This window comes from Pseudolactococcus chungangensis CAU 28 = DSM 22330 (genome assembly GCF_002441885.1).
GTDB lineage: Bacteria > Bacillota > Bacilli > Lactobacillales > Streptococcaceae > Pseudolactococcus > Pseudolactococcus chungangensis.
This window is the reverse complement of record NZ_JXJT01000001.1, coordinates 57672-115342: the sequence shown is the minus strand read 5'-3', so window position 1 is coordinate 115342 and position 57671 is coordinate 57672. Positions and strand designations below refer to the sequence as shown.

The window sequence follows — 57671 nt, the reverse complement described above, 5'->3', positions numbered from 1 at the left end:
GCTAAAACGTCAACTTCAATGCCATAGGCGATAAGTCGAAGGCTTACAGGCATACGGTAAGACTTATTGTCCCACGGCTAAGTGATAAATCACTTAGGCACGTGGTACATAGCTATTTATCTAAGCGCTAAATCGCTAAGATAATAGCCAAACGACGAAGTGATTGAAAATAGTTGAAAGCACTGCGCCTGCGATTACTCGGCGCAAAAAGAGTTTTGCTTTCAAGTAACCAATAGAGACAACGTAGTTTCCCTCAAAAAGGTGTTACTTTTTGAGCTAAACGAGTATATATTGTTAGTTGCATAACTATTAGCGTGATAACAATTATACTGCTGATATCTCAATTTGTCAAACATTAGGCAACAAATCAAAAAACATTTGAAAACGCCTAATTTCTCAGGCTTTTCAAATATTTCTTCTGAGTTTAGAAGTCTGTCATCTCGTCAAATGAAGCACGGATAATCTCAGCCACATCGTCATTTTCAAGAGCGACATAAGCGCTTTGCGTTAAATGACCATGTTGCACGGCTTGCGCGCTCATCTCGGTAACCAACTCATCAGTTGTGATGCCAACTTCTGGTAGGGTCATAGGAATGCCCAGAGATTTGAGGAAATCATGGGTTGCCTTGACGGCTTGATGGGCGATGATCTCGTCGTCGCCTTCAAGGTGCCAAACGTTGCGTGCGTATTGGGCGAATTTAGGAATCGTCGTGGCATCATGGTTGAGGCAGTATACCATCCAGCGTGGGGTTAGGATAGCAAGTCCAATGCCGTGAGTAATATCATAGTAGGCTGATAATTCATGCTCGATTGGGTGACAAGTCCAACCACCTACACGGCCGTTGCCTGGAATGCCATTTAATGCAAGAGTTGATGCCCAGAGAATATTAGCTCTTGCAACATAATCATCCGGCGTCTGAATGGCGGTTGGTGCGTGCTGAATGACTGCCTTCATTAGACCCTCAGCAATATTGTCTTGAACATCTACACCAACTGTGTGGTTAAAATATTGCTCAAATAAATGGCTTAAAATATCTGCTGCGCCTGCGGCAGTTTGAGTGGCAGGAACAGTGAAAGTATTGGTTGGATCTAAGAATGAGACTTTAGGCAACAATTCCCAACCACTAGTACCGAGTTTTTCATTGCGTTCAGGATTTGAAATGACGGCATTGCGGTTCATTTCTGTGCCTGTTGCAGCAAGTGTCAGGATGTCAACGATTGGTACCGCCTTGCTCATTTTACTGCTATCTTCGACAAGATCCCAAGCATCTCCATCGTAGTAGACACCGCCTGCAATAACTTTAGCTGCATCAACAACAGAACCGCCACCGACTGCTAAGATAACGTCTAGGGCATGTTCACGGATGAGTTTAACACCTGCTCGAACTGAGTCAATTTTAGGATTGGGCTCGATGCCTGCCAACTCAATAATATGAAAGCCATTACTTTCAAGTAAGTCGACAACTTTATCATACAAACCAAAGCGCTTAATCGACCCACCACCGTAAGCTAGCAATACACGCTTACCATAAGGTTCTAAGACTTCTGGCAATTCATTTAAGCGATCTTTACCAAAACGGATATCCGTTGGTACATACATTCTGAAATTGTTCACGGTTCACTACTCCTTTTGAGTTCTATTAATAGTTATAATCATTAAAGCGTAAAAGAGATGAAAACATCACGATAATTATGATGAGGTAAAGAACAATGACTACTGCAGCGATGATAAAGGCTACGAGACCATAACGATGCCAAGGTGACATAACCTTACGAAATTCTTCATTATCACGATACTGGTTAGCAGCATTTTCTAATGCCCATTTTTCGCCATTAAAGCCGAAAACAAAAGCCCAAACAATCCCAAAAATCCAACCTATAATCGGAATGATTGCTAGCAAGCTCAGTAAACCGAGATAAGTCTTATGCGCAATCCCAAAACTGAAAGGACTCACAAAAGCACCCCAGTTAAATTTAGTTTCGATTCCATTAGTATTCAACGGTGTGGCAGCTGCTACTTGTGCAAAAGCTGATGCTGTTTGGGTAGTGCCGATAGGTTCTTCTTGATTTGGCGCAACAGTCTCTTGAGAGGTTGATGATGTATCTTGTGAAGCTGTTTCTGATTCTTGTATAACTGGTGATATAGCTTGTATCTCTTCTTCTGAATCTTGAGAAGTTGAGGCAGTTTCTGATGTCTTGTCTTCTGACTCTTGTGTGCTTTCTGTACCAGACATCGACTCTTTTGCGTCAGATGTCTCTGCTGTTAGATCAGCAGCTTGTGTCACTGGCACTTGCGAGTCCGCACCACAATTTTGACAATATCTGTCCTCTAACTTCATTTCATTTCCACAGTGTTGGCAATATTTCATTTTCATTCTCCATTCCTAATCTGACAGTCGTGTGACTTAATTTTAAATCATGGGTCAGGACCCATATTGGTTACAGATACACATAAATGTTAGCAGAATGAGAAGTTCATACCTTTCAAACCCTAGTGTAATCTATTTATATTATACACTTTTTCCTCCAAAAAATAAGATATTTAAAGTAAAGTAATTGCTGTATCATTAAAATAAACGGCTGCTTATTTTTCATCAATACCTTGACGCTTATTTTCCTTCTCTCTCTTTTCAAATTTCGTCTATATTTCCACCTGGTTTCAAAGGGGCGGGCCTATCACAAGTCGTTGTCATATCCCTTAGTTTATTGCGCAAACACAGGTCTGTAAATTAAAAGCTTAGTAAATCAAGACAAACTCTAAACCAACCATTTTGGACCAAGTAATAACTTAATCACTAGTTAAATGTAACAAGACGACCGTATGATGACCACCACCAGTTTCAATCCAATTTTTAACATCATCATTAGAAAACGTGTACAGGCAACAGACCCGAAAAAAGCGTCCGCATGTGTCGTCCCCATAACTGTTGTATCCAACAATTGACAATGCGTTCAAGCGCCTTTAATACTTGCTAAAATCCATAAAACTTAAAGAACACACGCATCAGAAAGCAGTATCTTGTATAAACTATAAATAAAGAATGATAACTGATGTTCGTCCAACCAGCAGTTTGTCTAAACCATCTTGTTAAATACCATATTGTAAAGCTTTTCTATCGAAAAAAACAAGCCTTATGAAAGCCTGCTTTTCCGTTAAATCTTATCGGATGATAACCAACTGGTTTATTTCGCTTCATACCATGTCTTACCACTATTTTCATCAACTAATAGCGGTACTTTAAGTGCAATCGCATCTTCCATGGTCGTTTTGACTAATTTTTTAATGGTGTCTAACTCATCACGTGGCACATCCAAGACGATTTCATCGTGAACTTGTAGTAACATTTTAGCTTGGTAGCCACCATCTGTTAACGCACGATCGAGGTTAATCATGGCAACTTTCAAGATGTCTGCCGCTGAACCTTGGATAGGGCTATTAATGGCAGTCCGCTCTGCAAATGAACGCACTGAAAAATTCCTAGCATTAATTTCTGGTAGATTACGTCTTCTATGATAAAGGGTTTCGACATATCCTTTATCCTTAGCACTTCTAACGATATCTTCCATATATTTTTTAATATCAGGATACCGTTCAAAATACGTGTCAATGTATGTTTTGGCAGCTTTTCTAGTAATCCCCAGATTATTAGACAAACCGAAATCAGAAATGCCATAGACAACACCAAAGTTAACGGCTTTGGCATTACGACGGTCGTTTGGCGTGACATCTTCTGGTTTTTCAATACCGAACACGCGCATAGCCGTTGCCGTATGGATGTCTGCACCATCGTTAAAGGCCGTAATCAAATGTTCATCACCTGAAATGTGGGCAAGCACCCGTAATTCAATCTGTGAGTAGTCACTCGATAGTAGGACAGAGTCTGCTTTATCAGGTAAAAAAGCCTTGCGAATCTTACGGCCTTCAGCCAAACGAACTGGAATATTTTGGAGGTTGGGTTGTACGCTTGACAGACGACCCGTCTGTGTTAAATCTTGAATATAACGCGTATGAATCTTGCCATCAGCCATAATCTCACCGAGTAACCCCGTGACATAGGTTGACTGGATTTTAGAAATTTGACGGTATTTCAAGATTTTATCAACGATTGGCGCTTGTGGTGCTAACTGTTCCAAAACATCAACAGCCGTTGAATATCCTGTTTTGGTTTTCTTGATGACAGGTAGTTGCATTTTTTCAAATAAAATGACACCTAGTTGTTTCGGTGAATTGATATTAAAGGTCTCACCAGCAAGCTCATAAATTTCTGCTGTCAAATCTGCGATGACTCTTTCATTTTCCAGACCGATCTCACTTAGGACGCCGCCTGACACTTTAATACCTGCCATTTCCATTTTAGCGAGGACATTAGCAAGTGGTAACTCCATATCTGATAGGAGTTTTTCCTGATCGTTTTCCCGTAGCTTATCAAGCAAGACTGCTTTCGTTTTGACGAGGACATCTACTTTTCGAGCAAGATGATCATAAAGGACATCGTCAAAAGGCACCGCACGCTTGGCGCCTTTACCATAGACCACATCATCGTCTGGCAAATTCAGACCAAATAAATCTGCGATTGTTGAAATTTTATTATTTTCAATCGTCGAATAGAGGTATTTAGCAAGCATAGTATCAAATGTAACGAGTGGATAGTCAATGCCATGGCGACCTAGTAAGACCTTATTTTTCTTGAAATCAAAGGTGTTCTTAGGAAAATGGAAGTCTTTGAGCAGATCGACATTTTTTGAGACATAAATCGTCTTGTCATCACCCCAAGCAAAGCCGATAATCGGTTCGCGCTGATAATCTTCGCCTAGAATTTCCAGATAGAAGAATTGTTCCTCATGAAACATCTCAGGCGTCACTGCAGCTCCAACGACTGTAAAGTCTAGTTCTTCAATTACCTTTTCTGTCACACCTTCAAGGTCTTCCAGAAACTTCTGAAAGCCCATCTCTTGATAGAATTTTTTGAGTCTGTCATAGTCAGCGCCTTGAAAAATCGCGTCGTCAAGTTGAATCTCAATCGGCGAATCCAAATCAATCGTCGCGAGTTCCTTTGATAAGAAAGCTTGTTCACGATCATTGATCAGATTTTCTTTCATTTTAGAAGTTTTCATGCCGTCGACATGATCATAAATACCTTCGAGCGAGCCGTATTCTAACAGTAATTTAATGCCAGTTTTTTCACCGATTTTCGTCACGCCAGGGATATTATCTGACTTATCACCCATAAGGGCTTTCAAGTCAATAAATTGCGCAGTCGTTAAGCCTAATTTTTCTTTCAGATAAGCCGGTGTGTAGGTTTCAAGTTCTGCCACACCCTTAATCGTGATTTCCACCGTCGTTTTGTCTGTGGTCAGCTGGGTCAAGTCTCGATCGCCTGAAACAACCGTTATCGCATCAAAGTCACCATTTTCCGCTTGCGTCGCCAAGGTACCGATGATATCATCTGCCTCATAGTTTGCTAGCTCATAATGCTTGATACCTTGCGCCTCCAACATTTCTTTAATGAATGGTAGCTGCTCTCTGAACTCATTGGGCGTCTTCGCACGCCCACCTTTATAGTCAGCGTACATTTCCGTCCGAAAGGTGGTTTTGCCTGCATCAAAAGCGACGAGTACGTGTGTGGGTTGGACTGAATCCAAAACATTACGTAACATAGTATGAAAGGCAAAAATCGCATTCGTATGCAAACCAGACGGCGCAACAAAGCGGTCAATCTGCGTGTAAAGCGCAAAAAAGGCCCGAAAAGCAATGGATGAGCCGTCTATTAAAAGTAGTTTTTTTTCTGTAGTTGTCATGGTTCTATTTTAACATAAAAACAGGCATCTCTCCGATGTCCGCTTTATAATTTACACAAATTAACTTACTGTCGATTGTCCTTAATTTTAACAACCACACGAAATTGACAAATTGAATGCGAGATTCAAAAATATCACTGTGACCATAATATAAGAGATTGCTCAGTAAAATATTTTTAGCACTGGATACATAATCCAATTTTATATCTTGAATGATTCTCTAATTTTTTCTGCTTGACTTGTTATACCTTCTTCTCCACATATACTCATGATTTACTGATGACTTTGCTTTTATTTTAACAAAAAAGTATTGAATTTCCTGATGCTAAGATAGCGTTTTAATTACTAGAGGATACTAAAAAAGAACCCTCTTTAGAGCCGTTCTTTAATCATTATTTGAACATTAGGCTTTTATCTTTTCTTGACGATAAACTTTAATCACAAAGTACAAAATCATAAACTCAAGAGCAGCCATAATCAAGAAAAGAATTAAAGCATTTCGTGAGCCGTGTTGGGTTCCAATAACTTTAGAAATAGCTGATTTTTGGCTGAAAGCGATGATAATGGCAGTAATGGATGTCCCAAAAGCACCCGCGAATTGTTGCAACGTCATAATCGCAGCATTGCCATCTGTCTGTAAGTCTTTAGGCAACTGAGCTAGGCCATTTGTCAAGACATTACCTGAGGTCAGCCCAAAGCCAATACAGTAGATAGCAAAGAGAATTGAAATCGTTAAGTTGGTCAAATTGCTACTCATGAGACAAAAAAGAACTAAAGAAATAATTGAGAGCAAAGTACCAAATAGAATCGGTTTAGCTGCACCAATGGTATCATAAATACGGCCACTAAAAGAAACGCAGACAGCATTCAGAATCGTACCTGGCAAAACTGCTAATCCTGCAGCAACTGCTGAGTCACCGTTCACCAACTGGATATAGTTAGGCAACACAAGATTAAGTCCTAGTAAAGAGGCTAATAAAATAAAAGAACTCACAGCATGCCCATCAAAAGAGACATTTTTGAACACAACTAAGTTGATCAAAGGACTCTCTTGATGATTAGAACGATAGATAAAGATCCCAAGTCCAACTATCCCCATCACAAAAGCACCTAAAACGTGTAAACTTATAAATGACATAGCACTCAAGTTACTGAGACTATAAATAAAACCAACCAATGTCGCAACGATTGCCATAAAACTTATCACGTCCAATTTAATTTTCTGAGGCTCAGTTTTTTGTTCAATGGTCATAATTCCTAAGATAAAAGAGAAAATCAAGATTGGTAGTAGGCAGATGAAAATATAACGCCACCCCAGTGAACTTGCCATAACCCCACCAAAGGTTGGCCCAACCGTTGGTGCAACTGCTGTAATTAGGGTTCCAAGACCAATCATTGTTCCTAATTTTTGACGCGGTACTTGTTCCAAGATGATGTTAAACATCAAAGGCAAGGCAATCCCCGTCCCAACGCCTTGAGCAAAACGCCCCAATAATAAAATCGAGAAGCTTGGTGCTATAGCATCCAGCACAACTCCCGCAATAAAACAGAGATTAGCTACAATAAATAATTTTTTAAGTGTAAAACGACGTTTCAAAAATGAAGAGATTGGAACAGTCACTGCAACAACCAGTAAATAAAGCGTCGTCATCCACTGAACTGTCGAAATCCCAATATTAAATTGCTCAATTAAAATCGGAAAAGTGATATTCATTGCCGTTTCGACTGTAATCCCGGCAAAATTAAGAATACCCGTTGCTAAAATCGCCGCAATTAATTTGGGAGATATTTTATCAGTTGTATTGTCTGTCATCGTGTTTTTTTCAAACCTCCTTGTTTGTTATTAGAATTAATACGTTAACTACCACATCATCATCTGACACAAAACTGTTTGATTGATGAGACAGGCAAACTATTTTAAAGCCATCTCCTCATGGTATCATACTCAAGCATTTAAATAAAGAAAAACCGACTCAAATGTATCATCCGAATCAGTTTTTCTTTTATCATCCTACAAGTCTCGTCAAGATGATAAACTCCTATTTATTTATCTAGTTCAGCGTACAACAACTCTTGAACAACTTGTGGATTCGCTTGACCTTTGGTTGCCTTCATCAGCTGACCAATCAGGGCTTTGGCAGAATTTTTGTTGCCGCCTTTGTAATCGTTGACAGCTTTTTCATTCTTAGCCAAGACATCTGTAATAATTGGTACCAAAACAGCAGGGTCTGAGATTTGAATCAAGCCAGCTTTCTTAACGAAGGCTTCGGCAGAACCGCCATTTTTCGCCAATTCAACGAAAACTTTCTTAGCAATTTTTGATGAAATTGTACCATCAGCGATGAGTTTGAGCATTTCAGTCAAGTTTTCTGGTGTTAAACCAATTTCTGAAAGTTTTTTCCCTTCTGCGTTGAGGAATTGCGCGACCTCACCTTGCAGCCAATTAGACGCCAATTTCGCATCCGCACCCGCATTGACCGCAGCTTCGAAGAAGTCAGCCGTATCTTTTGCTGCTGTGATTTGTGCCGCATCGTAGTCAGAAAGCCCGAGCTCAGCCACATATTTAGCACGACGTGCTTTCGGAAATTCTGGCAAGGTTGAACGGACTTCGTCAATCCACGCATCTGAAATCTCAAAGCGTGGTAGATCTGGTTCTGGGAAGTACCGGTAATCTGATGACCCTTCTTTGACACGCATCAGCGTTGTTTCGCCCGTTTTCTCATCATAACGACGTGTTTCTTGTTGAATCACACCGCCAGAGCGTAAAACTTTGGCTTGACGTGCCACTTCATATTCCAAACCTTTACGGACAAAGTTAAAGGAGTTCAAGTTTTTCAACTCTGTTTTCACACCAAATTCTTCTTGACCATAAGGACGTAGAGAAATGTTGGCATCACAACGCATTGAGCCTTCTTCCATCTTCACATCAGAAATGCCCGTGTACTGGATGATTTCCTTAATAGCTGTCAAGTAAGCGTATGCTTCCTCAGGTGAGCGCATATCGGCTTCTGATACGATTTCAATCAAAGGGACACCCTGACGGTTTAGGTCAACGTAGGAGTAGCCGTCTGTGCCGTGTGTATTTTTACCTGCATCTTCTTCTAAGTGAGCACGTTCAATTCGAAGTGTCTTCTTAGTCCCGTCTTCCAACTCGATTTCAATTGACCCATTATAACCAATCGGCTCATCAAATTGTGAAATTTGGTAAGCTTTAGGATTATCTGGGTAAAAATAGTTCTTGCGATCGAAGTGCATGTTTTGGTGGATATCCATATTTAAAGCAAGCGCTGCTTTAATACCAGATTCGATAACCCCTTTATTCATGACAGGCAAAACACCTGGAAAACTCCAATCGACAATATTGGTATTCTCATTTGGTCCCGCACCAAAATGCGCAGGCGCTGGTGAGAAAATTTTCGAGTTGGTATTCAACTCGACATGGACTTCAAGTCCAATGACTGTTTCAAAATTCATTTATTTTTCTCCATTTATTGTTTGAGTCAATGCCTAATCAACGTATTGCTTACCAGTTTGGGATAACTCCTCTAGCAAATTCAGTTGTGAACGTGTATTGCGTTTCTCAGACAAAGGAACAGTTAGGGCCTTCAAGTTAAAATAACCAATTTCTGACGTTTCACTATTCACTTGAAAATCTTCACTTAAAGCGTGACATTCAAAGACCAATTTATAATACTGTCTCCCTTGCGGTTGCCACTTATTCGTATCAAAAACAGCTAACAAACGAACAACTTCACCTGTGACACCTGCTTCTTCTACTAACTCTTTAAGGACATTTTCACAAGGTGAAAAACCAATTTCACCATACCCACCAGGTAAAGCCCAATCTCCTTTTGCTTGATCACGGACGAGTAAGACATTACCATCATCGTTTTTTACAAAGGCTCGGACATCAATCATCGGTGTTGGATAATGGCTAGTTGGAAGAAATAAATCACTAAGTTCTGCTGGTGTTAAATCTGACAAATCGCCTGTCAATTCACGCAAGACATCTTTGATATCCTGATAGCGTTCCAAATCAAAGGCATTCTTGCCATAAATCAAACCTGCATCAGCAATCGCATTCAACCGCTTAATCAATTGGTCAACTGACATATTTAGGCACCAAAAATGACTGGCTTATTTTTATGGAAATCTGTCGTTGCTTCAAAGGCTGCTGCTGCTTGGTAAATCGTTGTTTCGTCAAAGGCTTTACCAATGATTTGCAAGCCAACAGGTAGACCGTCAACTTGACCAGCAGGAATTGAAATCCCCGGTAACCCTGCCAAATTGACTGGAATAGTCAACAAGTCAGCCAAATACATGGCAACTGGATCATGACCTTGTGTATCTAAATCATAGGCAACAGTCGGTGCTGTTGGACCAATGATGAGATCATAGTTTTCAAAAACTTTTTGGAAGTCTTGCATGATCAAAGTCCGAACTTGTCCAGCTTTTTTGAAGTAAGCATCATAGTAACCTGAAGACAAACTAAATGTTCCAAGCATGATCCGACGTTTCACTTCTTCACCGAAACCTTGTGAGCGTGTTTTCACATAGATATCTTCTAAATCAACCGCATCTTCTGCACGGAAACCATAACGGATACCGTCAAAACGTTGCAAGTTTGAGCTGGCTTCTGATGAGGCGATGATGTAGTAAACAGCCACGCCATATTTGCTATGTGGCAAGCTCACTTCTTCAACAATCGCACCAAGCTTTTCAAAATGTTTAGCTGCAGCTAAGACTTGTTCTTTTACCTGAGGATCAATCCCTTCGCCTAAATATTCTTTTGGTAAGGCAATCTTTAAGCCTTTGACATCTTGACCAATTTTAGACGTAAAATCAGGGACTGCAACTTTTGACGAGGTTGAATCTTTTGGATCGTAACCTGAAACAGCATTGAGTAAGAGGGCATTATCTTCAACGTTTTGTGAAAATGGTCCAATCTGATCAAGTGATGAGCCAAAGGCAATCAGACCGAAACGTGAAATGCGTCCATAAGTTGGTTTGAGACCAACCACACCATTAAATGATGCGGGTTGACGGATTGAGCCACCTGTATCAGAACCTAGTGAGAGCAAAACTTGGTTAGCTGCAACAGCTGTCGCAGAGCCGCCTGATGAACCACCAGGTACTTTTGTTTCATCCCAAGCATTTTTGGTTGGTTTGAAAGCTGAGTTTTCAGTTGAGCCACCCATGGCAAACTCATCCATGTTAGTTTTACCAACGATAATCATGTCGTTAGCATATAGTTTTTCTACAGAAGTTGCGTCGAAAATAGGCTCATAATTATAGAGCATTTTTGATGCTGCTGTTGTCAAAATCCCTTTAGTTGAGATATTGTCTTTAACCGCAATCGGAATCCCAGAAACTGGGTTTGATGCGTCAATTCCACGCTCGTCGATGGCAGCAGCTTGTGCAAGTGCCTCATCTTCTGTAATCGTGATAAAGCTATCAACTTTACCTTCACGATCTTTGATATCTTTCAGTGTTGCTTTGGCAAGCTCAACTGCTGAGATTTCTTTATTGACCAATTTGTCATGGAGTGCTTTAATCGTTGTCATGCTTAGTTGTCCTCCATAATTGCGGGTACTTTAATAAAACCATCTTCAGCTTCTGGCACGTTTTGGAACAATTCATCACGGTTCCAGCCTGCAACCGCAACGTCTTCACGCCACGCATTGATATTATCTGCTACATTTGATGTAAACGGTACACCTGTTGTATCTACTTCTTCTAATTTCATAAACATATCAACGATTTTTGTCAATGTGCCAGCAAATTCAGCAGTTTCTGCTTCATCAAAGGCTAATTTTGACAAATCCGCGACGTGTTTTACGTCATCTTTTGTGATTTCCATTGATTTCTCCTCTTTTTTTCGGGAATCAAACCTCGGGGCATCCCTAAAAATTTAGTGTGACACCTTCCGGTGCAATTCTAGAAATATCCGTATAATGTCATGTTTTATAGTCATTTAACTAAAGAAAAGGAACAAATTTTTGAACTGTTTTTGCTAATTCGGTCAAAGGCTAAGCGGTAATCCAGCGACTAAGATTCTTTCAAAAATCAAGTCTACTGTACATAGCAGGTACGTAATGCGCTAAGTGCCAATACCAAAACCGCCAAGTCACATTGCCCATAGCTCTTCCGTAAGTCGCTAAAACGACAACTTCAATGTCAGATACGATAAAGCAAAGACGCATAGATGTACGGCAAGGCTTATCAACGATAAAGTGACGAAAAATAGCCCAAAATGTTCGTTTTATTTGATTAATTGAGTCTATTATATCAATTTTTGACAGGTTTAGTCAAAATCAATATCCAAAACTAATTTCAATTCATTTAATTGTTTAGGGTCAACATCACTCGGTGAATCCATCATCAGGTCAACGCCAGCCGCACTTTTCGGAAAGGCAACAACTTCGCGGATGTTCTCTTCACCAGTCAAGACCATGAAGATACGTTCAAGGCCAAAGGCACAGCCAGCATGTGGTGGCGCACCAAATTTAAAGGCTTCTAACATGGCACCAAATTTTTGCTCAACAAAGTACTTGTCATAGCCAATCACTTCAAAGGCTTTATACATCACTTCTGGATTGTAATTACGAACAGCACCTGAACAAATTTCATAACCATTCATGACCATGTCATACTGATCTGCCTTGATCGCCAACTTATCAGCATCTGTTTTCGCTGCTTCAAGTGTTTGAACACCACCTTTTGGCAATGAGAAGGGGTTATGACCAAAGTCAACTTTGCGATTTTGTTCATCGTATTCGTAAAATGGAAAATCAACAACCCAGCAAAGTGCTACTTTATTTTTATCTTTGAGGTCATAGAAATCCGCAAATTCATTACGCATCCGGCCGAGTACACGGTTTACAATGGCAGGTTTACCCGCACCAAAGAAAACGATATCGCCATCTTCAGCACCCGTTTTGGCTGTAATTTCAGCTAATTCAGCCTCTGTCAAGAATTTAGCAATCGGTGATTTGATGCCCCCATCGACATAAGTCAAATAAGCCAAACCGCCAGCACCTTCTTTTTTAGCGATTTCAGTGAAATTATCAATTTGTGAGCGTGACAGGCTAGCAGCACCTTTAACACAAATCGCTTTGACTTTTTTAGCATTTTTAAAGACAGCAAATTCAGTTGTCGCAAGTGTTTCATCCAAGTCAACCAAAGTCATATCAAAGCGCAAGTCAGGCTTATCGCTACCATAGATGTTCATAGCATCTTCATAAGAAATACGCGGAATATCTTCTGAGACAAGCGCTTTACCAGCAAAATCTTTAACCAGATTCTGAATTAAAACTTCCATCTCTGAACGAATTTCTTCGCCGTCCTCTACGAATGCGCGCTCCAAATCAAGCTGGTAGAAATCGCCATAAAGTCTATCAGCACGCGGATCTTCATCACGGAAACATGGTGCAATTTGATAGTATTTATCAATCCCACCGACCATAAGCAACTGTTTAAACTGTTGCGGTGCTTGTGGCAAGGCATAGAATTTACCAGAATGGATACGACTTGGAATTAAGAAATCACGTGCTCCTTCTGGTGAAGAATTAGCCAAAATCGGCGTTTGCACTTCTAAAAAGTCTTGATCTTCCATGAAACGACGAATAAATGATAGGTATTTAGCACGTTTTTTCAAGGTTTCTTGCATTTTAGGGCGACGCAAATCCAAATAACGATATTTCAAACGTAAATCTTCGCTTGATTTATTGCTTTCATTAAGTGAAATTGGCAAAGGCTGAGATGCATTTAAAATCGCAAGCTCAGCTGCGACCAATTCGATTTGCCCCGTCGCCAAATTAGGGTTAGCAAGCCCCTCACCACGTTGGCGAATGTTCCCTGTGACTGAAATGGCATACTCATCACGCAAATGTTCAGCTGCCGAAAAATTAGCCACATTTTCAGGCTGAATCACGACTTGCAAAAGACCAGAAAAGTCCCGTAAATCAATAAAAATGACACCACCATGGTCACGACGTGAGTTTACCCACCCCTTTACCGTCACGGTTTCGCCTTGTTTCAAAATTGTCTCAATCGTTTTTGTTCTCATATTTTTCCTCTACTTATTATCGTACTTAACCTATTTTACCATAGGTATACATTGATATATCTTAAAATTTAGAATTATTTAGTTATTTGTGTCAATGGTGTCTGACCTTAGCTCAACGGTATTTTTCTTAGAACCGATAGACACTAGACCACTGACTTAACAGTTTCGCGACAGAAAACTTAACAAAAATAGCACCCCAAATATCGTCAGAAAAGGACGAAATTCGTGGTGCCACCTTAATTCGCCACTGCGCCAAAATCAAAATTTAGAGCACAATAGCCTTTACTAGTTTTATTCAATTGCATCAAAATAGTGTTCTTCATCTTAAACATCAGGCGCCATTCTCAGCAACAGGCGCTCTCTCAACTGATTTATATTAAAATTACTGCTATTTTTTAAAAATTCATTAACTCAACAACCTTAAAAGTTACGACCTTCAAGTTTTTCATAAATACCTGAATTAACAACTTTAAGGTAAGTTCCCTTCATACCAAGCGAGCGAGATTCAATAATCCCTGCTGACTCAAGTTTACGAAGAGCATTCACAATTACTGAACGTGTAATACCAATTTTATCAGCAATCACAGAGGCTGTCAAACGACCTTCAATGCCACCTAATTCTTCAAGGATTGCTTTAACGGCCTTCATTTCAGAATAAGAGAGCGTGCTAACAGCCATATTAACAGCTGCGGCTTTACGGATATTCTCTTCCATCTTTTCGATTTGAAGATTTGATAACTGAATACCAATAACCGTCGTTGCCAATTCAACCAAGACAAGGTCATCATCACTAAACGCTTCTTCATTACGCCAGATGATAAATGTCCCTAAACGCAAGCCACTACCATAAATTGGCGCAACTGTCGTTTTACCATCAGGATGATCTTTGATAACTTCTTGAGGATAAAGTGACAACATCGCATCTGCAGGCAAGTTAGCCTCAGTGTCATAAGTACGTGATGCGACTTGAACATACTCATCTGATAATTTGCGTTTATCAAACATCGCCTCAACACGGTCATTGTTTGTTTTATATGGCATGGCATAGCCAAGCACAACCCCCTTGCCATCAATGACAACAGAGTTACAATCAATTACCGCTGATAAACGTTCCGATAGGCCGTTATACGGTAATTCTTCGCTAGAGTTGTTAAGCCCTTCTTGCAAAATCGCCGTAATTCTTCTTGTTTTTTCTAATAAAGTAGTCATACTTCTCCTATTTTTAAAAAGATTCTATAGCTTTATTATAACAATAACAAATCAGAAATACAACAATATTCAGAAAATTATTTATTGTTTTCTATTTTAAAACAATTTACTGACGATATTTAGATAAAAATCGTGTCATTTTCTCTTGAATTTGTGCCAATTCATCAACACGTGGCATATAAACAATCCGAAAATGATCTGGATCTTTCCAGTTAAAACCACGACCATGAACCAACATGACTTTTTCTTGTTTCAGAAAATCTAAAACAAACTGCTCATCGTCATGAATATTGTACATCCTTGTATCAATCTTAGGGAAAATATAGAAGGCAGCTTTAGGTTTCACTGCTGAAATTCCTGGGATTTCATTCATAGCCTTATAGATGAATTCGCGTTGCTCATAGATACGACCACCAGGTAACAATAGCTCATCAACAGACTGCGTACCACCTAATGATGTTTGGATGACCTGCTGCGCCAGAACATTCGAACATAGCCGCATATTGGCTAACATATTCAAACCTTCAATATAGCCTTGGGCACGTCTTTTATCACCAGACAACACCATCCAGCCAACACGAAAACCAGCCACTCGATGTGATTTAGACAAACCATTCATCGTCACGACAAATAAATCTGGTGCTAAAGTCGCAATCGGTACGTGTTTGATACCATCCATAATAATGCGATCATAGATCTCATCCGAGAAGATAATCAAATCATTCTGACGTGCCACTTCAACGATATCTAACAAGACCTCTCGAGGATACACAGCACCTGTCGGATTATTTGGATTAATAATGACAATCGCCTTCGTATTTGACGTAATCTTTGACTTGATATCTGCAATGTCAGGATACCATTCCGCTGACTCATCACATAAATAATGCACAGCATGACCACCAGCCAAGCTAATTGACGCAGTCCAAAGGGGATAGTCAGGCATTGGCACTAGAACTTCGTCTCCAGTATTCAATAGGCCATTCATAGACATAGAAATGAGTTCACTCACACCATTACCAGTATAAATATCATCAACATCAACATTTGGAAAACCTAACACTTGACAATACTGCATAATGGCTTTACGCGCGCTAAAGATACCCTTACTGTCTGAATATCCTTCACTATCACGCGCATTCATGATTAAATCACGAATCACTTCATCTGGAGCTGTAAAGCCGAATTCGGCTGGATTGCCTGTATTAAGACGCAAAATTTTCTCGCCATTAGCGCGCATACGATTCGCTTCATCTAAAACTGGTCCCCGAATATCATAAGCAACATCATCAAGTTTATCGGATTTTTCAAAAGTTGTCATATGTGTCGCTACTTTCTCGTTAGTTTTTTCCATCAGTTCATCCAAATTTATGTCATACAATGCTGCCAGTTTTTTAAGACTTTCCGCCTTAGGCTTAGCATTCCCTTTCTCCCAAGCCCAATATGTTGGCTTCGAAACGCCGATTTTTCTCGCGACCTCTGCTTGACTAAAGCCAGATTTTTCTCGCAGTGTCGTTAGTTTATCTTTAATTGTCATATGCACCTCGTTAGCTTACTATAAACTAACGTTAGTTTACTACTTCCAGAGTTATTTGTCAAGCTAGATTCCGATAATTCAGAACATTTTTGCCATCGGATAAAACATGTTAGTAAGATCCATCCTGACGCATCTGATCTTTTTCATCTCGTTTCATCTATATACAAACTTTTCAACTTAAATCATCAAAGGTATTTCCGTCTTATCAAAATTTTGATAAAATTAAAAGTATATGAAGACAAAATGGAAAAAGAATTTTTTTACACTTTTTGTGGGTCAACAATTGTCCTTTTTCACAAGCATGATTGCGCAATATGCCTTGATTTGGTATTTGACCGATCGCTCTAAAAGTCCAACGTTACTTGCCATGTATATGCTAATTGCATTTATTCCTGGCATCATTATTGGCCCCTTAGTCGGTCCACTAATTGATCGCATGAATAAGAAAATTCTCTTACTGTCAGGTGATTGGATTGTTGCACTTGCTGCAATTATCCTAGCAATTTATGGACAGGGTGGTCCACTGCCTTTTTGGTTGTTAGGTGTCGCTATGTTCATCAGAAGTTTTTCAGGTGCCATTCAGACACCAACAACGCAATCCATTATCCCGACACTCGTTCCAGAAACATTTGTACCTAAAGTCAGCGGGCTCAACGGTGCATTTAATAGCGCCTCAATGATTATCACACCAGCTATTGGCGCATTTTTTTACGGCTCGCTACCCATTTCTCAAATCATGCTAGTTGATGTCGCTGGTGCTATTATTGCGACAATTACAGTAGTAATGACACAAATTCCTAGTTTTGATCACCTTGGTAAGCAAAACACCTATTTTCACGAATTAGTGGCGGGTTTTAAACTCGTTCGACATCATAAAGGTATCTTTAACTTCTTAATCATTACTACCTTGATTGGTATGTTTGCTTGGCCTGCTTTCTCACTCTACCCCTTGATTACGACCACTTATTTTCATGGTAGTATTTCAGATGCCTCTATCGTTGAAGTTTGTTGGTCCATCGGTTCCCTTCTGGGTGGACTCCTCATCGGCCTTTTTGCCACGACTAAACGCCGACTGACAATTGGTGTCGTGTGGTATTATCTGGCAGGTCTCGCTTTCACACTCATGGGATTCTTACCTGACAATCGCCATGGACTTTGGCTTTTTATCGCCTTACAACTCCCTGGCGGCGTCGGTTTCATGGCAGCAAACGGCCTCTTTATGTCGATCGTTCAACAGGCTTTCCCTGCTAAACAAACTGGACGCATTATGGGTATTGCGCAAGCCATGGCCTCCATGGCAAGTCCAATTGGCCTGATTTTTGCGGCACCACTTGCTGAAACCATCGGTATCCCACCACTTCTGATTATTGCAGGAGTCAGCATTTTTATCGGCAATATCGTAAGCATGCTATTACCTGAAGTCAAGGCTCTTGATCACATGGTCATCATGACTGATGCAGCTGACGATATTCTTGACAACGACTGATGATGAACATTTCGCAGTCCTGACTTTAACGATGCAAAAGTACAACTTAAAAACTCTGAAAGACAGACCATCCTGATTTAACATCAGATAAGTCCACTTTCAGAGTTTTTGCTGTTGCTTTAGTCTTGTTCCTCTACAAATGTATTGAAAACTTCTTCAATCATATCCCATTCTTCATCAGAATCTTCTGGGATTGGCAAGAGGTCACCCTCAGTACCATCTTCATTTTGTGTATAAGCGTATGCTTGAATTTCAACTTCACCGTTTTCGTCTTCTTCCGCACCAGCTGGTACAACTAAGACATAGTTTTTACCAAATTCTTCTTGACCATCAATTGTCAAAAGAATTTCAAACAAAGTCTCATTTCCATGATCATCAATCAAAGTGATAAATTCTTGCTCATGCTCATGGTCATGATGATGTGTATGTTCAGTCATTATTTACTCCGTAATCTAGTTTATAAAGGGTATCTCAAAAAATCGCTTTTAGAACAAACGATTCCATTTTCGATTATCAAAGATACCAACGAAGTCCATGTGGTTCATGGGATGAGAAGGTAGACGATGAATATCGGAAAAATGGGTAATTTGGGCAAAACTGAATTTTTAGAGATGCCCTAAAGTGTGGCTATCGAGATAATTCTGTAAAATCAACACAGCCGCCAATTTATCAATATATTTTTTGCGATTTTCTCGACGTGTGTGCCCTTGAATTAAAATTTTCTCTGCTTGGGCTGTCGTGAGTCGCTCATCTTGGTAATCAACTGGAATACCAAATTTTTCGAACAACAAATCACCATAATGACGGCTGGCTTGTGCCCTAATACCTTCATCATTGTTCATGTGTTTAGGCAAACCTAAGACAAATTTTGCAGGTTCATAGTCTTTGACAAGTTCTGCTAAACGCTCAAACCCATAATCTGCTTTTGACTCGTTAATCCGAATCGTCTCAACAGGCTGAGCTGTATAGCCTAGCAAGTCGCTTACGGCCACGCCGACAGTTACACTACCGACGTCTAGCCCCATTAAACGTTGCATCAAAGTGACACACCTTGATCCTTGAGGTAATTTTTAATCAATTCTTCAACGATATCATCTCGGTCAAAACGACGGATTTTGTTTCTAGCATCGTTGTGGCGCGGGATATAAGCTGGATCGCCTGATAACACATAACCGACCATTTGGTTAATCGGGTTGTAGCCTTTTTCGCCGAGAGACTTGTAGACACTGACAAGTGTCTCGCCAATTTCTTTTTTGCTCGAGTCATCAAACTCGAAACGTACCGTTTCATCTGTAAAACTCATATCTGTCACCTCACTTCTGTCATTTATTGAGTTAGTTTCATTATAAGTTATTTTTGCTAAAAATTCAAACAATACTCTTCATTTATCTAGACAAATGAAGAAAATGCCGACATTTTCCAACATATCGGAAAATCTCTAGCATTTTAAGGCTTATGGTAGGATATTACCTGCTGCCATATATAAGCTATACCATTCTTCACGCGTTAACACAATATCAGCAGCCTCTGTCGCTTCAATAATACGAGATGGCGTCATTGTACCAAGAACTGTTTGAAACTTAGCAGGATGGCGATTAATGAAGGCCACAGCGATGCCAGATGGTGTCACCTTATATTGCTCTGCAAGCTCTAGTAATCTAGCATTGAGTTCAGGGAACTTTTCATCATTGCCAACAAAGACACCTTCGAAGAAACCATATTGGAAAGGTGACCAAGCTTGAATCGTCATGTCATGAATACGTGAATATTCCAGAATACCACCATCTCGAACGAGACTTGCTTGGTTTTCCATATTAACATTAATGCCAGCATCAATCATGCCCGTGTGTTTAAGACCGAATTGAAGCTGATTAATATTAAGTGGCTGTTTAACCGCTGTTTTCAAGAGTTCAATTTGACCAGGATTTTGATTGGATACCCCGAACGCACGAACCTTACCCGCTTTTTCAAGCTGAGAAAAAGCTTCTGCAACTTCTTCAGGCTCAACCAAGGTATCTGGGCGGTGTAACAGTAAGGCATCCAGATAATCTGTGTCTAATCTCTTCAATGACCCCTCTACCGCTTCGATGATATGTTGTTTTGAAAAGTCAAAGGCAATCCCTGGTTTAATCCCGACTTTAGATTGTAAATAAATATCCGAGCGTGAAATGCTTGTTTCTTTTAAAGCTTTGGAGAAAATTGTTTCGCATTCCCCAGCACCATAAATATCTGCATGATCAAAGAAGTTAATGCCGTGATCATATGCAGTCTGAATCGTTTCAACAGGATTTTTACCTGATTCATTAATGCGCATACACCCTAAAATAAGTTGGCTAGCTGTCATGTCCGTATTGGCAATTTTAATTTTTTTCATAGCAAGAGCCTTTCTTTCCTTGTAATCGTTTCCAGTACTATTGTATCAAAATTTTAGCAACTATGCCCACAAAAACTATATACATTTTAATTCTATTCATTTTCTTAGCACATTATGTTTTAATACTAACTCATAACTAGCTATCACCGATAAAATGACGATAAAAAAAGAACATAGGCTCGAGTATCTATGTTCTTTTTATCGTATTTTATGCAGTCAAAACTGCGCGTCCTTTACGACGACGGCTGGCAACGACGCGACGGCCGTTTTTAGTAGACATACGTTTACGGAAACCGTGTGTTTTTTGACGTTTACGTTTACTTGGTTGAAAAGTGCGTTTCATAATGTTTTTTCCTCCTGTACAGAATTTTTGACTGTTGGTAAACCAACAACCTTATGTCTAGCCTAGGCTTTTGATCAGTTACTAAACATACCTTAATATTCTATCGTTTTTACAAGCATTTGTCAAGATAATCTTAATTTTCTTTTGTCACCACGATATATCGACCACTATCACGACCAACAGAACGGCTAGCAACGTCTGGTTCACGTGAGATAATAGCATGGACGATTTTACGTTCATTGCTTTGTAAATCATTGATATAAACTGTTTCACCATTACGTGCACGTTTTGCCGCATGATGCGCTAAGCTAGTAATATACACCTTACGCTTTTCATGATAATCGCCAACATTAATCGCAAGAATGACACGTTCTTCTGTCAAGCTGTTAGCGTATGCTTTAGCCAAAACTTGTAAAGCCTGTAAAATTTTACCATGTTTACCAATTAACAAACCATCCTGCGATGATTTAAGATTGAAAACAATCAAACTGCCATCATTTTGAGCCGAAACCGATGCTGGAACACCCATATCTTGTGTAATTAATGTCAAGTATTTTGAAACTTCTTTAATCACTTTATTCTGACTGTGTGTCATTTCCTCAGCCATTGCTGCGGGGGCGATATCGCCTTCAAGGTCACTTAATTTTCTTTCAGCAATTTCATTCTTAGCCTCTTCGATAATTGCCTCTTTATCTTCTTGGCTTAAATCACCCGTGCTTGCTTTTTCAGCTGCTTTAACTGCCTTAACAACTTGTGATAACTCAAGTGTTGCTTCCATAGCGGATTGAACTTTCGGCGAGTCTGCTATAAATTCAGCATCTAAACCACGCGTGGCTAGCCGGTCAGCCTGACGAACAGTTTCTTCCTGAATCGCATCAATATTAACACGGGCACGTTTTTTGCCAATGCCCAAGAACCCTTTTTTATCTTTTTGCTCGATTTGAATATGGACATTTTCACGTTTGATGCCAAGTTTTTTCAACCCACGCTCAATCGCTTCATCTACTGTATTTCCTGTAAAAATAGCCATTTCTTTAACTACTCCTTTATGAGGTATTGCTTAAGTACTACTTTGATGTTGATAAATGTATCTAGGATAGATTTATTTCTTTTTATCGTTGACAGCAAACTACGCCGCCAGTCACTAAAATTAGCTTATTTTTTCTTCTTAGCTTTTGCCAATGCTTTTTGACGGGCTTTTTCTTTATTTTTTTCTGCATTCGCCTTGGCGACACGTTCCTCTTGTAGTTTGAACGGATTGTTCAAAAGCAAGGTTTGGAAAACTTGGTAAGCATTTGACACAGTCCAGTAAAGCGCCACACCGGCTGCAACACTAACCCCCATCACAAAGATAAGTACTGGCATCACATAGGTCATGGCAGTTGTCATACCGTTCTTTTCAGGCGCTGCTTTCATGGTTAGCCATGAACTAGCAAAGGTGAATACTGCGGCAAGGATTGGCAAGATAAAGTAAGGGTCATGACCCGAAATATCAAACCAAAGAAAATGCCCATCACGCAGAAAACCAACACGCGTTATAGCCTGATACAAAGCCCAGAGAATCGGCATTTGCACCAATAATGGCAGACATCCCATATAAGGATTCACACCATTTTCCGCATAAAGTTCTTGTGTTTTCTCAGCAACTAAGCGTTTGCTTTCCGCATCTTTACCTGGATATTGTGCTTGAATTTTTTTCAATTCAGGTTGCACTTCTTGCATTTTACGCGTTGATTTTGTTTGGATATGCATCAAAGGTAATAAGAGCGTTCTGATGATTAGGGTGAATAAAATAATACCTAGGCCGACCAAACCACCAAATGAAAGAAAGTGGATGATTTGGGCAAAGCCATAAACGAATTGCTCCCACAGACCGCTTGAATGTCCTGTAATATCCGTACGACCACAGCCCGTTAAAACGAGGACTGATAGACCTGATAAGGCGACTAATTTAAGTTTTTTCTTCACAATTTTCCTTTTCTATACCTAACGCTGTCATGACGCTCATACAAGCACAAAATCAAAACAGTTTTTGGCTAGTTTCAGCCAACTCTTCATCAATCATCCCTATCGTATAGCTCTACGTTTTAGGCTGCTTTTCTTGATTTGGGTAAAACTATCTCAAAATCTTGTGTTTTGATTTGATACTTGAACGAGTATCATTAAAACTCTAAAAACTAAACTGATGATATCTCTGATTTCTGATAAATTTTTGCTACCTTCAAGACGTGTGTTAAATTTTTCTGCACTTCATCAAAAGTCAAGGTTTCCACCCCTTTTCGGCAGACAATCACAAAGTCAGTTTGTGATAAATTGTCAGAAAGTGGTATTAAAGCATGACGGACGAGACGTTTGACGCGATTTCTGGTGACCGCATTCCCTAATTTTTTGCTCACTGAAATTGCTGCTCTAAAATGTGTCGTTTTTGAAGGCAATTGGTAGATCACAAATTTCTTGTTAGCCGTTGATTTTCTGGCAGAAAAAATTTTATCGAAATCATTCTTTTTCTTAATTCGTAAAGCTTTTTTGATTGCCAAAATAGATTCTCCTACAGTAATTTATCTAACCAATTCTACCATAAATATGCAAAAAATGCACCATTTCAAGGGTACATTTCTCATTTATTTTGATATAAATTAACACGTTATTCTTTTTCAGAATCAACTTTCTGTTTCAAATCAGCCTGCGCTAAAGCAATTTGCATCTTGACTTGTTCAAAGCCTGTGCCACCATAGGAATTGCGGCGTTGAACAGCAGTCCGAGACTTCAAAGTTTCATAGATATCTGCTTCGATTAAGGGCGATACTTCTTGGTAGCGTGTCAATGACACATCTTGCAAATAATACCCCGCCTTCGTACATTCTAGCACCATTTCCCCGACGATTTCATGCGCTTGGCGGAAAGGCAGTCCTTTAGCAGCTAGGTAGTCAGCAAGTTCTGTGGCGTTTGAGAAGTCTTTTTCAGTCGACTCAGCCATAACGGTTTCATTGACCGATAGTGTCGACAGCATCCCTGCCATGACATCAAGGCTGGTCAAAATCGTGTCTGCTGTGTCAAACATCCCCTCCTTGTCCTCTTGCAAGTCCTTGTTATAGGCTAAAGGTAGAGATTTCATGACCGTAAGCAAGCCAAAGAGATTGCCATAAACACGGCCAGATTTACCACGTATTAACTCAGCCATATCTGGATTTTTCTTCTGCGGCATGATGGATGAGCCAGTTGAAAAGGCATCCGACAAGGTCACAAACTGGAACTCATTGCTACACCAAAGGATCAGCTCCTCGCAAAAACGTGACAGGTGCATCATGAGAATGCTAGCATTGCTGAGAAATTCTAGGATGAAATCACGGTCACTCACCGCATCCATCGAGTTCACATAAACGTCGCTAAAGCCCATGAGTGCCGCCGTTTCTTTCCGGTCAATGGGGAAAGTCGTTCCAGCTAGTGCCGCCGCGCCTAGCGGCGAAATATCAGCATGTTTCATATTAAACGCAAAACGCTCAAAATCGCGTGTTAACATACTATAATAGGCCATGAGATGGTGTCCGAATGAAATCGGCTGCGCATGTTGCAAGTGCGTATAACCAGGCATGATAGTTTCAATATGCTCTGACGCCAAGGTCACAATAACGTCACGTAAGTTTTGCAATTTATCCATGGTTTCTGATAAGGTATCTTTCATCCATAGATGCATATCCGTTGCGACTTGGTCATTACGTGAACGTGCCGTGTGAAGTTTACCTGCGACTGGTCCGATTTCTGCATGCAGATAAGTTTCCATATTCATGTGAATATCTTCGTTTTCGATTTTAAATTCGATCTCGCCTGCTTCGTATTTCGCTTCGACTTTTTGAATGCCCGCCTTGATTTGTTCAGCTTCCTCTGCTGTTAAAATCCCTGTTGAAGCAAGCATCGTCACATGTGCAAGGCTACCTTTTAGGTCTTGACGCGCCATTTTTTGATCAAAAGTAATCGATGCCCCGAAGGCTTCTGTTTTTTTATCTAGGCCTTCTTCAAATCTACCGCCCCATAGTTTTGCCATTGTCTTGTCTCCATTATTTCTAGATTGATCGCTATTCTCAGCTTTTTAGTAACTCTAGTTAAAGTAGAATTTAATCTACCATTATCAGGTTTAATTTATTATATCAAAAAAGCGCCTAGTCTAGCGCTTTAAAGCGAAATTGTAATTCTCTGATTACTTTTAATTTCTATGTGGTGAAATCTCACGGAATTTCTTAACCTGACCAATGATTCTCTCTGAAATCGTTATTGGTTATAACGTCTCAAATCCAGTTCTCTGACTTAGTTTATTTGATGACTGGCTTATTTTTCTTTATCAATTTTAATCCAGTTTCAGCTCCTAGTTTCTAGGAAATTAGATGATTTTTCCGCACGAACTTCGTTCGCTTACGGAAAATCCCTAAATTTCTACGAAACTAAACAGTCGCTTCAACCTTTTAACTTGTCCCAAACTTGCGCATTAACTTGTGATGGTAGTCCCCAAAGTTTGATGAAACCGACTGCGGCATCTTGGTCAAATTCATCAGCTGCTGTATAAGTTGCCAAGTTCTCGTCGTAAAGTGAATTAGGTGATTTCCGTCCGATACAGATGGCATTGCCTTTATAAAGTTTCACTTTCACTGTCCCATTGACAACTTCTTGTGTGCTGTCAATATAGGCTTTAAGCGCATCAGTCGCTGGATTGAACCAAAGCCCATTATAAATTGTGTTTGAGAGTTCGTTTTCAATCACTGGTTTGAAATGTGACACTTCACGAACAAAAGTAATATCTTCAATGTCTTTATGGGCTTTGAGAATAACAGTCGCCCCTGGACATTCGTAGATTTCACGTGATTTAATGCCGACCAAACGATTTTCTACATGGTCAATCCGACCGATGCCGTGTTTACCCGCAATGACATTGACATCATTAATCAGTTGATATAAGGGCAATGTTTGACCATTGAGCGCAACAGGAATGCCTTTTTCAAAGGTCAATTCGATGAATTCAGCTTCATTTGGTGCATTTTCGATAGACGTTGTCATGAAGAAAGCATCTTCTGGACATTCGTTCCAAGGATTTTCGAGAATGCCTGCCTCAATGGCACGACCCCAGAGGTTCATGTCAATTGAGTATGGATTATCAAGGTCTGCGGGTACAGGGATACCATTATTTTTAGCATATTCGATTTCAGCCTCACGAGACCATTTCCATTCCCGAACCGGTGCTAAGACTTTCAAGTCAGGGGCAAGTGAATGAATCGCCACTTCAAAACGCACTTGGTCATTGCCTTTACCTGTACAGCCATGGGCAATCCCAGCTGCACCTGTTTCACGCGCCACTTCAACCAAGGCTTTTGAAATCAATGGACGTGACAAAGCTGAAACGAGTGGATATTTTTGTTCATACATGAGATTACCTTTGATAGCGTAACCAACATAGTTATGCGTGAAATCTTCTTTCGCATTGATAACATATGACTCAATAGCCCCAACCGTCAAGGCTTTTTCTTTGATGAAATCAAGGTCTTTGCCTTCGCCAACATCCAAACAAGCAGCGACGACATCATAGCCTTCGTCAACGAGCCATTTGATTGCAACTGACGTATCTAAACCACCTGAATAGGCGAGTACAATTTTTTCTTTTGCCATGTGTATAAGTCCTCAATTTCTTTGTTTTTTTGATTATATATACAGTTTACTGCATAAAAATACATTTGTCAAGCGGTTTTTTGTATATTTTTTCATTTTTATTGATAATAATTTAAAATCGCCTCAATTAAGCGATTTCTATTGCTCATCAATCAGGAAATTAAGCTACTCTACTAACAGTGTCCTGTCATTTTTCAATTTTAAACTGTAAATTTCTCAGTTCTTTTTCAGCAGTTTTTTAGGCTTTTATTTTAGAAAAATCAATAGGTAGAAAGATTTGAGCTAATTTAGTTTTATCAGCTTTAGTCAAATCAACCGTAATCGTTACAGCATAATTCGCCTTACTTTTCTTCGTTTTAACATCTATTCATTCAATTATCAATTTATTAATCGAAATACCGCCAAATAAAAACATAAAATGATAGCGAATTTTATACTGGCATACATTCGCATATCTCATTTAGCGTTGCCAGCTCTATTCTATCACGTCAATTTATTTTATTTAAAAGTTGAAAATCTTCTACTTTCAGAACACTTCACATTTTGCAGCTCTTTATTTAGCAGTAAATTCCCCTCATAAATTTTCAAATACAGTCAGGCGTAACAATAAAAAATAGCAACAATAACGCACGCTATAACTACATTTTGATCATCGAATATGTTCATTTTTCCTATTTTTGTTACAATATAGTAATGATAAAAAAGAAAACACTATTTAAAATAATTGTAGGCATCGTCTCATTCCTAGCTATCGTTTCAATAGGTGCTAGCTTTTACTTCTTCCATGTGGCGCAGGTTCGTGGCGATAAGTCCTTTATCAGTCATGCCGCAACACCTCAAGCTTCTCCCGTTTATCAAGATGAGAAAGATTTTCTCAAGCTAGACAAAGAAAACTTGTCCCTAAAAAATGACGGTTTAAATCTCAAAGCTTGGTATGTCCCAGCTGAAAATAAAACAGATAAAACGGTCATCGTAGTCCACGGTTTTAACGGCAGCAAGGAACAGATGGCGGCTTATGGTATGCTTTTCCATAAACTTGGCTATAACGTGCTCTTGCCTGACAACCGCGCACACGGGGCATCTGACGGGACCTTAATTGGCTATGGGGTGACGGACAAATGCGACCTCACCAAATGGACAGATCAACTGATTAAGACTAACCCTAAGTCTAAGATTACCTACTTTGGCCTCTCTATGGGCGCAGCCACTGTGATGATGGCGTCCGGTCAAGATTTACCCAAGAACGTGGTAAACATCATTGAGGACTGCGGTTACAGCTCTGTATGGGATGAACTAACTTTCCAAGCCAAGGATATGTACAATTTGCCAGCCTTTCCGCTACTCTATGAGGTATCTGCACTCTCTAAAATCCGAGCAGGGTTCGCCTATGGCGAGGCAGATGCAAGCTCTGTCAAGGCGCTCGCTCATAACAAGCTACCGGTTCTCTTCATCCACGGCGATGCCGATGATTTTGTACCGACAGCAATGGTTGATCAAAATTACGCCGCAACGAAAGGCCCACGTGAAAAATTTATCGTCAAGGGGGCTAAACATGCTAAATCTTTAGAAACAGATAAGGCTGGCTATTATGCCAAGGTCACTGCCTTTTTGGATAACTATTAATTTGAACGCAACAAAACGATTTTTAATGATTAAAAATCGTTTTGTTTTATATCGCTGGCTACACAAATCTACTATAATATGATAAAATGAAAGCAATGAACTTTTAAATGGGAGAAAACAATGACTGATGAAAATACAGTAGAATTAAACGACCAAATGCTAGTGCGTCGCGAGAAATTAGAAACACTTCGCGAAGCTGGACTTGACCCGTTTGGTAAGCGTTTTGAGCGTGATGCTAACTCAGCAACTTTAAATGCTAAATACGCTGATAAGTCTAAAGAAGACTTGCATGAACTTGCTGAACGCGCAACAATTGCTGGTCGAATGATGACGAAACGTGGTAAAGGGAAGGTCTCTTTCGCCCACATCCAAGACCGTGAAGGTCAAATTCAGATTTATGTTCGTAAGGACAATGTTGGTGATGAAGCCTACGATATCTTCAAACATGCCGACCTCGGTGACTTCTATGGTATCGAAGGAGAAGTCATGCGGACAGACATGGGCGAGTTGTCTATCAAAGCGGATAAGATTACTTTCCTATCTAAATCCCTACGTCCATTGCCTGAAAAATATCACGGTTTGACAGATACTGAAACCAAGTATCGTAAACGCTACCTAGACCTGATCTCTAATCGCGAAAGCTTTGAGCGTTTCGTCACACGTAGCAAAATTATCTCAGAAGTTCGTCGCTACCTTGATAGCCAAGACTACCTTGAAGTTGAGACACCTGTCCTTCACAACGAAGCTGGTGGTGCTGCGGCTAAACCTTTTATCACGCATCACAACGCTCAGGACATTGACATGGTCTTGCGTATTGCCTTAGAACTTCACCTCAAACGCCTAATTGTCGGTGGCATGGAAAAAGTTTACGAAATCGGCCGTGTTTTCCGTAATGAAGGTATGGATACGACACATAACCCTGAATTTACCATGCTGGAAGTTTACACGGCTTACACCGATTATACAGACGTTATGGACTTGACTGAGGGCTTGATTCAACACGTGGCAAAAGCTGCGGTTGACAAAGACGTTGTCGAATATGACGCGCAAACCATCAATCTTGCTGATAACTTCAAACGTATCCACATGGTTGATGCCATCAATGAAAAAACAGGCGTCAATTTCTTTGACATCGTTGATTTCGATGATGCGGTTAAAGTCGCTGAAGCACATGACATCAAAGTTGAACCTCATTTCCGTTGGGGCCATATTGTGAATGAATTTTTCGAAAAATATGTCGAGGCGACTCTAATCCAACCGACATTCGTTTATGGTCATCCGGTAGACATCTCACCTCTGGCTAAGAAGAATCCAGAAGACGGCCGCTTTACCGACCGCTTTGAACTCTTCATCGTAGGTCGTGAGTTTGGTAATGCCTTTACTGAGTTGAATGACCCGATTGACCAGCTAGAACGCTTTGAAAAACAAGCCAGCGATGCAGCAAATGGTGACGATGAAGCAACTGGCGTTGACTACGACTTCGTTGAATCTTTAGAATACGGGATGCCACCAACTGGTGGTCTTGGTATCGGAATTGACCGTTTGGTTATGCTCCTAACAGGTGCACAATCTATTCGCGACGTCTTGTTATTCCCAACTATGAAATAATAACAATTAAAGCAGAACCTGATGAATCAATTTGTCATCAGGTTTTTGATTTGTGAGCAATTCTACGGTCAAACAAAAAGAACGTCCATAGCAGACGTTCTTTTTATGATAAAAATTTGGGTAAGATTGATCCTTATTTCGCTTTACGCAAGGCGCCAAACACAATACCTGAGATGACTGCACCGATTGCAACAGCAACTAGATACATGATTGGATTACTTGTCAAAGCGATAACGAAGATACCGCCGTGTGGCGCCATGAGTTTAATACCAAGCGCACCGACAAGACCACCTGTAACAGCAGAACCGAGGATAAAGGATGGAATGGCACGCGCTGGGTCAGCTGCGCCAAATGGAATGGCACCCTCAGTGATGAATGACAATCCCATAACAATATTTGTCAAACCAGAATCTTGTTCTTCTTTAGTAAATTTATTTTTAAAGAGTAATGTTGCAACAAAAACTGCGAGTGGTGGTACCATACCACCAGCCATAACTGCTGCCATGACAACTGAACCACCAGAAGCAACCGTCGCTGCAAGTGTTCCTGTCCCGAAAACATAAGCGGTTTTGTTAAACGGTCCGCCCATATCAATAGCCATCATGCCGCCAAGTAAAGCCCCTAGTAACACTGCATTGGCACCTGATAAACTATTAAGGAAGTTTGTCAAGCCACTGTTGATAGCCGCCATCGGGATATTGACAAAGAGCATGAGGAAACCAGTAATCAAAACACCTAATACTGGATAAACCAAGATTGAAACAATACCGTTAAGCGAGCGTGGGACATTAGAAAATACTTTTTTAAGAATGAGGATAACACCACCGGCAAGGAAACCACCAACAAGTGCGCCCAAGAAACCAGACGGTACACCAGCCAAAGCTAATGTCTTCTCACCACCACTGGCAAATGGTACTTTACCAAAGGCAAGACCATTTGATGCAATCGCACCTGCAACGAAACCTGCAACTAAACCTGGTTTTTCAGCGATAGAGTAAGCGATGTAACCGGCAAGGATTGGAAGCATGAAGCCAAAGGCTGCACCACCGAGTTGTTTGAAGACTGATGCTAATTCATGGTAGCTACCAAGGTTAGCAAGTTGGTCTTTTGGTACACCCATGGCATTATCAATGAGGAAGGCAATCGCAATCGCAATACCGCCACCGATAACGAACGGTAACATACTTGAAACCCCACTCATCAAGTGTTTGTAGAAAGCTTTACCGATGCTGAGTTTTTCCTCAGAGTTATTTTCTTGGGCTTGACCTGTTGCTTTATAAGTTGGTAAGTTACCTGAAAGTACTGCTTTAATCAAGTTTTCTGGTTCACGAATACCAGCCGCAACTGGTTTCAAAATCAATGGTTTGCCATCAAAACGGTCCATCTCGACAGCCTTATCAGCTGCGATAATCACACCTTTGGCTTTTTTAATGTCCTCTGCTGTCAATTTGTTACCAATACCAGATGCACCATTTGTTTCGACTTTAATTGCCACACCGAGGGCTTTTGCTTGTTTTTTAAGCGCTTCTTCAGCCATATAAGTGTGGGCAATACCTGTTGTACAAGCTGTCACCGCAACGACGAAGTCTCCGTCATTATTAATTGCAGCAACGGCTTCTTCAACTGTTGCTGCTTCAGCAGCGTTGAATGCTGCTAACACTTGGTCAGGCGTTGATGTTGCACGAAGTGAATCCGCAAAGCCATCTTTCATGAGATACTTAGACAATTCAGCAAGTGCTGCTAAATGTGTGTCATTAGCGCCATCCGGCGCTGCAATCATAAAGAATAAATCAGTTGGTTGACCATCTAATGATTCATAGTCTAGTCCGCCATCTTTCTTCGCAAATAACACAACTGCTTCTTTGACTGCCGCATTTTTGCTGTGAGGCATGGCAATACCATCGCCAAGACCAGTCGTTGTCAAAGCCTCACGCGCCAAGATACCATCTTTAAACGTGTCATAGTCAGTGACGTAGCCTGTGTCAACGAGCTTTTGAACCATTTCTGAGATGGCATCTGCCTTATTGGTTGCGTTGAGCGATAAAATCATCGCGTTTTTTTGCAATAAGTCTTGAATTTTCATAAGAAAACCTTTCTAAATATAAAATAAATGAATTAACGTTCTTCAATGACCACTTGGTCAGCGATTTCTTGGATGAATGCTGTTGATGCCAGGTCATCTGAGAAAGCTGTTGCGGTACCACAAGCGACACCCTGACGGAAAGCTTTGACCGCATCATGTGACTTAGCAAATTCTCCGACAAAACCAGCAATCATCGAGTCACCAGCTCCAACAGAATTTTTTACCGTACCTTTAATCGCTTTGGCAAAGTAAGTTTTGCCATCCGCAAATAAGAGCGCGCCATCACCAGCCATGGAAATCATGGCGTATTGTGCGCCATCAGCCAATAACTTGTGACCATAAGGAATCAACTCTTCTACGCTATCAAACTCGACACCGTAGATAGCACCTAACTCATGGTTGTTAGGTTTGACAACCAATGGGCGGTTGGCTAAAGATTTAACCAAGACATCGCCTTCAATATCAATGACAAACTCAGCGCCTTGCGCTTTGATTTTGTTAATGACATCTAGGTAGAAATCTTGTCCAAGGCTAGCTGGTGCTGAACCGGCTAGGACAACGATATCTGATGCTGTTAAACCATCAAGTTTGGCAAAGAAGGCATCTTGCTCTGCTGCTGAGATTTTCGGTCCTGCACCATTGATTTCACTTTCGATATTCGATTTGATTTTGACATTGATTCTCGTGTCTGATGCAATCTTGACAAAATCCGTTTGAATATCTTCTGCTTCAAGTTTTTCCTTGATAAATGCACCAGTAAAGCCTCCAAGAAAACCTAAAGCAGTCGAGTTTGAACCAAGGCGAGCTAAAATACGCGAAACATTAATCCCTTTACCACCAGGGAATTTATCGTCGCTAGTCATTCGATTAACCTCGCCTACTTTGAACTCTGGTAAGCGTACCAAAAAGTCGATAGATGGGTTAAGTGTCACTGTGTAAATCATGAATTTCCTCCGTAATAATGTCAATTTTGTCATCAAATTCTGCAATTTTTGCAAAATAGATCTGGCCTAGTTTTGAACTGTCAGCTAAAATATATTTCTTTTTGGACTGTCGTAATACTAAACGTTTAATCATCGCTTCTTCTTCATCTGGCGTTGTGATACCACCATCTCTTGAGATACCATTCGCCCCAATGAAAGCCTTGCTAAAGTTAAAGGTCACGAGTTGCTGAATCGCAAAATTACCTGTAACAGCTTCTGTTGTTGGTTTAACCGCACCACCGATGATAATGGTTTTAATTTTTTTATCCATCAGTGTTGACGCAGTATGAACTGAGTTAGTGACGACTGTAATGTTTGCCACATCCGTTAGATAGTCCGTCATCATGGCAACAGTTGTCCCCGCATCCATGAAAATCACATCATCATTATTAAGAAGGCTGACTGCTCTTTGTGCAATAATTTGCTTAGCTTGCACATTTTTAACAGATTTTTCAGCAACCCCTTCTTCATAGCGTAAGTTGAATAGACTTTCAGCCCCACCATGAACACGTCTGAGCTGTTGACTTTTATCCAACTCCGTTAAATCGCGTCTAATCGTCGATTCACTCGTGTTCAAACCTTGTGCCAAAAGCTCCAAAGTCACATACCCTTGTTGATTGACAAGGTCTAAAATCTTTTGTTTTCTAGCGTTTTTTAGCATGGCCGTTCTCCTAATGATTCAGCAACATCTACCTGATGGAGGTAAATTCAACACTCGCTGTAACCGTTTACAGTTTTATTATACAAGCAAAATCATTCATTGTCAAGCATTTTCTACCAAAAACTTCCAAAAATAATTGTTTTAAGTTTTTTTCTTCCAAAAACTATCATTTGTTGTAAAGATGGAAAATTTAATCCTATCTTTTATCCGACACTTTTCTCACTTTTTTGATATAATGGAATAGTTGAGCGGAGGTGGCGGAATGGCAGACGCGCATGCTTCAGGTGCATGTATCCGTACGGGTGTGAGGGTTCAAATCCCTTTCTCCGCATCACTATAAAAAGCAAAATAGTCTAACAACTTATTAAGTTGCTAGACTATTTTTATCTTGTCACAGATATATAACTTGATAGAATAAAAAGAATCTGCTTTCGCAGATTAAATTTTATTTTTCGTCACTATCTTTTTCCTCAGTCTCAATAGGTTCATGAAAAGTCACACGTAGTTTAATGAGACGCGTTCCCTCAACCTCTAGACTGGTTAGAGTCAAGTTGTCTTTTTCTGTCACAATATCATAATCAATTTGTTCCTTTTCACCTGGAATGGCACCAATACCCGCCATGAAATAACCGGCAATCGTATCAACATCATCTGATTCTAAATATGTATCGAAATATTCATTAAAATCATTCAGAGTCAAGCCACCTTTGACGATGAAAATATGCTCATTAATTTTGAAAACATCTTTCTCAGCAATATCAGATTCATCTTCGATTTCACCAACGATTTCCTCTAAGAGGTCCTCAAGTGTAACAATCCCCTCAACACCACCATACTCATTAAGTAAAATGGCCATTTGATTTTGCGTTTTCTTTAGTTCCCGTAATAGGTCATCAACAAAGATTGTCTCTGGCACAAAAAGTGGTTCTTGCAAAATCGGACGTAAGTCAAGGTGATCAAATCCTTTCTCATAAGCACTTTTTAGTAATGTTTTGGTATGCAAAACACCTACAACCTTATCCTTATCGTCAACGTAGACGGGAATTCTACTGTAGTTTTGAGCAAGAACAGCTGCGATATTCTCATGAATTCCTTCACTAATATCTATCATAAAAGCATCAGTTCTTGGCACCATAATCTCACGCGCCATGAGCTCATCCAAGCTAAAGACACCTGCCAGCATTTCCCGTTCAATCTCATCCAGTGCACTACTGTCTGCATTAAGCATGTACTCAATCTCATCACGCGTCATATTCTCAGAATCATCATCAAAAGTCATGGGTGTCAATTTACTTAGGATGTTAGTCGATGTCGCTAGTAACCAAACAAATGGACTCATGATAACACCTAAAATTCTCAGTGGTGTCACCGATGCTAAAGCATATTTTTCTTTAAGATTTTGCGCGATACGTTTAGGATATAACTCACCAAAAACAATCGAAACATAAGTCAAAATGGCAAGAATAATCACCGATGCCAAATTTTTGGCTCCTGGTGTACCACCTAATACAGGTGTGAGTTTTGATGCCAAGGTTTCAGCCAAACTTGCCCCTGACAAGATATTAATCAGTGTAATCCCGATTTGAATCGTTGACAGAAAGTTACTAGGTTTATTCAGAATGCCGAGTAATCGTTGATATTTCTTGTCACCTTCGGCAGCTCTTTGTTCGACACGCGCACGGCTAGTCGAGACGAGTGCCATTTCGGCACCTGAAAAGAGCGCATTAAGAATGGTCAAAAAAATCAGTAAACCAATTTGAAATAATAAGGACTGACTTTCGGGGTCAGGGTGCATGAGTTGTATTCCTCCAATGTAGTTTCAGTGTTAGTATGAAGCCTGCTAGCATTTTTAAATCGATATGTATCACACATCAGAAAAAATCGCTAGACAAGACATTATTTCTCTATTATATCATACTTCTCGTTTTCAGTCTCATCCAGTCGTGCTGCTTTATGATTTTCCCAAAGACGCCATGAAAACTTGACAATTTCTTTAGCTAGTGAGTAGAAAGGCACAGCAATTAACATCCCGACAAGACCATAGAGACTGCCGACCACAAGCATGAGCACCATAATAGTCACAGGATGGACTTCAACAGCTGAACCTACGACTTTCGGATAGATGATATTGCCATCAAGTTGCTGCAAGGTCAGAACGACAATCACGGCAATCAGCGCTTGAATTGGGTTGGTAAATGCCACTGTCAGGATAACCGGTACCACACCGATATAAGGTCCGATATAAGGAATGAGGTTCGTTATTGCCGCAAAAACTGCAAACAAGAACGCATAGGGAATCCCAATGATTAAATAAGAGATAAAGACTGTCACAAAGATAAATAAACAGTCAATCGCAGCGCCACTGATAAATTTGGAAATTGTGTCATTCATATCATTCAAGAGGCCTACGATATTTAGTCTATCCGATTTTAAAACTGTTTTTTTCAAAAATGGTAACATGGACTTACCGTCTTTTAACATATGGAAAAGTAAGACAGGAACCAAGGCTAGAACCATGAAAATTTTAGAGACAACCGCAACGACATTGGACACACTCAAGGTTACACCAGACAGCAAGTTCTGCAGAATATCCATGTAGCTGATATTAGCTTTATTGAGCAGCGCCTTGAAGTCAATCTCGCTAAAAGCAGGATTCTCGGATAATTTCTCCAACCATTTTTGCAGTTGAGGGTAGATATTCCCTGATGCCTTAATTAAATCTGACAACTGAGTGATAATGCTTGGTACCAGTGCCATCACAGTATAGACGAAGATGCCGATAATCAAAATGAAAACGAGCACAATGCCCCAAATCCGTTTTAACTTAAATTTTTTCTCTAAGTAAGAGACTAGCGGATTAAAAACATAATATAAAAACCCTGCGATAATAAAAGGCAAAAATACTAATGAAAATAAGGTTGTCACTGGTTTGAAAACAAAACTAATATGTGTTAACAGCCAAATCAAAGTCACGACGGCCAGCATCTCTATTGTCCAAAAAAATAATTTCGAGCTTTTAAACATTTCTCCACCTACTAGACTGGGCAGGAAACACTGCACAGTACATCTTCTCCAAAAATTTGTTATAATTACCTTAATTATAACAGATTTTGACCATAATATATTTTTTATGCCCAAATCCTTACATTTACCGGTCAAACAAGTAGGAGAACCATGAAAATCAAGCATACCCGTGATACCTTATCAGATGTCTATGTCCAGTCTCTCAAAATTCGAAATACCGTATTCGTCAAAGAACAGCAGGTCCCCCTTTCCCTCGAAATCGACAAAGACGAGGCATATGCTGTCCACTTCGTTTTACTGCTTGATGATCAAGAAGAGACACCTGTTTCGACCTTGCGCATCTTGCCTTCGGCCAATGGTGAACAGGCTTTAATCCAACGTGTCGCAACGCTCAAACCTTACAGAGGTCAAGGATATGCACGCAAACTAATGATTCAAGTTCTAGACTTTTTACATGCTCAACATTTTAAAATAGTAGAGCTTCATGCCCAGATACAAGCCATCCCTTTCTATGAAAAGTTAGGTTTTGAACCTTTTGGTGATATTTTTTTAGATGCTGATATCCAGCACATTGCCATGAAAAAAACAGTTTGACACATATCAAACTGTTTTTTGTCTTATTTTTTCAATGGTAACAGTGCTTCAGATAATTTAGCAAATTCTGGAATTGAAAGTGCCTCCCCACGAATTTGTGGCGAGATATTTGCAGCTTCAAGTGCTTGTGTGAGTTGCTCGCGAACTTCTGCTGTTTTACCAAAAGCTGATTGGAGATTGTTCCAAAGTGTTTTACGTCTGTGGAGAAAGGCGAGTTTAGCAACTTTGAAAAAGAAATCTTCGTCCGAAACCGCCACCATTGGCGCATCGCGCCGGGTCATTTTGAGAATAGCTGAGTCGACGTTAGGTGCTGGTACAAAAACCGTTTTCGGTACGATGAAAGCGACTTGAGCCGTCATGTAGTACTGAACAGCGATGGAGAGGCTACCATAGGCTTTGGTATTCGGCTCAGCTGAAATGCGGTCGGCGACTTCTTTTTGCATCATGACGACGAACTCGGTGAACGGAATTTTACTTTCAATCAAGTGCATCAAGATTGGCGTTGTGATATAGTAAGGGAGATTAGCCACGACTTTGATTGGCAGGTCGGGATTTTTGAAGTTACGGATGTGCGTCTGTAAGTCAGCTTTTAAGACATCCTCATTAATCACAGTGACATTATCAAAGTCACGTAGGGTATCTGCCAAAATCGGAATCAGGCGGTCGTCGATTTCAAACGCCATGACTTCTGCTGCATTTTCAGCGATAAATTCTGTCAAAGCGCCAATACCTGGACCGATTTCGATGACGTTGACATGACGGTCAATCTCAGCTGTATCGACAATTTTTTGTAAGATATTGGTATCCGTCAAGAAATTTTGTCCCAAACTTTTCTTGAATGAGAAGCCGTGACGGTCTAAGATGGCTTTGGTAACGCGGTAATCTGCTATGTGCATGAATAGTTCTCCATTATTTCTTCAACTTCTACTAAGGTGATGCCAAACAATTCTAAACGTTTGAGCTGTTGCTTGGCATTGCTATAACCAATTCTAAGTGTCTGACCCAGATATTCTCGTCTTTGACGGCTGTCCGTATGACCGATTAAACCTAACCGAACCAAGTCACCATGCGTGATATCAAAGACAGTGTCTGCATCAAAATTCGACGTTAAATGCCCTAGGGCTTTCTCTAAATCGTCATAACTCGCATGTTCTACCCCGAGGGAACGGCCTTTGGTCTTTGATTTTGGCTTGGCCTCATCCCGATTGAGAAAGGCATGCTTGACTGTGGGAATGGCAGTCATGATGATGCGGCGAATGCGTTCCCCACTATGGTCAGGATCTGTAAAGACGATAACGCCACGTAAATCATGTAAACGTTCAATCCGTTCCAAATCATCATCTGAGATCGCCGATCCTTGCGTTTCATAGGTGTCAACATCGTAATATTTTTTGAGATTTGCCGTATCATCCTTGCCTTCAACGACAACGATTTCATAAATTTTTTGCTTCATTTGTTAAATATTTCTCTATCTCTCGCTGATTTTTCAAGACGACCACCTTGTCCCAAGTTTGAAATTGATCAAGTTGAGCAGCCAATCTTTTATTACTTTTTTTGGGGAAATCCCAGACAAATTTCAGAAAATCAAGATAAGCACTGTCTAGTTTCTCCGTAAATTCACTTGGCATTTCAGGTCGACTCTGGCGATTTTTGTGAAAAGCCCAACTTCTTTTCATCACACGGAAAATGGCTTTGAACCGCGACATTTTTAACCAAATGATTTTGTCCACATAGGGCAGACGTTCGTCCAAACTACCTGAATAATTGCCATCAATTAACCAATGTTCATGGCTGTTAATAAAAGTCTGCTGTTTTTCTCGAAACAAACGCTCTGCCTCAGCAGAATAATCTGTCGCATGCCAAAGTGTATCCAAGTGTAGCACTGGCAAATTCAAGCTATCAGCTAATCGCCGTGCAAGGGTTGATTTCCCAGCACCAGCTATTCCGATAATGATGATTTTCATGGTGCTATCCTAAAAATTCGCAGGGCATTGTCATAAGTCGCCTGAGCAACTGTTTCTGGCGTAAGGCCCCGCAGTTCTGCAATCTTTTCGACAACAAATTTCGTATAAGCTGGCGTATTCTCCCGACCACGAAAAGGCATCGGTGCCAGATAAGGCGCATCTGTTTCAACCAAAATCTTGTCAAGCGGTAATTTCGTCGCAGCCTCTTGCAGGTCGATCGCCTTTTTAAAAGTCACAACGCCTGAAAAGGAAATCATCATCCCCAAGTCTAAAAATTGCATGGCTTCTTCATAAGTACCCGAAAAAGAGTGCATAATGCCACCACGTGGACCTACCCCTTCAGACTTGATGATATCATAAGTGTCTGTTATGGCATCACGAGTGTGAACAACAAAAGGTAAATCATGCGTTTTAGATAACTGGATTTGACGACGGAAAACTGCTTCTTGCACGTCTTTGGGGTCTTCCATCCAGTGGTAGTCTAAACCAATCTCACCAAGGGCAATCACTTTTGGGTTCGCCAAATTTTGGACAATCATAGCCTCAATTTCAGATGTATAAGACCCTGCTTCTGTCGGGTGCCATCCAATAGTCGAATACAGGTTATCATAGCTTGCTGATAATACCAGACTTTGCGCAATTGTTTGGGTGTCAAACCCAACAATATTAAGTTTGGTGACACCAAATTCACGCGCTTTTTCAATTTCCTCAGCTTCACGACCTGCAAAATTATCAACGTTTAAGTGAGTATGTGTATCAAAAATCACTTTATTTCCCTTTCTTTCTTCTCAATGTTTCCTAAACCTTCTGTATCAAGGGTTGTTAGACACCACCTTATGTCATATTCTTCCTTATGTCTCCCTAAAATTCCTAATTTTTTGGAGACTCTATAATAAATAATCTCTATTAACTAAAAATCAATTCTATCTATTATGTCAGCCACTTCTCATCTTGTTTCTTCCGTAAAAATATTTAGAGTCGTTTTAGTGTCCTTATGTCGCATAATTTACATAATCGCTTTAATGGTACTCCTTTTTCGGCTATCCTAGAAACATGAAAATGTCCTAACAGTTGTCGGATCAAATGCTCTTCCTTGACTTGATAAGTAACTAAACAAAAATGTTTATCAATTAATTTTATATTATCGTTCTCTTTTCAAACCATTTCAAGATTTAAACACTCGTCTACTCACAAGAAGTTTCCTATATGAGTATAAGCATATTGTTTTAGAAGATGATAACTCAAAGTCCGAACTTAATACCGTGCTGTCATCTAAAGTATATCTTACATTCAAGACTTTATTTTCAAAATCAACATTTGACCACATTAGTGCCGGAACTCCCCCAACCCGCAACCCTGTAAAAATCGTGTCATTATTTGTACTAGTAGTATGTTACCATATTTTGATTTTATTAATATTCATATATACTTCCCTTTACAAAGAAGCAAGTATTGGCTACATATAGTATATCATTTATTTCCATCTCATTTCTGCTTTGTATACAAGAAATTTATCAAAGCCAACAACATTTGAATTAATTGTCAAAGTAAAATACCAAAACACAATATCAGCTTTTTTAATGGTAGACTGTTCGAATTAACAGTTTGTTTTTTAAACTTTACACTAGAATCCTTAATCATCTAGCTAGTTTCTTACTCGATTTTATATTAGAATAGACTCATAGATAAACTTGGCAATAGAACTCCATGATGTATTCTTGGTAAAAGTATTGCATCATACAACAAATTGATTGTCAAAAGAGGAAGAGTCACGTGATATTAGATAAGGGTAGGTTTACTTAATGAAAATTTTGATTATTGGTTCAGTAGCGGCTGGCACAAGTGTAGCTGCAAAAGCCAGAAGAAACTCTGAAGAAAATGAAATTGTTATTTATGACAAAGATACTGATATTTCGTATGCTGTGTGTGGGATTCCTTATGCAATTGGCGGAGAAATACCAGATTTTGAAGAGTTGACACCACGTGATGCAAAGTGGTTTAAAAAGCGTTATAACGTTGACATTTTTACTTCACATGAAGTAATTGCCATAAACCATGAGAAGAAAGAAATTTCAGGAAAGCATCTTATTACCGGCGACCTATTTACAGATAACTATGATTTATTAGTGTTTGCCACAGGTTCAACACCCAAGGCACCTGATGCTTTTGAAGAAAGTAACTTCAGCAACGTATTTCAAGTGAAAAATATTAATAGTGGGAAAAAAGTTAAGTCCTTTATAGAAAATAAAAAACCTACGACTGCTGTAGTTGTAGGAGCAGGATATATCGGTCTTGAAGTCGCTGAACAACTTAAAGAACGTGGAATTAAGGTCATAATTCTTCAACGTGGAAAACACCCTATGTCACATTTAGACTGGGATATGTCTATCCGTATTGAGGACGAAATGGTAAAACAAGGGATTGATTTCCGACCTGAAGAAACGATACAAAGCTTAGTTGGTGATACCCAACTTGACGAAGTAATCACTAACAAAGGAACAAAACTATCTGCAGATATGTATATCTTAGCAACTGGTGTTCGACCTAATGTAGCCCTAGCTCAATCCATTGGTGTAAAACTTGGAAAAGCAGGGGCCATTGCGACAGATAATACACTTCAAACGAACATACCCGATGTATATGCAGTAGGTGATGTAGCAGAAAGCTTCCATGTTATTACAGGTAAGCCTATTTATCGTCCTTTGGCTTCTACCGCAAACAAGATGGGGAGAATTGCAGGAGATGCTATGACAGGTGGACAACTTCGATTTCAAGGTGTTTTAGGAACTGGTATCTTACGTTTCTTCGATTTAACAATTGCTCAAACTGGGTTGACAGAAAAAGAAGCTCTAGCTGAAGGTTATGAAGTTGCAGTACTATCTAATATTAAGCCAGATAAACCAGACTATATGCACGGAAAGGAAATGGTTATTAAGGCAGTGGCTGATAAGCTCACTCATCGTATTTTGGGTGTGCAAATCATTGGGCCTCAAGGCGTGGATAAAAGAATAGATGTTTTTGCTTCAACAATAACTTTAGGAGTTACTGCAGAAGATTTATTCCACATGGACTTAGCCTATGCACCACCATTTTCTACTACAAAAGATCCAGTAGCATATACAGGTATGGCATTAACCAATGCTCTAACAACAGCTCCACTTATTACTCCTCATGACTTAATGGAACTTCAAAAAAACAATGAAAATATTACAATTATTGATACTCGAGATCCAAAAAGTTATGAAAAAAATCATGTCCTTAACGCTATTAACATACCATTAGCAGAATTACGAGAAAAGGCTTCAACACTTGATAAGAGTAAGAAAACAATTGTTTATTGTAATAAAGGAGTGACAGGAAACGCTTCTCAAAATGTATTGAGAAGTAAAGGCTTTAAAGAAGTTTATAATTTATCTGGGGGCAACAAGAATTATCAGGAAATTTTTAAACATTCTAAATAAAAGAATGTGTTCTATTTATGATCTATTCATCTTTTAAAATGGCTAACAAAAATACCTCTTCAATCAATATGAAGAGGCATTTTTGTTAGCCATTAATCCATTGTGCAATTTCGTCTTCTTTTGGTACTCTACCAGATACGACAACCTCTTCATCAATAACTAAGGCGGGTGTACGCATCACGCCATATTTTTGAATTTCTGCAATATCTGTAACTTTTACAACTTTCGCTTCTACGGAGCTAGATTTCAAAGCATCTAAAGTATTTTTTTCCAAATTTTTGCAATTTTTACAACCTGGTCCTAAGACTTTAATAATCATTTTCTCTTCCTTTCTTTTTCAGCAACATGTATACAAGAAAATACTTGTTAACAAGAAGTGTTACTATAGATAATACTAATTACCAATGTGTTTTGTCAATAGTCTTTTTCTAGAATCAACTGTACTAGAAAATGAGTTCAAAAACTCAAATAAATATAGGGCAATCGTTCAATTGAAACCTCTAAAAACGGATTCCCAGAAAAAGAAACGCCTCACTAAACACACTTATAAATAAACACCTCCCTTCCAATGCTTGTTAACAAAACGCATAAAATTATACAAAAAACCAATTAAAAGAAAATCCAATAATTAAAATACCGATAAGGCAAATAATAACGAATGTTCCTAATAGTTTAGGTTTAACTACCTTACTTAACATAATTAAAGATGGTAAAGATAACGTTGTGACAGACATCATAAAGGCGACTAAAGTCCCAATAGGGACACCTTTTGAAAACAAGGCTTCAGCAATTGGTAAGACACCAAATATATCTGCGTAGATAGGTATACCAATTAAAACGGCTAATGTAACGGATAGAAGATTATTTTGGCCTAGGATATTTTCAACAAAACTTTGTGGTACCCAATTGTGGATTCCCGCTCCGATACCAACACCTATAAGAATATAAGGCCAAACTTTTCCAGCAACTTCCCTTACTTGTTCTACACCGAAGGATACACGTTTCTTAAAGGTCAGTTCTTCTTTGAAAGAAGAACCCTCTTCCATGTTTCGAATGTATTCTTGGACTTGATTTTCCATACCTAGCTTATCAATTACAGTCCCACCAATAATAGCTAATAATAATCCTACTATAACATAAATAACAGCTATCTTTAAACCGAAAAATGACATCAGCATAATGATTGATGCAATATCTACCATTGGGGATGAAATCAAGAAAGAAAACGTAACCCCCAAAGGCAAACCAGCCGTAGTAAAACCAATAAAGATTGGGATACTTGAACAACTACAAAATGGTGTAACTGTACCAATTAGTGCACCTAATAGATTCCCTTTCCATCCTCGCATTCCTCTTAACAACACCTTCGTGCGTTCGGGTGGGAAATAAGATTGTATGATACCCATACAGAATATAAGTACAGAAAGAAGTATAAATATTTTAACGGTATCAAAAATAAAAAATTGTAAACTTCCACCAATTTTCTCATCCGTAGGTAATTTAAAGATAGTCTCGACAAACCACCCAGCTAAGTCATTTAACCAAACCATTTTAAATAATTGATCATTAATAAAAGTCCACATTATTGAACATCTCCAATCAAATAATCAAATTTATCAATTCGGCTCAAATCAACTTGAAATTGTTCGTCTAAATTCTTAGATTCTTTAACTAACACTAGAATATTTTCAAGAAAATAATTTTTAGAAAGTTCATATTTTATAAATTTTCCATCTTGATATCCTACAACTAAATTCAAATCCCGTAGTTTACCTAAATGTTTTGACAATTTACTTTGGGGGAGTTTTAAAATTTTTTGTAGTTGACAGACACATAATTTTTTTTGAGATAATAATAACAATACTCTCACTCTCGTTGGATCAGAAAGAGCTTTAAATAGTTTTTCTATTTCCATACACAACACATCCTCATATCCGCTTATTTTCATATCAATTATACAAAATTGATAATTGTCTGTCAAATATTTAATTTCTTAACTCCAGAATAGACAGCACTTGATTTGGCTAGTCTGTTTTATTTATTCAGACAATTTTTTTATCAATTTACTCCTTATCAATTTTTACATGAACTAAATCATCTCTATGAACAGCAAGTGTTCTTTTAATACACAAGACAGTCTACCAGTTTTTTAATCCTTATTTATCTTTCTTTTTTAAAATGTGGTATACTAAACCTGAGGATGGGTATAAATGAGCTAAAAGTAACTTTAACTCTAAAGAAATTTATTAAACTTACTGTTATTGTTTTTTGTTTCCAGAGCATAAATTTAGTCACCTGCGGTTTATTTTTTTCCATTAAGAACGACCATTATTGACTTAACTATAGCCGTTTATCCAATAGATAAAAAATATTTTCAAAAAAACTAAACGTTAGCCTTGATGTAACCATCATTAAGCTGAGCTTCAGGTCAACATCTTATTAAATTGAGTTTTGGCACCTTGGGACCAAGAAAATAGATGATTTGTTCGCTTACGGCAAACACCTCATTCACTTCTGCGATTAGTCATTGCGGAAAAAGAATTCTACGTCTCACTGCAGTCGCCTCAACATCTTAAAAGGAGAACACGATGTCTGATAAAGGAACTGTTGATAAATTAAAAGGTAAAGCAGAAGAAATCGCTGGTACTGTAACTGGTGATGACAAGAAAAAAGCCGAGGGCTTGATGAATCAAGCTATCGGTAAAGTAAAAGAAACGGCTTCTGATGTAAAAGAAGCCATTGAAGATGGTGTTGAAAAAATCAAGGAAAAAATTGACCGCGACTAATCTCTCCATCAAATTTTATGATATCTCTTAGCTTATCATGTACTCATCTTCGTACCAAACGTGACGCATATCTTTAAACAATCATTTGTTTCAAACATATAAGACACACCATCAACAACAGCAAAAAAGATTAATCGTCAGCTCTAACAGTAAGGGATAATGAGACAAGCGACATGCTTGTCTTTTTATTTACCCTATTTTTGACATAATTTTAACATCATAACGAGGAATTAAATTTAAAACCACAAAAAAACTGCCCACCACTGGCGAACAGTTTAATTACGAATACCGTACTTTGATTGTTTAAATGGCATCACGCAAACGTAGGCCATCATTTTCTAAGACACGTACACTGCGAGGTAAAAATGCGCGAATTTCTTCTTCATTATAACCAATGTGTAGGCGTTTATCATCCATGATAATCGGACGACGTAGAATTTGTGGATTTTCAGAAATAATTGTGACAGCCTCTGATAAAGAGAGCTCCTCAAAATCAACATTTAGTGATTTCACAAATCGATTACGATTTGAAATCAGAGATTCAATGCCATCGTCACATTTTTCTAAAATATGTTTGACTTCGTCAGTTGACAAAGGACTTGACATGATGTTTCTCTCATCATAGGAAATATCATGCTGACCTAACCATAGTTTTGCTTTCTTACAACTCGTGCAGGATGGAGCTGTGTAAATTGTTATCATAGTGACCTCCGTGTTGGTACTTCTAACGCATTTCTTGTTATTTATATGATATCAATTATAACATATTTTGTCATCAGTCAAAAGACCTATTCCATAAAAACTTCAATTTTTAAATAAATTATGAAAGTATTTAGTCAAGACGCTTAATTTACCATTAGTTTTTTATCACAAAAAGACTTTATTCTTCGATTTCAATTGTATCTAATTCAAGAGATACTAACTCAGATTCTGCTACTTTTGCTTCTTTTTTAGCCTTGCTTGTTTTTGGCGCTGATTTGTCTTCAGCTTGCGCTTCAACTGTCTTCTCTTCAATCAAACCAAATGCTTCACGGACTTTGTGATCGATTTCAGCGAATACTTCTGGGTGTTCTTTCAAATAAAGTTTAGCTTTTTCAGACCCTTGACCGATTTTTTCATCATTGTAAGAGAACCAAGCACCAGATTTTTTGATGATATCCAAATCAGTAGCAATTTTAACCAATTCACCAGTTTGAGAAATTCCCTCACCAAACATGATTTCAACTTCCGCGACTTTAAATGGTGGTGCTACCTTGTTTTTAACGACTTTAATTTTGGTTTCTTTACCCATTGCTGTATCTTTGTCATCACCAGTTCCCTTGATTTGCGTGTTACCACGGACATCTAAACGAACTGACGCGTAAAATTTCAGCGCGCGACCACCAGGCGTTGTCTCTGGGCTACCAAACATGACCCCAACTTTTTCACGCAATTGGTTGATAAAAATGGCGATTGTTTTGGTTTTATTGATTGACGCTGATAATTTACGCATGGCTTGTGACATCATCCGTGCTTGCAAACCAACGTGAGAATCACCGATTTCACCATCGATTTCAGCACGGGGAACAAGGGCTGCGACTGAGTCGATAACAACTAAGTCAATGGCACCTGAATCGATCAATTTACCAGCAATTTCAAGACCTTGCTCACCAGAGTCTGGTTGAGAAAGTAAGAGTTCATCAATGTTGACACCAAGCGCTGCTGCATAAGCAGGGTCAAGCGCGTGTTCCGCGTCGATAAAGGCTGCAATGCCACCTTCTTTTTGAGCTTGCGCTACTGCATGAAGAGCAACTGTCGTTTTACCTGATGACTCTGGCCCATAGATTTCAATAATCCGGCCTTTAGGATAGCCACCAACACCTAATGCAATATCAAGTGCCAATGAGCCTGAACTCATCACCTGAACTTTTTGCTCAGCCTTATCACCAAGACGCATCAAAGCGCCTTTACCAAAGTCTTTTTCAATGACTTTCAAGGCATCATTTAACGCTTTCTCACGCTCATCACCAAATTTTTTAGTAATATCATCTAAATTTTTCTTTGCTTTTTTTGCCAATTTTATCTCCTTTTGGATACTGAGCCTAAGTTCTAAATATACTCGTTTAACTCAGTTTTGAGTTGTCCAGCAGCTCCCCTATTTAAGGTTATCAAGAACGCTCACAATATCTTATTATACCATTTTTTCACTCACTTTAATATACGTAAAGCACCGCCATCTTGCTCAAACTTTTTTTAATTTCTGGCATTTGGGACAGAAGTGCGTCCCACGTCCAGCCAGTTTATACTTCTCGATTGGCGTACCACATCTCGCACATGGCTGACCCGTTTTGCCATAAACTTGCAGATAATCTTGCATCGTGCCATCAAGACCAAGTGCATTTTTATAGCTGCGAATGGTCGAACCACCATATTTGACGGCTTTTTCTAAGATATGAATGACTGCACCCCTAAGCTCTGCCACTTTTTTAGCAGATAGATGTCGAGCGATTTCTGACGGATGAATTTTAGCCAGCCACAGCACCTCATCCACATAGATATTGCCCAGACCCGCCACCAAAGACTGGTCCAATAAATAGGGTTTTATCTTCTTCTGGCTGCCTGAGAGTTGATGTTGAAACGTTCTTAAATTAAAATCCGTTTCTGTCGGTTCTGGTCCAATTCTTTTATCGGAAAAAAAATCTGCAAGTTTGTCTGTTCTAACAAGTTCCATCGTGCCAAATTTGCGAACGTCTTGATAGACGAGGGTTTGACCGTTTGAGAGGTCGAAAAAGCCATGAAAATGCTTATTGTCCGGAATATCTGTGCTGAGATAACTCAGCCATTTCCCCTCCATCCGCAAGTGACTAATCAGGGTCTGTTCACCTAACTCAAATAGCAAATACTTACCGCGGCGATTGACTTCGTGGATGGTTTGATTGATGAGATTGTTTTTGAAAGTCGTCAAATCAGACTTAATCATGCGATTATAGTCAATTCGAAGTGCCGTGATTTTTTGACCACTGACAAGTTTATTAAGGCCGCGTCTGACGGTTTCTACTTCTGGTAGTTCTGGCATGTTTTTACTCCTTGCATTAAGATGTTGAGACGACTTAGCTGTACTCGTTTAACTAAAAAGTGATACGCAACTTTCTAACTATTTTCAGTCAATTAATCAACGGCTAAGCGGTAACTCCAATGCCATAGGCAATAATAGGAGCCAAAATTTGATTATACAACAATTTTACCAGAAAAACCGTTATAATAGAGTCATGATAACTTTAAAGACAGTGATTGCTATTCTAAAACAAGACCAAAATTTTCGTGACATCATCATTGATGGTGCCTATTTTAGTGCGCCCATACAAGATCTGACTTTTAGCCAGCTCTCATATGATAGTCGTGAGGTGTCGGACAGTACCCTCTTTTTTGCCAAGGGGCTGAATTTCAAGCGGGAGTTTCTAGCTGATTTGGCGATTCCTTTTTATGTGTCTGAAATAGATTACGAGGTCAGCATACCCGCCATCATTGTCAACGATGTCAAGCATGCTATGAGTTTGATTGCCATGGCTTTCTACGACCACCCACAAGATGCGCTTAAAACACTTGCCTTTACTGGGACTAAAGGGAAAACAACTGCTGCCTATTTTGCTAAAAATATCCTAGATACACATAATGGTGATAAAACCGCTATGTTTTCAACCATGGAGACAACACTTGATGGTGAGACTTTTTTCAAATCGCAACTGACGACACCTGAAAGTCTTGACCTCTTTCGCATGATGCGCGAGGCTGTCAGCAATGGCATGACGCATCTGGTCATGGAAGTCTCGTCACAGGCTTATAAGACATCCCGTGTTTATGGGCTTACTTTTGATGTCGGGGTTTTCCTTAATATTTCACCTGATCATATCGGGCCTATCGAGCATCCGACTTTTGAGGACTACTTCTACTGTAAGCGTCAGTTACTGGCTAATGCACGTTATGCGGTCGTCAATGCTGAGATGACGCATTTTGACTTTGTTAAATCTGAGTTAACAGGCGAGACGACCTTTTATGGTGAGGGTTCTGAGCACCCGATTTCAAACTCTGAGGCTTTCTCTTTTTCTGCACTTGATACAAATTTTGAGATTCAGTTAATTGGCCGATTTAATCAAGAAAATGCTGTTGCTGCAAGTCTGGCTGCCATTCACCTGGGGGCAAGCTTGGCTGATGCGAAAATGGGGGTTGCGAAAACGACTGTCCCTGGCCGCATGGAAGTGCTAACGCAAGCCAATGGTGCCAAGGTATTTATCGACTATGCGCACAATGCCGACAGTTTGGCGAAGCTGGTCGATGTGGTTGTGCCGCACCAGACGGGGCGCGTGACGCTTGTGATGGGAACGACGGGGAACAAAGGTGAGAGTCGACGTCAAGGGGTTGGGGAGCTTTTGGAGCAGCTGCCTGATATTGATGTGATTTTAACTGCAGATGACCCGAATTTTGAGGATCCTGCTGAGATTGCGCGTGAGATTGCAAGTTTTATCTCTCGCGATGTTCGGATTGTCATTGACCGTGAGACGGCGATTCAGACGGCGATGTCGACGACGGCTAATGCCGACGATGCTATCATTATTGCGGGCAAAGGTGTTGATGCCTATCAAATCGTGAATGGTGTCAAAGCACCTTATGCGGGTGACAAAAAAATAGCTGAAAAATATTTATAAAAAAAAATCGTGTCAGATGAGTGTCTGACATGATTTTTTCATTTGGTTTTCCTGTGTTATTTGTAAATATTATCAATGGCTGTATGGTCAGCTGTCGCATCGCTCCAGAGATAGGCGATTCTGAATTGACCAGCTTTAATTGCACCACCTCCAGTGTTGGTACCATTGCTATAAGGCATGAAATCTCCAGCGTTTGGACCACTTGTTGGAAGTTTTGCGACATATATCGTTTTCAGAGCATTCGTTAGTGGGACAAAACCTGTTGGATTGACATAGGAATGACCGCCTGTGCCCGCTCCAGCAGGACGATTCTTTATCCCAAAAATCCTGCCACCAGATTGGCCGCCTGCATGAGAAGCGGTAAAGCCTCCGCCTGAACCACCGCCACCCCACTCATTTATACCTAGAGAGCCACTTAGACCATTCTTATCAGCAGAAGCATCTGTTCTGCGTCCAGCAATGGAAACCGCCAAAAGCCTTCCTGTTGCATTAGGGTAATTCGAGAGGTCAGAAACGCCAACGACATTAGAGGCTCCCACACCACCTATATAGCTATCATATCCATGACCTGCTCCGCCACCACCGCCACCTGCTACCAGAAGCGTAGTACCATTTGCCAACAGTTCCACCGCAGAAGATCCACCACCGCCTGACCCTTGCTTGCTAGACGAATCATCCCCATAGCCATTGCCACCTTTACCACCTCCCGCATGAGACGAGCCGCCGCCTGTTTGGTTTTGTGAGCCAGATTCATAATGCCCACCAGGACCGCCAAGCGTATATCGAATCTGCTGGTCTTTAACAAAGTAGTAAACTGCCTCAACGACCCCGCCTTTACCACCTATTGCGCTCATATTGGTTCCCCCATCTCCGCCACGAAGTTGGAGGGCGTAGTAACCTGTTTTTGGGATGGTATAGGTCGTCCATGGCGCTCCAGAATTTCCTGTTGCTGTGGTATTCGCCAAAAAGACACCTGGATCCGTTTCACTGGTCACATCCATCTCAATCGTCGCATTGCGGACATATTTAGACTGTGTCAAGCCGCCGAGCGCGAGGAGTGACAACAAACCTAATGTTAAACCAATTTTTGTTTTTGTTTTCATAAGCCTCTCCTCTCTATTCTGTCATAACTTGTTGGGCTGTAAAAATGAGATTTTTATCTGCTAAACCATAGGTTGATGAGATCGTGAAATCATAACTCTTCGTTTCGCCCTGTTTAATGACTTGCCCTGCTAAAACTGTTGACAAATCCGTTTGGCTCGCTGCACCACCACTGGCAATCGGTTTGACCCATACCTTGCTGTTATTCGTGAAAGTCACGGTCATTTGCTGACTTGTTGCGCTGCCTTTGATTTCAAATTGGAATTTGCCTGTATTAAGACCTGTATCTGTCGCTGTATTTTCAGTCATATTCTTAGTGCCAGATGTTTCCAGCCTTGCCGTCACATTAAAACCTGCAACTTTTGCTGATTCTCTTGCTGAGCCGACTTGACTGACATATTTGGCATAAGTCGCGCCTGTCCCCACAGCTCCCAAGATCGCTAGGTAGACTAGCACTCGGTAAACTTTTTTATGATGTGTCATATTTTCACCTACTTTTTATCTTTTTTTCCTCTTGGCAAGGTCAGCCATTTGTCGCTTTCCCAGATAGCGATTAAACCTGTTGCCAAAACCATTAGTCCTAGTGGCTCTTGCAACCAACGGAGCAGATAGCCAAGCTTAGGAATGACGAGGACCACTTTCCCATAAATATCACTGGTTTTTATCGGTTGGTCTGCCGCATCATTGGCGTCGCCTTTGGTGATAACTATATCGCCTGTTACTGACTGGATGCGGTGTGTGACAGGATAATCGTCCGAACGATAGGTAACGATGTCGCCTTTTTGATACCTTGCTTGTGGCACCTTATGCACGAGGACGATGTCATTTACTTTAATTGCTGGATCCATACTCCCACTCACGACAATGGCTTTGCCAAAGCCCAGAAACATAGGGAAAACAGTCTGACCTGTCATACGCTGCACGAGACCATAAACATTGCCTATCAAGATGAAACCTAGCAGGGTAGCAATAATTACACTCATGATTTTTTTAACCATTGTTCCCCCTTGCGGCATTTAATTGACTTGAACTGCTTGATAGGCAAGTCTCACGACAAGTCGCAAGTCCGTACGACTCTCTGCTAAGTCAGCGACTGCTGTGTCTTGCACATCATAGCCACCATTATTGTACCTGTCATGGGGCCATTCCCATGAAATTGTAACTTTCCCATTTGACGGAACGGTTAAGGTTTTTAGCCCAGTCTCAAGCGTTGATAAGTCACCATTAATTGTTGTGCCGCCATCAACACTTGCTGTGTAAACTATTCTGCTTTTTAGCGAGTCCAACACTGGATCAGATATAGGCGTAACCCCCTTGCCATCTCCTGCACCATATTCACCAATCGTCACATACTGTGAAATCAAGTCGGCACCTGGCACAATATCCACGAATTTAATCTGATAAGCTACCTCTGTGTCACCCAGTTCGATACCTGAAAAATCTAAGATTGTGCTACCTTTAGCACCCGGTGCGAGTAAGTTATTGCCGTCAAAGGCAATCGGTGCTCCTTTAGGATCACTTGAGGCGGTCATATTATCAACGCCATCCGTATCATTTTCACCTGCTGCAGTGTAGCTGCCCGAGAACAAATCTAGGCTCCCTGATAGTGCTTCTGGATTGACGCGCCATTGCGCTAGACGTGCTGTGGTTTCATTATTAATTTCTTTTCTGTATTTAGCGTTACTGTAACCTATTGAGCCAGCAGATAAGGCAGCAACACCAATGACTAAAAGGATTAGTCGTCTAGTTTTTTTCATCTGCTTTCCTCCTTTTCAGCACTAAGATGCCAATTATCACAATCGCAGCAACACCTAAAGAACTTACCAAAGTAGCATTTTCTTCTCCTAATTTTCCAAAAGTGTCTGCAAGTTTCTGACCGATAGGTTGTGTATTACCTGTGGTCGGTAGACCGATAGGTGTTGTTGACCCGTCAGTCGTTTCATCTGTGTCGCTGGGGATGTTACCACCATTATTCGGCTTTTCAAAATAGAAATTGACAGAAGTGGTCTTATTTTCGGTCATAGCTGCTAAACCATGCGCTGTATCTTCTGCATCTGTCAAGGCATTATCATGCCATGTGATTTTAAAACGATAGCTGAATGACGCACCAGCTGGCAGTTTCAAATTTTCGCTCTCTACTGTTTCCTCAGTCGCATGGTTCGCTGTTTGATGTTCAAAAATCGTTCGATTATCACGGCTAACCTTAATATCTAATGGCACGCCTGATTGATCTTTTAAATCAAACACCATACGATACTCAATTGCATGAGAATTAGTATTTTTGACGGTAAACCAATACTCATCATCATAACCAGGATAAAAGACTGAATCTGAGAAAATTGGCACTTTATTTTCAGAAGTCCAAATTACACCATTCGTATCAGATACCGCAACCGTTGCACCAGAACTTACATCTGGTGTCGCTGCTTGAACAACATCACCAACTGACAGCAGCGACAAAGCAAGGACAGCCATAAGTATTATTTTTTTCATTTACTTGCTCCTTTTTGAACTTCAAGCTAACTTTCTAGGAAAATAGACGATTTGTCCGCACAAGCTACGCTTGCTTCGGCAAATCCCTAATTTTCTACGAAAGTTTGCGACTACGTCGCACCGCTTTCAGTATCATGTTTTTTAACTTGCTTTTTGCCATGTTTAGTCAAGTTGTGTCAAGACTGCACCTGCAGAAATTGTCAAAGTGTAATCTGTTCCGACATATTGTGCCATTGCCGCATCAGTTTCCACCTTATCATGACCACTTTCTAAGTCCCATGAGATAGTTACTGGTACTTTAATTGTTGCACCGTCTGTGTGAGCAGGGATATCTTTGATTTTTGTAAATGATGGCAGACCAGCACCATTAGCTTGATTGAGGTCATAAACTGTCCCTGTATAGATAGGTTTTGCTGGATCACCGACAACTACCTTGAGATCTTTTTGAATATCTGCTGGCAAATTCGTCTCAACCTTTGTTCGATCGTCAAATTTCAGCTCTGCTTTGACTTCAGAAGTAACGTCATACGTCAACTCGGCTGTCGCTGTAAAGTTTGGTGCGATAAGATTGTCTGTATCTGTCGCAATATCCGCTCCTGATGTGCCTTCTTCATTGTCGTAAGTATTAGTAAACAAATTCACTTCAGAAGAACCGACATAGAATTTTGCGACACGAGCTGTGTCTGCTTGGGTATCAACTTGTAACAAGTATTTGGCATAAGTCCCGCCAAAGACACCTGCTGTTAAAATTGCTGCGATTGCTGTTGTGTTCAAGACACGTTTTCTTGTGATTTTCATATGCCTACGCTCCATTTCTTATGATAGATTAGTCGATTTGTGTTAAGGTTGCCTGACCTGTTACCTTTAGGTAGTAACCAGCGCTCGAATTTCCCGCTTGTGCGATTGCTGCTGCTGTTTCTGCTGCATCTGCACCGTTATCCAAGTTCCAAGTAAAGCTTAGGGGAACATGATATTCAGTACTCGGATCTCCTGCTGGCACAGTCACAACATTATACGCTGCCACGCTAGGATCAGCCACCAAAGCATCCAGACCGTGATAAGCTCCGCAAACTTGAACCAAAATAAATTGCTGAAGTTCTTTTGGTAAATTCGTGTCAATTGTCAGACCTGAGAAATCCAACTGTGATTTAACTTCTGTCGCAACTTTGAATGTCAAATTTTGAGTTGTTGTGACATTTGGTGCAATGAGATTTTTGGCATCGCTACCATCATTTTTGACATCTGCCCCAATACCTGTAGCATTCGTATACTCTGTTTTAAATAAATCTAGCGTATTCTCTGAGTTAAGATAGAATTTTGCGAGACGTGCGTTATCAGTTGTTGGGAGTGTTTCAGTATGGTACTTCGCATAAGTGCCACCAAAGATACCGGCAGTTACCAAGGCTGCAGCTGCAGTTACGAGTGCAAGACGTTTTTTTGTAAGTTTCATAGCAGTTCTCCTTATATTAAGATGTTGAGACGACTGTCCAGCTCCGTAGAGCGCTTTGCTGCAACGAGTAATCGCAGGAGCACGGTTTTCTGCATCGAGTAATCGCAGATGCAAATTAGGGATTTGCCGTAAGCGAACGTAGTTCGTGCGGACAAATCAGCTATTTTCCTAGTTGAAATCACAGCTTTCAATCTACGGATAGAAGCAACAAAGTTGCTATCAGCTAGGAGCCGAAACTCAGTTTTTTTCATGCTTAGACCAGATTAGTCGATTTGTGTGTTAATACCTGTAAATGTGAGTTTGACAGTTGGCATTGTCGCAGCACTAGCCGCAGCAGTATCATCTGCATCATAGCTGCCAGTCCCCTCAAAGTCATAGGTCCAAGTAACAGGTACCGTGATGGTAGCCGCTGTTGCAGCATTGGTTGTGACCGGATTGCCGAGCGTCACTTCTTTATCATCAGCAAGCGCATCTTTGATTGTTCTAAGTGTCGCAGCAGCTGGTGCAGCGCCAGCAATTGATACATTTACTTTGATATGATCCAGCAAGACACCTGTCGTTTCTACTTTTGTTAAGTTGACGACTGTTTCTGTTTTGACTTCTGAGTTTGACTCAAAAGCAATATCTGCTTTGGCTGTTGTGCCTGGGGCGATGAGTAGGTCTGTCCCATTTTTAGCTTGAACCGTGCCGTCATAACTCGCTGCAAACAAATCAAGTGTCCCTGTTTGATTAAACTGATATTTTGCCAAACGGGCTTCGCTTGAACCCACCTCGACTTGAGAGGTGTACTTGGCAAGTGTGCCCGCGCCTCCAATTGCTGCGCCCAGTGTGACCAGTGCCAATGCACTCACTATTTTCCCATTTAATTTCATAACATTTTCCTCTCTAACCTTATCGGTTCTTCATCTTCTTAGTTTTAAACACTCACTATCGGCTCTTCTTCTGTTTTAGACACCTTAGATGCTTTTGACTTAAAGGCCTGAACGATGTAATCGCTACCAAACAAAATGATAAGTGGTAGAACAATGAATAAGAGCATCCCTTTTGGTGATTGTAAGAACATCAGTTTTGAGCCGAAACCTTTCAGGTGTGTCTGATAAACACCGACGATTTGCGATGGATTAATCACACCTTTGTCACTGGTGTTGTTGGCATCCCCCCTTGTTTCGTAAACGTGATCCTTACCATGTGTGATCACCTGATTGATCCGGTGCGTCACCAATGCCTTAGATTCTGAATGTGGGTCGACAAAGGTAATGATGGTCCCTTTTTTAAGGTTTAGCGTTTTTTTCGTTTTGTGAATAATGACTAAATCCCCAGCGTTAAAATCATCTGCTTTATCCCCTGCCATAGAACCTGTATTCACAATCAAGGGACTATACCCTAGAATACTAGGTGCTTTCGAATGCTGGACAGTTGACTGAAACATCATCCAGAGGTTGCCAACCAATACAAGCATAAACACAAGTGTCAACACCCAAAGCAAGGCGTTGCCTATATGTTTCATAATTTTTTTCACTTCTTATCTTCTCCTTTCTGATAGTCCTTGGTTTTCAAGTTTCGAAAATCAATTTAAAACACAAAAGAACTGAACTTTAAATCAAGGCAAGACAAAATGTCCGACCTTTAATTTAAAGTTCAGTTCATGAGGTATCATTAAAATGACCGCAACTAGCCGCCTGTTCTGTTCTGTTCTGTTCTGTTCTGTTCTGTTCTGTTCTGTTCTGTTCTGTTCTGTTCTGTTCTGTTCTGTTAATCATATGCCTGTCCCCCTCTCCTGTCAAGTGTTCTTAAAATTAATCCTATTGACTTTTTATGATAAATAAACGGTTTTGTATTATTTTTTGATTAGAATTAAATTCTAACTTTATTATACACTATTTTCGTAAATGTACAAAACAATTCGTTAAATTAAAAAAATATGTCACATTTATATATTATTATCTTATGTTTATAGTATACCCTCTTTTCCAAATACGGCAAAATGATATGCTAAACCTGCTCAAACTAAACTGTGCTCATTACTAAAAGCTAGACACAACTATATTAAAATATGACTCATAAATAGAATAGTCAAATAATGTTAACGCCTGTCAAATCGTGAATAGGCTCAAAGCACCTTATGAATGGGGCAAAAAAGATTAACCTTTAACTTTTAAATATTTTCTTTTAATCAGGTACAAGATGCTCACGGCGAAGTCACTTCGATAGCACGACTCGCTAAACTTTTTTCATTCCGTTCTCCTGTGTTAGGACGTTTCGATTATGGAACGGCTGTCGTTGTCGTCTGCTCAAGCTAAGCAACATCATTAACAATTAAAACAACTGACTGCGTTTCTTCTACCAAAACTAAAAGCGATACCACTTCCTATACAAGTCAGACGCATTTATGTTAAAATATAACTCATGGATAAAATAATCAAGACAATCTCAAATAATGGGCATTTCAGAGCTTATGCGCTTGAAGCGACGCAAACGGTTAGTGAGGCACAAAAGCGACACAAAACTTGGTCTAGCTCAACGGTTGCGCTTGGGCGGACTTTGATTGCGGCGCAGATTTTAGGTGCCAATCAAAAAGGTGATGATACGATTACGGTACGCGTCCAAAGTAATGGTGCAATTACCAGTATCATTGCGGTTGCAGACACACGTGGTAATGTCAAAGGCTACATTAAAGAGCCTAACGTGGA

At 40.0% G+C, this 57671-nt stretch carries 53 protein-coding genes and 1 tRNA gene (1 of these 54 only partly in view); 9 read left to right on the top strand and 45 right to left on the bottom strand.

What is annotated here, in order from left to right; genetic code table 11:
• Nucleotides 1-424: 424 nt before the first annotated feature.
• The 11 genes from RR45_RS00550 to RR45_RS00500 form a co-directional block, all read right to left on the bottom strand.
• On the bottom strand, nt 425-1615 hold the full coding sequence (locus RR45_RS00550; protein WP_031366241.1) for an iron-containing alcohol dehydrogenase: 1191 nt from the start codon (nt 1613-1615) through the stop codon (nt 425-427).
• 25 nt (nt 1616-1640) lie between these two features.
• Entirely contained in the window at nt 1641-2369 is a 729-nt protein-coding gene (locus tag RR45_RS00545; RefSeq protein ID WP_143188729.1) for a zinc ribbon domain-containing protein, read from the bottom strand.
• 814 nt (nt 2370-3183) lie between these two features.
• On the bottom strand, nt 3184-5799 hold the full coding sequence (polA, locus tag RR45_RS00540) for a DNA polymerase I (protein ID WP_031366243.1): 2616 nt from the start codon (nt 5797-5799) through the stop codon (nt 3184-3186).
• Between the two features lie 403 nt (nt 5800-6202).
• Nucleotides 6203-7612: an MFS transporter gene (locus tag RR45_RS00535; protein WP_031366244.1), complete on the bottom strand. Its 1410-nt coding sequence runs from the start codon at nt 7610-7612 to the stop codon at nt 6203-6205.
• 230 nt (nt 7613-7842) lie between these two features.
• Nucleotides 7843-9273, bottom strand: a complete 1431-nt coding sequence (gene gatB, locus RR45_RS00530) for an Asp-tRNA(Asn)/Glu-tRNA(Gln) amidotransferase subunit GatB (RefSeq protein ID WP_031366245.1) — start codon at nt 9271-9273, stop codon at nt 7843-7845.
• 33 nt (nt 9274-9306) lie between these two features.
• Nucleotides 9307-9912 carry an NUDIX hydrolase gene (locus RR45_RS00525; RefSeq protein WP_031366246.1) on the bottom strand — a complete coding sequence of 202 codons (606 nt, stop codon included), beginning with the start codon at nt 9910-9912 and terminating at the stop codon, nt 9307-9309.
• A 2-nt stretch (nt 9913-9914) separates the two neighbouring features.
• Nucleotides 9915-11363: an Asp-tRNA(Asn)/Glu-tRNA(Gln) amidotransferase subunit GatA gene (gatA, locus tag RR45_RS00520; RefSeq protein WP_031366247.1), complete on the bottom strand. Its 1449-nt coding sequence runs from the start codon at nt 11361-11363 to the stop codon at nt 9915-9917.
• A 2-nt stretch (nt 11364-11365) separates the two neighbouring features.
• On the bottom strand, nt 11366-11659 hold the full coding sequence (gatC, locus tag RR45_RS00515; protein ID WP_031366248.1) for an Asp-tRNA(Asn)/Glu-tRNA(Gln) amidotransferase subunit GatC: 294 nt from the start codon (nt 11657-11659) through the stop codon (nt 11366-11368).
• Nucleotides 11660-12103: 444 nt separating this feature from the next.
• Entirely contained in the window at nt 12104-13867 is a 1764-nt protein-coding gene (gene aspS / locus RR45_RS00510) for an aspartate--tRNA ligase (protein ID WP_031366249.1), read from the bottom strand.
• A 420-nt stretch (nt 13868-14287) separates the two neighbouring features.
• Nucleotides 14288-15076, bottom strand: coding sequence for a GTP-sensing pleiotropic transcriptional regulator CodY (codY, locus tag RR45_RS00505; RefSeq protein ID WP_031366250.1), 789 nt, complete (start codon nt 15074-15076; stop codon nt 14288-14290).
• Nucleotides 15077-15182: 106 nt separating this feature from the next.
• A complete protein-coding gene (locus RR45_RS00500) occupies nt 15183-16613 on the bottom strand; it encodes an aminotransferase class I/II-fold pyridoxal phosphate-dependent enzyme (protein ID WP_072353530.1) in 1431 nt (476 codons plus the stop codon).
• Nucleotides 16614-16845: 232 nt separating this feature from the next.
• On the opposite strand from RR45_RS00500, the gene RR45_RS00495 reads away from it, so the two are divergent.
• Entirely contained in the window at nt 16846-18099 is a 1254-nt protein-coding gene (locus tag RR45_RS00495; RefSeq protein WP_072353529.1) for an MFS transporter, read from the top strand.
• 119 nt (nt 18100-18218) lie between these two features.
• Here RR45_RS00495 and RR45_RS00490 read toward each other — a convergent pair whose 3' ends face one another.
• The 10 genes from RR45_RS00490 to RR45_RS00445 form a co-directional block, all read right to left on the bottom strand.
• Complete coding sequence (locus tag RR45_RS00490) at nt 18219-18536, bottom strand: DUF1292 domain-containing protein (RefSeq protein ID WP_031366252.1); 318 nt, start codon at nt 18534-18536, stop codon at nt 18219-18221.
• A 168-nt stretch (nt 18537-18704) separates the two neighbouring features.
• Complete coding sequence (ruvX, locus tag RR45_RS00485; protein WP_031366253.1) at nt 18705-19136, bottom strand: Holliday junction resolvase RuvX; 432 nt, start codon at nt 19134-19136, stop codon at nt 18705-18707.
• On the bottom strand, nt 19136-19402 hold the full coding sequence (locus RR45_RS00480) for an IreB family regulatory phosphoprotein (protein ID WP_031366254.1): 267 nt from the start codon (nt 19400-19402) through the stop codon (nt 19136-19138). The genes ruvX and RR45_RS00480 overlap by 1 nt, the downstream gene beginning before the upstream one ends.
• A gap of 150 nt (nt 19403-19552) precedes the next feature.
• A complete protein-coding gene (locus RR45_RS00475) occupies nt 19553-20473 on the bottom strand; it encodes an aldo/keto reductase (protein ID WP_031366255.1) in 921 nt (306 codons plus the stop codon).
• 208 nt (nt 20474-20681) lie between these two features.
• Complete coding sequence (gene rpmH, locus RR45_RS00470) at nt 20682-20816, bottom strand: 50S ribosomal protein L34 (protein ID WP_003138207.1); 135 nt, start codon at nt 20814-20816, stop codon at nt 20682-20684.
• Nucleotides 20817-20949: 133 nt separating this feature from the next.
• Nucleotides 20950-21846, bottom strand: coding sequence for an RNA-binding cell elongation regulator Jag/EloR (gene jag / locus RR45_RS00465; RefSeq protein ID WP_031366256.1), 897 nt, complete (start codon nt 21844-21846; stop codon nt 20950-20952).
• 125 nt (nt 21847-21971) lie between these two features.
• The gene (locus tag RR45_RS00460) at nt 21972-22784 is read right to left on the bottom strand and encodes a YidC/Oxa1 family membrane protein insertase (protein WP_031366257.1); all 813 of its coding nucleotides are present in this window, start codon (nt 22782-22784) and stop codon (nt 21972-21974) included.
• Between the two features lie 209 nt (nt 22785-22993).
• The gene (gene rnpA / locus RR45_RS00455) at nt 22994-23353 is read right to left on the bottom strand and encodes a ribonuclease P protein component (RefSeq protein WP_031366258.1); all 360 of its coding nucleotides are present in this window, start codon (nt 23351-23353) and stop codon (nt 22994-22996) included.
• Between the two features lie 107 nt (nt 23354-23460).
• Nucleotides 23461-24858 (bottom strand): argininosuccinate lyase, encoded by a 1398-nt coding sequence (gene argH / locus RR45_RS00450; protein ID WP_031366259.1) that lies wholly within the window; start codon nt 24856-24858, stop codon nt 23461-23463.
• 407 nt (nt 24859-25265) lie between these two features.
• A complete protein-coding gene (locus RR45_RS00445) occupies nt 25266-26468 on the bottom strand; it encodes an argininosuccinate synthase (protein WP_031366260.1) in 1203 nt (400 codons plus the stop codon).
• Between the two features lie 696 nt (nt 26469-27164).
• Here RR45_RS00445 and RR45_RS00440 point away from each other — a divergent pair.
• Together RR45_RS00440 and lysS are read left to right on the top strand one after the other, a co-directional pair.
• Nucleotides 27165-28091, top strand: coding sequence for an alpha/beta hydrolase (locus RR45_RS00440; protein WP_341868401.1), 927 nt, complete (start codon nt 27165-27167; stop codon nt 28089-28091).
• 120 nt (nt 28092-28211) lie between these two features.
• Nucleotides 28212-29699, top strand: coding sequence for a lysine--tRNA ligase (gene lysS, locus RR45_RS00435; protein WP_031366262.1), 1488 nt, complete (start codon nt 28212-28214; stop codon nt 29697-29699).
• A 133-nt stretch (nt 29700-29832) separates the two neighbouring features.
• On the opposite strand, the gene RR45_RS00430 is transcribed toward lysS, so the two are convergent.
• Genes RR45_RS00430 through RR45_RS00420 form a run of 3 tightly spaced genes read right to left on the bottom strand, consistent with a single transcriptional unit; the run spans nt 29833 to nt 33426 of the window.
• Nucleotides 29833-31782: a fructose-specific PTS transporter subunit EIIC gene (locus tag RR45_RS00430; protein WP_031366263.1), complete on the bottom strand. Its 1950-nt coding sequence runs from the start codon at nt 31780-31782 to the stop codon at nt 29833-29835.
• Nucleotides 31783-31814: 32 nt separating this feature from the next.
• On the bottom strand, nt 31815-32726 hold the full coding sequence (gene pfkB / locus RR45_RS00425; RefSeq protein ID WP_031366264.1) for a 1-phosphofructokinase: 912 nt from the start codon (nt 32724-32726) through the stop codon (nt 31815-31817).
• Entirely contained in the window at nt 32704-33426 is a 723-nt protein-coding gene (locus tag RR45_RS00420; RefSeq protein WP_031366265.1) for a DeoR/GlpR family DNA-binding transcription regulator, read from the bottom strand. The genes pfkB and RR45_RS00420 overlap by 23 nt, the downstream gene beginning before the upstream one ends.
• Nucleotides 33427-33674: 248 nt before the next feature.
• On the opposite strand from RR45_RS00420, the gene RR45_RS00415 reads away from it, so the two are divergent.
• Nucleotides 33675-33757: transfer RNA gene (locus RR45_RS00415), tRNA-Leu, on the top strand.
• A 114-nt stretch (nt 33758-33871) separates the two neighbouring features.
• Here the strand turns inward: RR45_RS00415 and RR45_RS00410 are convergent.
• On the bottom strand, nt 33872-35221 hold the full coding sequence (locus RR45_RS00410; RefSeq protein WP_031366266.1) for a hemolysin family protein: 1350 nt from the start codon (nt 35219-35221) through the stop codon (nt 33872-33874).
• Nucleotides 35222-35322: 101 nt separating this feature from the next.
• Nucleotides 35323-36450: an AI-2E family transporter gene (locus tag RR45_RS00405; RefSeq protein WP_031366267.1), complete on the bottom strand. Its 1128-nt coding sequence runs from the start codon at nt 36448-36450 to the stop codon at nt 35323-35325.
• Nucleotides 36451-36600: 150 nt separating this feature from the next.
• On the opposite strand from RR45_RS00405, the gene RR45_RS00400 reads away from it, so the two are divergent.
• Nucleotides 36601-37044 (top strand): GNAT family N-acetyltransferase, encoded by a 444-nt coding sequence (locus tag RR45_RS00400; RefSeq protein WP_031366268.1) that lies wholly within the window; start codon nt 36601-36603, stop codon nt 37042-37044.
• Between the two features lie 23 nt (nt 37045-37067).
• On the opposite strand, the gene rsmA is transcribed toward RR45_RS00400, so the two are convergent.
• The 4 genes from rsmA to RR45_RS00380 are packed head-to-tail and all read right to left on the bottom strand — an operon-like array spanning nt 37068 to nt 39775.
• Nucleotides 37068-37940, bottom strand: a complete 873-nt coding sequence (gene rsmA / locus RR45_RS00395; protein WP_031366269.1) for a 16S rRNA (adenine(1518)-N(6)/adenine(1519)-N(6))-dimethyltransferase RsmA — start codon at nt 37938-37940, stop codon at nt 37068-37070.
• The gene (gene rnmV, locus RR45_RS00390) at nt 37931-38497 is read right to left on the bottom strand and encodes a ribonuclease M5 (protein WP_031366270.1); all 567 of its coding nucleotides are present in this window, start codon (nt 38495-38497) and stop codon (nt 37931-37933) included. Before rnmV ends, rsmA begins: the two co-directional genes overlap by 10 nt.
• Nucleotides 38478-39008 carry a shikimate kinase gene (locus RR45_RS00385; protein ID WP_031366271.1) on the bottom strand — a complete coding sequence of 177 codons (531 nt, stop codon included), beginning with the start codon at nt 39006-39008 and terminating at the stop codon, nt 38478-38480. Before RR45_RS00385 ends, rnmV begins: the two co-directional genes overlap by 20 nt.
• On the bottom strand, nt 39005-39775 hold the full coding sequence (locus RR45_RS00380; RefSeq protein WP_031366272.1) for a TatD family hydrolase: 771 nt from the start codon (nt 39773-39775) through the stop codon (nt 39005-39007). The genes RR45_RS00385 and RR45_RS00380 overlap by 4 nt, the downstream gene beginning before the upstream one ends.
• 1035 nt (nt 39776-40810) lie before the next feature.
• On the opposite strand from RR45_RS00380, the gene RR45_RS00375 reads away from it, so the two are divergent.
• Nucleotides 40811-42469 carry an FAD-dependent oxidoreductase gene (locus tag RR45_RS00375; RefSeq protein WP_031366273.1) on the top strand — a complete coding sequence of 553 codons (1659 nt, stop codon included), beginning with the start codon at nt 40811-40813 and terminating at the stop codon, nt 42467-42469.
• A gap of 85 nt (nt 42470-42554) precedes the next feature.
• Here the strand turns inward: RR45_RS00375 and RR45_RS00370 are convergent, their stop codons facing one another.
• The 3 genes from RR45_RS00370 to RR45_RS00360 all read right to left on the bottom strand — a co-directional run bounded on the left by RR45_RS00370 (nt 42555) and on the right by RR45_RS00360 (nt 44384).
• Nucleotides 42555-42788 carry a thioredoxin family protein gene (locus tag RR45_RS00370; RefSeq protein WP_031366274.1) on the bottom strand — a complete coding sequence of 78 codons (234 nt, stop codon included), beginning with the start codon at nt 42786-42788 and terminating at the stop codon, nt 42555-42557.
• 274 nt (nt 42789-43062) lie between these two features.
• Nucleotides 43063-44052 (bottom strand): permease, encoded by a 990-nt coding sequence (locus tag RR45_RS00365; RefSeq protein WP_031366275.1) that lies wholly within the window; start codon nt 44050-44052, stop codon nt 43063-43065.
• On the bottom strand, nt 44052-44384 hold the full coding sequence (locus tag RR45_RS00360) for an ArsR/SmtB family transcription factor (RefSeq protein ID WP_031366276.1): 333 nt from the start codon (nt 44382-44384) through the stop codon (nt 44052-44054). Before RR45_RS00360 ends, RR45_RS00365 begins: the two co-directional genes overlap by 1 nt.
• A gap of 673 nt (nt 44385-45057) precedes the next feature.
• On the opposite strand from RR45_RS00360, the gene RR45_RS00355 reads away from it, so the two are divergent.
• The gene (locus RR45_RS00355; protein WP_031366277.1) at nt 45058-45255 is read left to right on the top strand and encodes a CsbD family protein; all 198 of its coding nucleotides are present in this window, start codon (nt 45058-45060) and stop codon (nt 45253-45255) included.
• A 303-nt stretch (nt 45256-45558) separates the two neighbouring features.
• Here the strand turns inward: RR45_RS00355 and spx are convergent, their stop codons facing one another.
• The 3 genes from spx to mutM form a co-directional block, all read right to left on the bottom strand.
• Entirely contained in the window at nt 45559-45957 is a 399-nt protein-coding gene (gene spx, locus RR45_RS00350) for a transcriptional regulator Spx (RefSeq protein ID WP_031366278.1), read from the bottom strand.
• Nucleotides 45958-46135: 178 nt separating this feature from the next.
• The gene (gene recA, locus RR45_RS00345) at nt 46136-47311 is read right to left on the bottom strand and encodes a recombinase RecA (RefSeq protein ID WP_031366279.1); all 1176 of its coding nucleotides are present in this window, start codon (nt 47309-47311) and stop codon (nt 46136-46138) included.
• A 165-nt stretch (nt 47312-47476) separates the two neighbouring features.
• The gene (gene mutM, locus RR45_RS00340) at nt 47477-48310 is read right to left on the bottom strand and encodes a DNA-formamidopyrimidine glycosylase (protein WP_031366280.1); all 834 of its coding nucleotides are present in this window, start codon (nt 48308-48310) and stop codon (nt 47477-47479) included.
• A gap of 193 nt (nt 48311-48503) precedes the next feature.
• Here mutM and RR45_RS00335 point away from each other — a divergent pair, with 193 nt between their 5' ends.
• A complete protein-coding gene (locus RR45_RS00335) occupies nt 48504-49937 on the top strand; it encodes a UDP-N-acetylmuramoyl-L-alanyl-D-glutamate--L-lysine ligase (protein ID WP_031366281.1) in 1434 nt (477 codons plus the stop codon).
• Nucleotides 49938-49993: 56 nt separating this feature from the next.
• Here the strand turns inward: RR45_RS00335 and RR45_RS00330 are convergent, their stop codons facing one another.
• The 9 genes from RR45_RS00330 to RR45_RS00290 all read right to left on the bottom strand — a co-directional run bounded on the left by RR45_RS00330 (nt 49994) and on the right by RR45_RS00290 (nt 56500).
• A complete protein-coding gene (locus RR45_RS00330; protein WP_031366282.1) occupies nt 49994-51040 on the bottom strand; it encodes a glycine-rich protein in 1047 nt (348 codons plus the stop codon).
• Nucleotides 51041-51053: 13 nt separating this feature from the next.
• The gene (locus RR45_RS00325; protein ID WP_031366283.1) at nt 51054-51521 is read right to left on the bottom strand and encodes a hypothetical protein; all 468 of its coding nucleotides are present in this window, start codon (nt 51519-51521) and stop codon (nt 51054-51056) included.
• An 8-nt stretch (nt 51522-51529) separates the two neighbouring features.
• Entirely contained in the window at nt 51530-52036 is a 507-nt protein-coding gene (locus RR45_RS00320) for a signal peptidase I (RefSeq protein WP_167362579.1), read from the bottom strand.
• A gap of 18 nt (nt 52037-52054) precedes the next feature.
• Nucleotides 52055-52795, bottom strand: a complete 741-nt coding sequence (locus tag RR45_RS00315; RefSeq protein ID WP_031366285.1) for a hypothetical protein — start codon at nt 52793-52795, stop codon at nt 52055-52057.
• Nucleotides 52782-53531, bottom strand: coding sequence for a hypothetical protein (locus RR45_RS00310; RefSeq protein WP_031366286.1), 750 nt, complete (start codon nt 53529-53531; stop codon nt 52782-52784). Before RR45_RS00310 ends, RR45_RS00315 begins: the two co-directional genes overlap by 14 nt.
• A 162-nt stretch (nt 53532-53693) precedes the next feature.
• Nucleotides 53694-54329, bottom strand: a complete 636-nt coding sequence (locus RR45_RS00305; RefSeq protein WP_031366287.1) for a hypothetical protein — start codon at nt 54327-54329, stop codon at nt 53694-53696.
• Between the two features lie 28 nt (nt 54330-54357).
• Entirely contained in the window at nt 54358-54981 is a 624-nt protein-coding gene (locus RR45_RS00300; RefSeq protein WP_031366288.1) for a hypothetical protein, read from the bottom strand.
• 263 nt (nt 54982-55244) lie between these two features.
• Complete coding sequence (locus RR45_RS00295) at nt 55245-55853, bottom strand: hypothetical protein (RefSeq protein WP_031366289.1); 609 nt, start codon at nt 55851-55853, stop codon at nt 55245-55247.
• 44 nt (nt 55854-55897) lie between these two features.
• Nucleotides 55898-56500, bottom strand: coding sequence for a signal peptidase I (locus RR45_RS00290; protein WP_031366290.1), 603 nt, complete (start codon nt 56498-56500; stop codon nt 55898-55900).
• An 887-nt stretch (nt 56501-57387) separates the two neighbouring features.
• On the opposite strand from RR45_RS00290, the gene hslO reads away from it, so the two are divergent.
• Nucleotides 57388-57671 carry the 5' end (the start) of an Hsp33 family molecular chaperone HslO gene (gene hslO, locus RR45_RS00285; RefSeq protein ID WP_031366291.1) on the top strand. It continues 577 nt past the right edge of the window, so only the first 284 of its 861 coding nucleotides appear in the window; the start codon lies at nt 57388-57390; its stop codon lies beyond the right edge, outside the window.

Excerpts from the sequence above, each read along its gene's own strand:
- RR45_RS00545 (WP_143188729.1), bottom strand. The coding sequence starts at position 2,369 with ATGAAATATTGCCAACACTGTGGAAATGAAATGAAGTTAGAGGACAGA.
- polA (WP_031366243.1), bottom strand. The coding sequence starts at position 5,799 with ATGACAACTACAGAAAAAAAACTACTTTTAATAGACGGCTCATCCATT.
- RR45_RS00535 (WP_031366244.1), bottom strand. The coding sequence starts at position 7,612 with ATGACAGACAATACAACTGATAAAATATCTCCCAAATTAATTGCGGCG.
- gatB (WP_031366245.1), bottom strand. The coding sequence starts at position 9,273 with ATGAATTTTGAAACAGTCATTGGACTTGAAGTCCATGTCGAGTTGAAT.
- RR45_RS00525 (WP_031366246.1), bottom strand. The coding sequence starts at position 9,912 with ATGTCAGTTGACCAATTGATTAAGCGGTTGAATGCGATTGCTGATGCA.
- gatA (WP_031366247.1), bottom strand. The coding sequence starts at position 11,363 with ATGACAACGATTAAAGCACTCCATGACAAATTGGTCAATAAAGAAATC.
- gatC (WP_031366248.1), bottom strand. The coding sequence starts at position 11,659 with ATGGAAATCACAAAAGATGACGTAAAACACGTCGCGGATTTGTCAAAA.
- aspS (WP_031366249.1), bottom strand. The coding sequence starts at position 13,867 with ATGAGAACAAAAACGATTGAGACAATTTTGAAACAAGGCGAAACCGTG.
- codY (WP_031366250.1), bottom strand. The coding sequence starts at position 15,076 with ATGACTACTTTATTAGAAAAAACAAGAAGAATTACGGCGATTTTGCAA.
- RR45_RS00500 (WP_072353530.1), bottom strand. The coding sequence starts at position 16,613 with ATGACAATTAAAGATAAACTAACGACACTGCGAGAAAAATCTGGCTTT.
- RR45_RS00495 (WP_072353529.1), top strand. The coding sequence starts at position 16,846 with ATGAAGACAAAATGGAAAAAGAATTTTTTTACACTTTTTGTGGGTCAA.
- RR45_RS00490 (WP_031366252.1), bottom strand. The coding sequence starts at position 18,536 with ATGACTGAACATACACATCATCATGACCATGAGCATGAGCAAGAATTT.
- ruvX (WP_031366253.1), bottom strand. The coding sequence starts at position 19,136 with ATGCAACGTTTAATGGGGCTAGACGTCGGTAGTGTAACTGTCGGCGTG.
- RR45_RS00480 (WP_031366254.1), bottom strand. The coding sequence starts at position 19,402 with ATGAGTTTTACAGATGAAACGGTACGTTTCGAGTTTGATGACTCGAGC.
- RR45_RS00475 (WP_031366255.1), bottom strand. The coding sequence starts at position 20,473 with ATGAAAAAAATTAAAATTGCCAATACGGACATGACAGCTAGCCAACTT.
- rpmH (WP_003138207.1), bottom strand. The coding sequence starts at position 20,816 with ATGAAACGCACTTTTCAACCAAGTAAACGTAAACGTCAAAAAACACAC.
- jag (WP_031366256.1), bottom strand. The coding sequence starts at position 21,846 with ATGGCTATTTTTACAGGAAATACAGTAGATGAAGCGATTGAGCGTGGG.
- argH (WP_031366259.1), bottom strand. The coding sequence starts at position 24,858 with ATGGCAAAACTATGGGGCGGTAGATTTGAAGAAGGCCTAGATAAAAAA.
- RR45_RS00445 (WP_031366260.1), bottom strand. The coding sequence starts at position 26,468 with ATGGCAAAAGAAAAAATTGTACTCGCCTATTCAGGTGGTTTAGATACG.
- lysS (WP_031366262.1), top strand. The coding sequence starts at position 28,212 with ATGACTGATGAAAATACAGTAGAATTAAACGACCAAATGCTAGTGCGT.
- RR45_RS00430 (WP_031366263.1), bottom strand. The coding sequence starts at position 31,782 with ATGAAAATTCAAGACTTATTGCAAAAAAACGCGATGATTTTATCGCTC.
- pfkB (WP_031366264.1), bottom strand. The coding sequence starts at position 32,726 with ATGATTTACACAGTGACACTTAACCCATCTATCGACTTTTTGGTACGC.
- RR45_RS00420 (WP_031366265.1), bottom strand. The coding sequence starts at position 33,426 with ATGCTAAAAAACGCTAGAAAACAAAAGATTTTAGACCTTGTCAATCAA.
- RR45_RS00410 (WP_031366266.1), bottom strand. The coding sequence starts at position 35,221 with ATGCACCCTGACCCCGAAAGTCAGTCCTTATTATTTCAAATTGGTTTA.
- RR45_RS00405 (WP_031366267.1), bottom strand. The coding sequence starts at position 36,450 with ATGTTTAAAAGCTCGAAATTATTTTTTTGGACAATAGAGATGCTGGCC.
- RR45_RS00400 (WP_031366268.1), top strand. The coding sequence starts at position 36,601 with ATGAAAATCAAGCATACCCGTGATACCTTATCAGATGTCTATGTCCAG.
- rsmA (WP_031366269.1), bottom strand. The coding sequence starts at position 37,940 with ATGCACATAGCAGATTACCGCGTTACCAAAGCCATCTTAGACCGTCAC.
- rnmV (WP_031366270.1), bottom strand. The coding sequence starts at position 38,497 with ATGAAGCAAAAAATTTATGAAATCGTTGTCGTTGAAGGCAAGGATGAT.
- RR45_RS00385 (WP_031366271.1), bottom strand. The coding sequence starts at position 39,008 with ATGAAAATCATCATTATCGGAATAGCTGGTGCTGGGAAATCAACCCTT.
- RR45_RS00375 (WP_031366273.1), top strand. The coding sequence starts at position 40,811 with ATGAAAATTTTGATTATTGGTTCAGTAGCGGCTGGCACAAGTGTAGCT.
- RR45_RS00370 (WP_031366274.1), bottom strand. The coding sequence starts at position 42,788 with ATGATTATTAAAGTCTTAGGACCAGGTTGTAAAAATTGCAAAAATTTG.
- RR45_RS00365 (WP_031366275.1), bottom strand. The coding sequence starts at position 44,052 with ATGTGGACTTTTATTAATGATCAATTATTTAAAATGGTTTGGTTAAAT.
- RR45_RS00360 (WP_031366276.1), bottom strand. The coding sequence starts at position 44,384 with ATGGAAATAGAAAAACTATTTAAAGCTCTTTCTGATCCAACGAGAGTG.
- RR45_RS00355 (WP_031366277.1), top strand. The coding sequence starts at position 45,058 with ATGTCTGATAAAGGAACTGTTGATAAATTAAAAGGTAAAGCAGAAGAA.
- spx (WP_031366278.1), bottom strand. The coding sequence starts at position 45,957 with ATGATAACAATTTACACAGCTCCATCCTGCACGAGTTGTAAGAAAGCA.
- mutM (WP_031366280.1), bottom strand. The coding sequence starts at position 48,310 with ATGCCAGAACTACCAGAAGTAGAAACCGTCAGACGCGGCCTTAATAAA.
- RR45_RS00335 (WP_031366281.1), top strand. The coding sequence starts at position 48,504 with ATGATAACTTTAAAGACAGTGATTGCTATTCTAAAACAAGACCAAAAT.
- RR45_RS00330 (WP_031366282.1), bottom strand. The coding sequence starts at position 51,040 with ATGAAAACAAAAACAAAAATTGGTTTAACATTAGGTTTGTTGTCACTC.
- RR45_RS00325 (WP_031366283.1), bottom strand. The coding sequence starts at position 51,521 with ATGACACATCATAAAAAAGTTTACCGAGTGCTAGTCTACCTAGCGATC.
- RR45_RS00320 (WP_167362579.1), bottom strand. The coding sequence starts at position 52,036 with ATGGTTAAAAAAATCATGAGTGTAATTATTGCTACCCTGCTAGGTTTC.
- RR45_RS00315 (WP_031366285.1), bottom strand. The coding sequence starts at position 52,795 with ATGAAAAAAACTAGACGACTAATCCTTTTAGTCATTGGTGTTGCTGCC.
- RR45_RS00310 (WP_031366286.1), bottom strand. The coding sequence starts at position 53,531 with ATGAAAAAAATAATACTTATGGCTGTCCTTGCTTTGTCGCTGCTGTCA.
- RR45_RS00305 (WP_031366287.1), bottom strand. The coding sequence starts at position 54,329 with ATGAAAATCACAAGAAAACGTGTCTTGAACACAACAGCAATCGCAGCA.
- RR45_RS00300 (WP_031366288.1), bottom strand. The coding sequence starts at position 54,981 with ATGAAACTTACAAAAAAACGTCTTGCACTCGTAACTGCAGCTGCAGCC.
- RR45_RS00295 (WP_031366289.1), bottom strand. The coding sequence starts at position 55,853 with ATGAAATTAAATGGGAAAATAGTGAGTGCATTGGCACTGGTCACACTG.